Annotated in this window: 55 protein-coding genes and 1 pseudogene; 16 read left to right on the top strand and 40 right to left on the bottom strand. The window is 57.0% G+C overall.

What is annotated here, in order from left to right; all coding sequences use genetic code 11:
- Positions 1–357: 357 nt before the first annotated feature.
- From IAE27_RS24620 to IAE27_RS24605, 4 genes are all read right to left on the bottom strand, one after another.
- Positions 358–1242 (bottom strand): LysR family transcriptional regulator, encoded by an 885-nt coding sequence (locus tag IAE27_RS24620; protein ID WP_108704707.1) that lies wholly within the window; start codon positions 1240–1242, stop codon positions 358–360.
- 98 nt (positions 1243–1340) lie between these two features.
- Positions 1341–2597 carry a nucleoside permease gene (locus tag IAE27_RS24615; protein WP_070555665.1) on the bottom strand — a complete coding sequence of 419 codons (1257 nt, stop codon included), beginning with the start codon at positions 2595–2597 and terminating at the stop codon, positions 1341–1343.
- 59 nt (positions 2598–2656) lie between these two features.
- Positions 2657–3490, bottom strand: coding sequence for a xanthosine phosphorylase (gene xapA, locus IAE27_RS24610; RefSeq protein ID WP_070555667.1), 834 nt, complete (start codon positions 3488–3490; stop codon positions 2657–2659).
- A gap of 122 nt (positions 3491–3612) precedes the next feature.
- Positions 3613–4539 carry a LysR family transcriptional regulator gene (locus IAE27_RS24605; protein WP_070555669.1) on the bottom strand — a complete coding sequence of 309 codons (927 nt, stop codon included), beginning with the start codon at positions 4537–4539 and terminating at the stop codon, positions 3613–3615.
- An 89-nt stretch (positions 4540–4628) separates the two neighbouring features.
- On the opposite strand from IAE27_RS24605, the gene IAE27_RS24600 reads away from it, so the two are divergent.
- On the top strand, positions 4629–5627 hold the full coding sequence (locus IAE27_RS24600; RefSeq protein ID WP_004104330.1) for a bile acid:sodium symporter family protein: 999 nt from the start codon (positions 4629–4631) through the stop codon (positions 5625–5627).
- Here the strand turns inward: IAE27_RS24600 and IAE27_RS24595 are convergent.
- The 3 genes from IAE27_RS24595 to zipA form a co-directional block, all read right to left on the bottom strand.
- Complete coding sequence (locus tag IAE27_RS24595) at positions 5624–5842, bottom strand: DUF3820 family protein (protein ID WP_004104331.1); 219 nt, start codon at positions 5840–5842, stop codon at positions 5624–5626. The genes IAE27_RS24600 and IAE27_RS24595 overlap by 4 nt on opposite strands.
- Positions 5835–7859: an NAD-dependent DNA ligase LigA gene (gene ligA, locus IAE27_RS24590; RefSeq protein ID WP_200092925.1), complete on the bottom strand. Its 2025-nt coding sequence runs from the start codon at positions 7857–7859 to the stop codon at positions 5835–5837. Before ligA ends, IAE27_RS24595 begins: the two co-directional genes overlap by 8 nt.
- Before the next feature lie 74 nt (positions 7860–7933).
- The gene (zipA, locus tag IAE27_RS24585) at positions 7934–8977 is read right to left on the bottom strand and encodes a cell division protein ZipA (RefSeq protein WP_168217131.1); all 1044 of its coding nucleotides are present in this window, start codon (positions 8975–8977) and stop codon (positions 7934–7936) included.
- A gap of 230 nt (positions 8978–9207) precedes the next feature.
- Between zipA and cysZ the strand changes: the two genes are divergently transcribed.
- The 5 genes from cysZ to crr all read left to right on the top strand — a co-directional run bounded on the left by cysZ (position 9208) and on the right by crr (position 14063).
- Positions 9208–9969, top strand: a complete 762-nt coding sequence (gene cysZ / locus IAE27_RS24580) for a sulfate transporter CysZ (RefSeq protein ID WP_004104334.1) — start codon at positions 9208–9210, stop codon at positions 9967–9969.
- Between the two features lie 159 nt (positions 9970–10128).
- Positions 10129–11100 carry a cysteine synthase A gene (cysK, locus tag IAE27_RS24575; RefSeq protein ID WP_004104335.1) on the top strand — a complete coding sequence of 324 codons (972 nt, stop codon included), beginning with the start codon at positions 10129–10131 and terminating at the stop codon, positions 11098–11100.
- Positions 11101–11481: 381 nt separating this feature from the next.
- Positions 11482–11739 carry a phosphocarrier protein Hpr gene (gene ptsH / locus IAE27_RS24570; protein WP_002913505.1) on the top strand — a complete coding sequence of 86 codons (258 nt, stop codon included), beginning with the start codon at positions 11482–11484 and terminating at the stop codon, positions 11737–11739.
- Between the two features lie 44 nt (positions 11740–11783).
- Complete coding sequence (gene ptsI / locus IAE27_RS24565) at positions 11784–13511, top strand: phosphoenolpyruvate-protein phosphotransferase PtsI (RefSeq protein ID WP_004104336.1); 1728 nt, start codon at positions 11784–11786, stop codon at positions 13509–13511.
- A gap of 42 nt (positions 13512–13553) precedes the next feature.
- On the top strand, positions 13554–14063 hold the full coding sequence (gene crr, locus IAE27_RS24560) for a PTS glucose transporter subunit IIA (protein ID WP_000522253.1): 510 nt from the start codon (positions 13554–13556) through the stop codon (positions 14061–14063).
- A gap of 42 nt (positions 14064–14105) precedes the next feature.
- Here the strand turns inward: crr and IAE27_RS24555 are convergent, their stop codons facing one another.
- Both IAE27_RS24555 and pdxK read right to left on the bottom strand, forming a co-directional pair.
- Entirely contained in the window at positions 14106–14345 is a 240-nt protein-coding gene (locus IAE27_RS24555; protein ID WP_004104337.1) for a hypothetical protein, read from the bottom strand.
- The gene (gene pdxK / locus IAE27_RS24550; RefSeq protein ID WP_004114329.1) at positions 14342–15208 is read right to left on the bottom strand and encodes a pyridoxine/pyridoxal/pyridoxamine kinase; all 867 of its coding nucleotides are present in this window, start codon (positions 15206–15208) and stop codon (positions 14342–14344) included. The genes IAE27_RS24555 and pdxK overlap by 4 nt, the downstream gene beginning before the upstream one ends.
- An 83-nt stretch (positions 15209–15291) precedes the next feature.
- Here pdxK and ptsJ point away from each other — a divergent pair, with 83 nt between their 5' ends.
- From ptsJ to IAE27_RS24535, 3 genes are read left to right on the top strand one after another with little or no spacing between them, the layout of a single operon-like run.
- A complete protein-coding gene (ptsJ, locus tag IAE27_RS24545) occupies positions 15292–16590 on the top strand; it encodes a transcriptional regulator PtsJ (protein ID WP_070555675.1) in 1299 nt (432 codons plus the stop codon).
- Between the two features lie 14 nt (positions 16591–16604).
- Positions 16605–17312 carry a type 1 glutamine amidotransferase gene (locus tag IAE27_RS24540; RefSeq protein ID WP_023321402.1) on the top strand — a complete coding sequence of 236 codons (708 nt, stop codon included), beginning with the start codon at positions 16605–16607 and terminating at the stop codon, positions 17310–17312.
- 45 nt (positions 17313–17357) lie between these two features.
- Positions 17358–17765, top strand: a complete 408-nt coding sequence (locus tag IAE27_RS24535; RefSeq protein WP_004104344.1) for a YybH family protein — start codon at positions 17358–17360, stop codon at positions 17763–17765.
- Here IAE27_RS24535 and cysM read toward each other — a convergent pair.
- From cysM to IAE27_RS24490, 9 genes are all read right to left on the bottom strand, one after another.
- Positions 17762–18673: a cysteine synthase CysM gene (gene cysM, locus IAE27_RS24530; protein WP_026056015.1), complete on the bottom strand. Its 912-nt coding sequence runs from the start codon at positions 18671–18673 to the stop codon at positions 17762–17764. The two genes, IAE27_RS24535 and cysM, sit on opposite strands and share 4 nt — an antisense overlap.
- Before the next feature lie 133 nt (positions 18674–18806).
- The gene (gene cysA, locus IAE27_RS24525; RefSeq protein ID WP_004104347.1) at positions 18807–19901 is read right to left on the bottom strand and encodes a sulfate/thiosulfate ABC transporter ATP-binding protein CysA; all 1095 of its coding nucleotides are present in this window, start codon (positions 19899–19901) and stop codon (positions 18807–18809) included.
- Entirely contained in the window at positions 19891–20766 is an 876-nt protein-coding gene (gene cysW, locus IAE27_RS24520) for a sulfate/thiosulfate ABC transporter permease CysW (protein ID WP_004104348.1), read from the bottom strand. Before cysW ends, cysA begins: the two co-directional genes overlap by 11 nt.
- On the bottom strand, positions 20766–21599 hold the full coding sequence (gene cysT, locus IAE27_RS24515) for a sulfate/thiosulfate ABC transporter permease CysT (protein ID WP_004104350.1): 834 nt from the start codon (positions 21597–21599) through the stop codon (positions 20766–20768). The genes cysW and cysT overlap by 1 nt, the downstream gene beginning before the upstream one ends.
- Complete coding sequence (cysP, locus tag IAE27_RS24510; RefSeq protein WP_004104352.1) at positions 21599–22615, bottom strand: thiosulfate/sulfate ABC transporter substrate-binding protein CysP; 1017 nt, start codon at positions 22613–22615, stop codon at positions 21599–21601. The genes cysT and cysP overlap by 1 nt, the downstream gene beginning before the upstream one ends.
- A 226-nt stretch (positions 22616–22841) precedes the next feature.
- A complete protein-coding gene (locus IAE27_RS24505) occupies positions 22842–23741 on the bottom strand; it encodes a Dyp-type peroxidase (RefSeq protein WP_070555679.1) in 900 nt (299 codons plus the stop codon).
- A gap of 92 nt (positions 23742–23833) precedes the next feature.
- Positions 23834–24409 carry an RpoE-regulated lipoprotein gene (locus IAE27_RS24500; protein ID WP_108704703.1) on the bottom strand — a complete coding sequence of 192 codons (576 nt, stop codon included), beginning with the start codon at positions 24407–24409 and terminating at the stop codon, positions 23834–23836.
- Positions 24410–24470: 61 nt separating this feature from the next.
- A complete protein-coding gene (locus IAE27_RS24495) occupies positions 24471–24920 on the bottom strand; it encodes a DUF2919 domain-containing protein (RefSeq protein ID WP_004104358.1) in 450 nt (149 codons plus the stop codon).
- The gene (locus IAE27_RS24490) at positions 24907–25332 is read right to left on the bottom strand and encodes a GNAT family acetyltransferase (RefSeq protein WP_004104360.1); all 426 of its coding nucleotides are present in this window, start codon (positions 25330–25332) and stop codon (positions 24907–24909) included. Before IAE27_RS24490 ends, IAE27_RS24495 begins: the two co-directional genes overlap by 14 nt.
- Positions 25333–25543: 211 nt before the next feature.
- On the opposite strand from IAE27_RS24490, the gene amiA reads away from it, so the two are divergent.
- Positions 25544–26419 carry an N-acetylmuramoyl-L-alanine amidase AmiA gene (gene amiA / locus IAE27_RS24485; protein WP_004104362.1) on the top strand — a complete coding sequence of 292 codons (876 nt, stop codon included), beginning with the start codon at positions 25544–25546 and terminating at the stop codon, positions 26417–26419.
- Positions 26419–27318 carry an oxygen-dependent coproporphyrinogen oxidase gene (hemF, locus tag IAE27_RS24480; protein WP_070555681.1) on the top strand — a complete coding sequence of 300 codons (900 nt, stop codon included), beginning with the start codon at positions 26419–26421 and terminating at the stop codon, positions 27316–27318. Before amiA ends, hemF begins: the two co-directional genes overlap by 1 nt.
- 114 nt (positions 27319–27432) lie before the next feature.
- Here hemF and eutR read toward each other — a convergent pair whose 3' ends face one another.
- The 18 genes from eutR to maeB form a co-directional block, all read right to left on the bottom strand.
- Positions 27433–28485: an HTH-type transcriptional regulator EutR gene (gene eutR / locus IAE27_RS24475; RefSeq protein ID WP_023329894.1), complete on the bottom strand. Its 1053-nt coding sequence runs from the start codon at positions 28483–28485 to the stop codon at positions 27433–27435.
- A 48-nt stretch (positions 28486–28533) separates the two neighbouring features.
- A complete protein-coding gene (eutK, locus tag IAE27_RS24470) occupies positions 28534–29016 on the bottom strand; it encodes an ethanolamine utilization microcompartment protein EutK (RefSeq protein ID WP_016809547.1) in 483 nt (160 codons plus the stop codon).
- Positions 29017–29026: 10 nt separating this feature from the next.
- Positions 29027–29686: an ethanolamine utilization microcompartment protein EutL gene (gene eutL, locus IAE27_RS24465; protein ID WP_004104369.1), complete on the bottom strand. Its 660-nt coding sequence runs from the start codon at positions 29684–29686 to the stop codon at positions 29027–29029.
- Positions 29687–29695: 9 nt separating this feature from the next.
- Positions 29696–30589: an ethanolamine ammonia-lyase subunit EutC gene (gene eutC / locus IAE27_RS24460; protein WP_026056014.1), complete on the bottom strand. Its 894-nt coding sequence runs from the start codon at positions 30587–30589 to the stop codon at positions 29696–29698.
- 20 nt (positions 30590–30609) lie between these two features.
- Entirely contained in the window at positions 30610–31971 is a 1362-nt protein-coding gene (gene eutB, locus IAE27_RS24455; RefSeq protein WP_004104373.1) for an ethanolamine ammonia-lyase subunit alpha, read from the bottom strand.
- A gap of 11 nt (positions 31972–31982) precedes the next feature.
- On the bottom strand, positions 31983–33386 hold the full coding sequence (eutA, locus tag IAE27_RS24450; protein WP_200092924.1) for an ethanolamine ammonia-lyase reactivating factor EutA: 1404 nt from the start codon (positions 33384–33386) through the stop codon (positions 31983–31985).
- The gene (gene eutH / locus IAE27_RS24445) at positions 33383–34615 is read right to left on the bottom strand and encodes an ethanolamine utilization protein EutH (protein ID WP_004104378.1); all 1233 of its coding nucleotides are present in this window, start codon (positions 34613–34615) and stop codon (positions 33383–33385) included. Before eutH ends, eutA begins: the two co-directional genes overlap by 4 nt.
- 216 nt (positions 34616–34831) lie before the next feature.
- Positions 34832–36019 carry an ethanolamine utilization ethanol dehydrogenase EutG gene (gene eutG / locus IAE27_RS24440; protein WP_135800511.1) on the bottom strand — a complete coding sequence of 396 codons (1188 nt, stop codon included), beginning with the start codon at positions 36017–36019 and terminating at the stop codon, positions 34832–34834.
- Positions 36009–36848 carry an ethanolamine utilization protein EutJ gene (eutJ, locus tag IAE27_RS24435; protein WP_004104382.1) on the bottom strand — a complete coding sequence of 280 codons (840 nt, stop codon included), beginning with the start codon at positions 36846–36848 and terminating at the stop codon, positions 36009–36011. The genes eutG and eutJ overlap by 11 nt, the downstream gene beginning before the upstream one ends.
- A 12-nt stretch (positions 36849–36860) precedes the next feature.
- Positions 36861–38264, bottom strand: a complete 1404-nt coding sequence (locus tag IAE27_RS24430; protein WP_016809543.1) for an aldehyde dehydrogenase family protein — start codon at positions 38262–38264, stop codon at positions 36861–36863.
- Between the two features lie 11 nt (positions 38265–38275).
- Positions 38276–38563 (bottom strand): ethanolamine utilization microcompartment protein EutN, encoded by a 288-nt coding sequence (gene eutN, locus IAE27_RS24425; protein WP_004104386.1) that lies wholly within the window; start codon positions 38561–38563, stop codon positions 38276–38278.
- A 114-nt stretch (positions 38564–38677) separates the two neighbouring features.
- On the bottom strand, positions 38678–38968 hold the full coding sequence (gene eutM / locus IAE27_RS24420; protein WP_000387720.1) for an ethanolamine utilization microcompartment protein EutM: 291 nt from the start codon (positions 38966–38968) through the stop codon (positions 38678–38680).
- A gap of 41 nt (positions 38969–39009) precedes the next feature.
- On the bottom strand, positions 39010–40026 hold the full coding sequence (gene pta / locus IAE27_RS24415) for a phosphate acetyltransferase (RefSeq protein WP_004104391.1): 1017 nt from the start codon (positions 40024–40026) through the stop codon (positions 39010–39012).
- Positions 40023–40826 (bottom strand): ethanolamine utilization cob(I)yrinic acid a,c-diamide adenosyltransferase EutT, encoded by an 804-nt coding sequence (gene eutT, locus IAE27_RS24410; RefSeq protein WP_154022307.1) that lies wholly within the window; start codon positions 40824–40826, stop codon positions 40023–40025. Before eutT ends, pta begins: the two co-directional genes overlap by 4 nt.
- Entirely contained in the window at positions 40823–41515 is a 693-nt protein-coding gene (eutQ, locus tag IAE27_RS24405; RefSeq protein ID WP_108704701.1) for an ethanolamine utilization acetate kinase EutQ, read from the bottom strand. Before eutQ ends, eutT begins: the two co-directional genes overlap by 4 nt.
- Positions 41493–41972 (bottom strand): ethanolamine utilization acetate kinase EutP, encoded by a 480-nt coding sequence (gene eutP / locus IAE27_RS24400; RefSeq protein WP_154022308.1) that lies wholly within the window; start codon positions 41970–41972, stop codon positions 41493–41495. The genes eutQ and eutP overlap by 23 nt, the downstream gene beginning before the upstream one ends.
- A gap of 12 nt (positions 41973–41984) precedes the next feature.
- The gene (eutS, locus tag IAE27_RS24395; RefSeq protein WP_004104395.1) at positions 41985–42320 is read right to left on the bottom strand and encodes an ethanolamine utilization microcompartment protein EutS; all 336 of its coding nucleotides are present in this window, start codon (positions 42318–42320) and stop codon (positions 41985–41987) included.
- Positions 42321–42479: 159 nt separating this feature from the next.
- The gene (gene maeB / locus IAE27_RS24390) at positions 42480–44759 is read right to left on the bottom strand and encodes an NADP-dependent oxaloacetate-decarboxylating malate dehydrogenase (protein WP_004104396.1); all 2280 of its coding nucleotides are present in this window, start codon (positions 44757–44759) and stop codon (positions 42480–42482) included.
- A 289-nt stretch (positions 44760–45048) separates the two neighbouring features.
- Between maeB and tkt the strand changes: the two genes are divergently transcribed.
- Positions 45049–47043 (top strand): transketolase, encoded by a 1995-nt coding sequence (gene tkt / locus IAE27_RS24385; protein ID WP_154022309.1) that lies wholly within the window; start codon positions 45049–45051, stop codon positions 47041–47043.
- Here tkt and IAE27_RS24380 read toward each other — a convergent pair.
- From IAE27_RS24380 to aegA, 3 genes and pseudogenes are all read right to left on the bottom strand, one after another.
- Positions 47012–48079, bottom strand: a complete 1068-nt coding sequence (locus tag IAE27_RS24380; RefSeq protein WP_049591727.1) for a DUF1176 domain-containing protein — start codon at positions 48077–48079, stop codon at positions 47012–47014. The genes tkt and IAE27_RS24380 overlap by 32 nt on opposite strands.
- Before the next feature lie 65 nt (positions 48080–48144).
- A pseudogene (gene nudK / locus IAE27_RS24375) lies at positions 48145–48742 on the bottom strand (GDP-mannose pyrophosphatase NudK).
- A gap of 58 nt (positions 48743–48800) precedes the next feature.
- The gene (gene aegA / locus IAE27_RS24370) at positions 48801–50765 is read right to left on the bottom strand and encodes a formate-dependent uric acid utilization protein AegA (RefSeq protein ID WP_154022310.1); all 1965 of its coding nucleotides are present in this window, start codon (positions 50763–50765) and stop codon (positions 48801–48803) included.
- Positions 50766–51138: 373 nt separating this feature from the next.
- On the opposite strand from aegA, the gene acrD reads away from it, so the two are divergent.
- Positions 51139–54252, top strand: coding sequence for a multidrug efflux RND transporter permease AcrD (gene acrD / locus IAE27_RS24365; protein WP_154022311.1), 3114 nt, complete (start codon positions 51139–51141; stop codon positions 54250–54252).
- A gap of 136 nt (positions 54253–54388) precedes the next feature.
- Here the strand turns inward: acrD and ypfM are convergent, their stop codons facing one another.
- Positions 54389–54448 (bottom strand): protein YpfM, encoded by a 60-nt coding sequence (gene ypfM / locus IAE27_RS24360; protein ID WP_100181659.1) that lies wholly within the window; start codon positions 54446–54448, stop codon positions 54389–54391.
- Between the two features lie 386 nt (positions 54449–54834).
- Between ypfM and IAE27_RS24355 the strand changes: the two genes are divergently transcribed.
- Genes IAE27_RS24355 through IAE27_RS24345 form a run of 3 tightly spaced genes read left to right on the top strand, consistent with a single transcriptional unit; the run spans position 54835 to position 56550 of the window.
- Positions 54835–55188, top strand: coding sequence for an ArsC family reductase (locus tag IAE27_RS24355; RefSeq protein ID WP_023321408.1), 354 nt, complete (start codon positions 54835–54837; stop codon positions 55186–55188).
- Positions 55189–55191: 3 nt separating this feature from the next.
- On the top strand, positions 55192–56319 hold the full coding sequence (dapE, locus tag IAE27_RS24350) for a succinyl-diaminopimelate desuccinylase (protein WP_004853076.1): 1128 nt from the start codon (positions 55192–55194) through the stop codon (positions 56317–56319).
- Positions 56320–56346: 27 nt separating this feature from the next.
- Positions 56347–56550, top strand: coding sequence for a YpfN family protein (locus IAE27_RS24345; RefSeq protein ID WP_049095255.1), 204 nt, complete (start codon positions 56347–56349; stop codon positions 56548–56550).
- Positions 56551–56814 lie beyond the last annotated feature (264 nt).

The raw sequence follows: 56814 nt of genomic DNA, 5'->3' as shown, positions 1-56814 counted from the left end.
AAAGGGTTAAACCTTGAGTCAGGATTCTGCACGACCCACCAATGCAAAAAAGCGCCCTAAAGGCGCTTTTTTGCTATCTGCGATTCAAAAGATTCGAACCTGCTGCAGGTTCGAGTCGACAAAATTGTCGGGAACAATTTTGTACAACGCGTAGCGTTGCCCGAAGGGCGAGTCTCAGGATGAGACGAGTAGCGAAGAGAGACAACGGAGCCGCCTGCGGCGACGGCCCGAAGGGCACGCGAAGCGAGTCATCCTGCACGACCCACCAATGTAAAAAAGCGCCCTAAAGGCGCTTTTTTACTATCTGCAATATACGAAACCGGCACAGGCCTTCATCTTGCTATCCGGCACTGACCATCAATTCACCAGCACCGCTACCAGCTTCTCCAGCGCGGGCATCGCCTGTTGTTGGTCATAGACAATATACAAGTCAGCGGGTATGCGCTCTTCCAGCGGACGAAACACAACGCCCGGCCAGGTCATTTGCGCATAGCTATCGGCGATGAGCGTAATGCCAATTCCCATGCTGACCATAGCCAGTACCGTTTGCGGCTCCATCACTTCACGGATAATCATCGGCAAGAATCCGGCACTCTGACAGACGCGCTGCAAAAACGTCCAGTCGGTATGTATTGAAGGCATCGTAACAAAATATTCGTTACGCAGCGCCGCAAGCGGGATCGCCTCACGCACCGCCAGCGGATGCTCCTCCGGCATGGCCACCAGAAAAGAGGACTCGTGCAAACGCAGGCTGGTAAATCCTGGCGTAGGCGCTGTCGCCATCCGCCACACGCCGGCATCCAGCTCCCGTCGCTCCAGCATCGCCATCTGCATGGCGGGCATGTTCTCGCGGAAAAGCACCTCTACGTTAGGGTTCTCTTTCAAAAAACGCCGCATTACCGGGCGCATTTTCCCCCACATCGCCGTACCTATCACGCCCAATTCTACCCTCCCCGCCTCACCCCGGCCAATCTGCTCAACTCGCGCCAGCGCCTGATTGGCGCTGGAAAGCAGGCGGCGGGACTCCTCCATCAGAATTTTTCCAGCATGGGTCAACGCCACGCTACGAGAGTGGCGAACAAACAGCAGCGTACCGAGCTGCTGCTCCAGCTCCTTGATGTGGATACTAAGCGGCGGTTGCGACATGTTCAGACGGGCAGCCGCACGACCAAAATGCAGCTCTTCTGCGACAGCCAGAAAATAGCGCAATAATTTCAGATCGATACGATGCGTGCGTTCCATGGGACATGCGCTCCTGAGGCGAAGGATAATGCGCAAAGTTACCACACTGCATCCTGGAAAATGAAACGGCAGAGTATAAACTCCGCCGCTGAAGAAGATTAATGCGTCAGCGCTTTGTTGATAAGTTTCTCAGGCTCATGTTGATAACGGAAGAACAGGGCAAAAATAACCGCCAGCAGTAATGAATAGGCGGCGAACACCAGCCAGATAGTCTGCCACTCTTTTACGCCATCAATAGAGAAGTAATCAACGGCCATACCGCTCAGAACTGAACCAACCCATGCTCCAATGCCGTTCACCATGGTCATAAACAGGCCTTGGGCGCTGGCGCGAATATTGGCACTGACCTCCTGCTCAACAAATACCGATCCAGAAATATTAAAGAAGTCGAATGCGCAGCCGTAAACAATCATCGACATCAGCAGCAACACAAAACCGAACGGAGAGGGATCGCCAAAGGCGAAAAGGCCAAAGCGCAGCGTCCATGCCAGCATACTCATCAGCATGACTGTTTTAATGCCAAAGCGTTTAAGAAAGAACGGTATGGTGAGGATGAAAGCGACCTCCGCCATCTGCGACACCGAAAGCAAAATTGAGGGATAACGTACGACAAAGCTGTCGGCAAACTCCGGATTACGGGCAAAATCATGCAGGAAAGGATTACCGAAGACGTTAGTTATTTGCAGTACCGCTCCCAGCATCATCGCAAAAAAGAAGAAAATGGCCATCCGCGGATTTTTAAATAACACGAAGGCATCCAGCCCCAGCCGGCTGGCCAGGGTGGTTCCGGCTTTCTTCTCAACGACAGGAATTTTCGGTAACGTAAATGCATAAATCGCCAGTAATAGCGACGCGGCAGAGGCGATATATAGCTGTGCGCTGCTTAACTCCAGCCCCATCAGGCTCACCGTCCACATTGCGGCAATAAAACCGAGAGTGCCAAAAACGCGAATGGGAGGAAACGCGGTCGCCGGATCCTGGCCGGACTGCGACAGACATGAATAGCAGACGCTGTTAGACAAGGAGATAGTGGGCATGTAGGCCATCGCGTTAATGAGCATCACCCAGAACATCGTATCCGGATCGTTCACGGTCGTCGCATAAAGAAGCACTCCCGCGCCAACCAAATGGCAGAACATATAGGCCCGTTCTGCACGAAGCCATTTATCGGCAATGATCCCCATGATGCCGGGCATGATAATGGCCGCCAGCCCCTTGGAGCTATACACCATGCCGACGTTTGCGCCGGTGAAATGCAGCGTATTGATCATGTAAGAACCCAGGGTGACCAGCCAGCTTCCCCAGATAAAATATTGCAAAAACGACATGAGCTTTAAGCGAGAAGCGATACCCATTTTTTCCGTTCCTTGCCATTAAAGTAAGACCCCGCAAGCGGGGTCAATATTTATTATTTTCAGGCCAGTTTGCGTAAGAAGCCGCAGATCAGGTTGATAAAGTTCTGCCGGGAGAGTTCGGCCGCTGCCAGGGTTTGCGCGTGGGATAACTTCACATCGCCCAGACCTTCAGCCAGATTAGTAATCGCTGCAACAGCCACCACTTTCAACCCGCAATGGCGGGCGCTTATCACCTCCGGCACCACGGACATCCCCACCACATCGCCGCCGATAATTTGCATCATGCGGATCTCAGCCGCCGTTTCAAAATTCGGCCCGGGATAGGAGACAAATACGCCTTCAGTCAGCGGAAAACCCTCCTCTGCCGCAACGCGCTGCAGAACGGCGCGATAATCCGCATCATAGGCATTTGCCAGCGAGAAAAAGCGCTCGCCGAAGCGTTCATCATTCAGGCCCACCATCGGCGTACCCGGCATAGTATTAAGATGATCGCTCAGCGCCACCAGACTTCCCGGCCCCACTTCTGGACGAAGAGAACCGGCCGCGTTAGTACAAAACAGCAGTTCACATCCCAGAAGCTTTAGCGTACGGATGGCATCGGTCATGACCGTCATGCCGCGCCCTTCGTAGAAGTGCCCGCGCCCCTTCATGCAGGCAACCGGTACGCCAGCCAGGTTTCCCAACACCAGCTCGCCGGCATGGCCGTGAACGGTACTCACCGGGAATCCAGGCAGCTTCTCGTATGAAATTGCCACTGCATCTTCAATTTGCTCCGCTAGCGCCCCAAGACCCGAACCAAGAATAAAAGCCACCCGCGGCATAAAGTCCGGCTTATGTCCGCGAATGATGTCTGCGCTATACCATGGGTTCTGTGAAAAAAGCGTGTCGCTCATAAGCTGTCCTTAGAAACTGAAGAATCGATAAGTTAATTGGCTACCATGATGTTATAACGAGGGTACGCAATCGATTACCAATACAGTTTTCCCGGACGTTCGATATCAAAAAGCTATTGATTTCATTTCTGATACAAGGGGTCATTCTCGCGCAAAGCGGTCAGCTGGCCAGCCTGATGCCGCACCACCTCCCACAGCGCTTCTGCGGCAGTTGAAAGCGAGCGATTTTTACGCCGCGCCAGCATCAGCTGACGCTCCACCACCGGAGTGAGTCGTTTCACCTGCAAATGGCTGCCCTGAGGAAGCGGCAGCGCTAATGCGGGTAAAATACTGATACCTATCCCCGACTCAACCATCGGAAATAGCGTGGCCGGATGACCGATTTCCTGCACGATATTCGCTTTAACGGCAAATCCCGAGAGCGCGGCGTCAATCAGCGGACGACTACCAGAAGCATAATCCTGCAGAACCAGCCGCTGCTGCTGGAGGTCTTGCCAGTTCACCGCGCTCCGTCCGGCAAAAGGGTGATCGCTACGGCAAAGCAACAGAAAAGGTTCGGCGAGCACCGTCTCACACTGTAAATCGGTAGCAGCGCCAGGATCGATCACAATGCCAAAATCCACTTCCCCCTGGCGGATACTCTCCAGCACCCACTGCTGGGGGCGGTCGTGTAGTACGAAATCGATTTCCGGATAACGACGGTTGCTGTCGGCAATGCACTGCGGGATAAGATGGGCGGAAATAGTCTGGCTGGCCGCCACCCGGACGGTTCCCATCAGCTGCTGCCCGACGCGTCCGGCCTCTCGCAGCGTGCCGTTTAGTTCATCCAACAGACGATCAAGCCGGGCCGCGAGCTGCTGGCCGGCCTCCGTAAGCACCACTTCGCGCGTCGTTCGGTCAAGCAAGCGTACCCCGGTCTGATGCTCCAGCTCTTTCACGCTATGGCTTACCGCTGACTGGCTAAGGCCAATACTCTCCCCTGCCCGGCTAAAGCTTTTGACGCGAGCAACGGTCACAAAAACCTTCAACTGTCGTAGCGAGTAATTCATCTCTTTTTTTCATGAATAGATGCAATAAATCGATTTTATTTCTCAAACTAAAGAAAGCACAATAGCGACATCGATTTTCAGGAGCGTTTATGAAATTTTTCCGCATTCTCGATCCATTCACCCTAACGTTAGTCACCGTCGTCCTGCTGGCCTCTTTTTTTCCTGCTCGCGGCGGATTTGTCCCCTTCTTTGAGCATTTAACTACCGCCGCCATCGCGCTGCTGTTTTTTATGCACGGCGCCAAACTCTCGCGTGAGGCGATCGTTGCCGGAGGAAGCCACTGGCGTTTACATCTCTGGGTCATGTGCAGCACGTTTATCGTTTTTCCCGTGCTTGGCGTGCTGTTTGCCTGGTGGGCGCCTGTCAACGTCGATCCGGCGCTATACACCGGGTTTATTTATCTCTGCATTCTGCCAGCCACCGTCCAGTCGGCCATCGCGTTTACTTCCCTGGCGGGCGGTAACGTGGCGGCAGCGGTATGCTCGGCCTCGGCCTCAAGCCTGCTGGGGATCTTCATTTCGCCTTTGCTGGTCGGCCTGCTGATGAATCTGCACGGCGCGGGCGGGAGTCTGGAGCAGGTTGGTAAAATCATGCTGCAGCTGCTGCTGCCGTTTGTGCTGGGGCATCTTTCTCGCCCATGGATTGGCAACTGGGTGACAAAACATAAAAAGTGGATCTCAAAAACCGATCAGACCTCTATCCTGCTGGTCGTTTATTCGGCATTCAGCGAGGCAGTCGTGAACGGTATCTGGCACAAAGTGGGTATCGGATCGCTGCTGTTCATCGTTATTGTCAGCATCGTGCTGCTGGCAATTGTGATAGCTATTAACGTGTTTGTAGCGCGCAGGTGTGGGTTTAATAAAGCGGATGAAATTACGATTGTCTTCTGCGGGTCGAAAAAGAGCCTGGCGAACGGCATTCCAATGGCCAATATTCTCTTCCCGACCTCAATCCTGGGGATCATGGTGCTGCCGCTGATGATCTTCCATCAGATTCAGCTCATGGTGTGCGCAGTGCTGGCGAGGCGCTATAAGCGCCAGGCCGAAGCATTGCAGGCGCAGGAAAAAAACCGCGCCTCCGAAGCTTAACGCGGACGCTTAAGGGGCTGGACCAGACCGGTCAGCCCCTCTGTTTTAATCAACAGGGTTAATGCCATCAGTTCGCCGAGATGCCCGGCAGGAAATTGATCCTTACGGGCAAACCACAGCAGATACTCTTCCGGCACATCAATTAATCGACGGCCTTTGTACTTGCCAAACGGCATTTCCGTATTGGCAATTTCAATAAGCTGCTCTTTATCCACGCGACTCTCCGAGCAGGCGCAGCATTTCGTCTTCATCGATTACCGCAATTCCCAGCTCCTGCGCTTTAGCGAGCTTAGAACCCGCAGCCTCCCCGGCGATAACCAGGTCGGTTTTCTTCGACACGCTGCCCGCAACCTTCGCGCCCAGCGCAACCAGCTGCGCTTTCGCATCATCACGAGAGAGCTGGGTCAGGCTACCGGTCAGAACAATCGTTTTTCCGGCGAACGGGCTATCAATCTCTTCAGCATTGACCACCACCGGCGCAGGCCAGCGGACGCCCTCTTTACGCAGCTGAGCGATAACTTCGCGGTTGCTCTCTTCGGCAAAGAAATTACGCACGTGCGTGGCGACGACAATCCCGACATCCGGCACTTTTTGCAGATCGTCAATCGAGGCCTGCTCAAGCGCCTCAATAGTGCCAAAGTGGGCCGCTAAACCGGCTGCCGTCGCCTCACCCACTTCACGGATCCCCAGCGCATAAAGAAAACGAGCGAAGGTGGTCTCTTTTGACTTCTCCAGGGCATCCACGATGTTCTGCGCTGATTTTGGCCCCATGCGATCGAGCCCGGTGAGTTTACCCGGCGTCAGCTGAAAGAGATCGGCTGGCGTGTGCACATACTCTTTTTCTACCAGCTGATCGATGATTTTATCGCCCATACCATCGACGTCCAGAGCGCGACGGGAGACAAAATGCTTGAGCGACTCTTTGCGCTGCGCGCCGCAGATCAATCCGCCGGTACAGCGCGTTACCACTTCGCCTTCAACGCGTTCGACGTCGGAGTGGCATACCGGACAATGGGTTGGGAACACGATTTCCCGCGTCTCTTCCGGGCGTTCTGAGAGCACAACGTTCACGACCTGGGGAATCACATCTCCGGCACGACGAATAACTACCTTATCGCCGATGCGCAGTCCCAGGCGCTCGATTTCATCGGCATTATGGAGGGTCGCGTTGCTGACCAGTACTCCGGCGACGTGTACCGGCTCAAGACGCGCAACCGGCGTGATGGCGCCGGTTCGCCCGACCTGAAACTCAACGTCGCGCACGAAAGTCATCTGCTCCTGCGCCGGAAACTTAAACGCCACCGCCCAGCGCGGCGCGCGGGCTACGAAGCCAAGCTGTTCCTGTAACGCAAGCGAATCGACTTTGATCACCACTCCGTCGATATCAAATCCCAGATTCGGTCGATCTTCTTCCACCTTGCGATAGTAAGTAAGCACTTCCTCTGGCGTATGGCAGAGTTTTACGCGCTCGCTGACCGGCAGCCCCCAGAACTTAAACTGCTGCAAGCGTGCCGAGTGGCTGGCCGGCAGCTCGCCGCCTTCCAGCACGCCCACGCCATAGCAAAAGAAAGTGAGCGGACGCTTCGCGGTAATCCGCGGATCGAGCTGACGTAAAGAACCTGCTGCGGCGTTACGCGGGTTAGCAAAGACTTTCCCCCCGGTTCGCCGGGCCTCTTCATTAATTTTTTCGAACCCTGCCTGCGGCAGAAACACCTCTCCGCGAACCTCAAGCCGCTGCGGAATATTGTCGCCGCGTAGCTTCAGGGGGATCGCGCGGATGGTACGCACGTTGGAGGTAATATCTTCACCGGTCGTTCCATCTCCGCGGGTCGCCGCCTGTACCAGCAAGCCGTTCTCATAGAGGATACTGACCGCCAGGCCATCCAGCTTGAGCTCGCAGCAGTAGGTAAGATCATCACTATTTTTCAGACGGTCCTGCACCCGCTTGTTAAACGCGAGGAAACTCTCCTCATCAAAGACGTTATCGAGCGACAGCATCGGAACTTCATGGCGGATCTGGCTAAAGGAGGCTAGCGGTGCGGCGCCGACGCGCTGGGTGGGCGAGTCTGGGGTGATCAGCTCCGGGTGCTGAGCTTCCAGCTCGCGCAGTTCACGCATTAACCGGTCGTATTCCGCATCAGGAATTTCCGGCGTATCCATGACGTGGTAGAGATATTCATGATGGCGAAGCGTGGTTCGCAGTTCAGTCAGTTTTTGTTCGTTCGATTCCATATCACACCATCAATGATAAAAAACCCCCGACGGGCGGGGGTTCAGGATAAGTAGATTAAACGCAAAAAGCGGGATCAGGCGTTCGCCTCTTTTACTTCACGAATGCGATCCTGATATTCACGCAGTTTTTGCGGCGTCATCATACGACGCTGGTCGTCCAGCACCACGCCACCGACTTCATCGGCAATGTACTGCGCGGACTGCAGCATCAGCTTAAAGTTTTGCAGTTCATCGCCAAAGGACGGAACCTGCATAAAGATAGTCACCCCAGGGGTCATCATATCCGCCATGCTGTCCGGATTAAAGGTGCCAGGTTTAACCATATTCGCCAGACTGAAAAGCACCTGGCCGCTACCGTCCGGGCTCAGGTGACGATGGAAAATATTCATATCGCCAAATTTGAAGCCCGCCTGCTGGATACTGTTGATGAGCAGCTCGCCGTTAAGCTGCGAGCCATGATGCGCGGCGACGTTCATCACGATGACCGTCTCCTTGCGCTCTTTAGGCTGCGGCGCTGCCGGCTGCGGCTCAGGGGCCGGAGGTTCAGGCGTCGGCTGCGGCTGCGGAGCGGCAACAGGCTGCTGTTGAACCGGCTGCTGCACATGCTGAACGGGTTGCTGCACATGTTGCTGTGGCTGCGGCGATTGCTGTGGCTGCGTTTGCGGCGGCTGCTGGGGCTGCACGGGCTGTGTCACCGGCTGCTGCGTCGGCGCGGCATAATGCGGTTGCTGAACCGGAGCCTGAGGGTGAACTGGCTGCTGATGCGGCTGCTGCGGTGCACGGGCAGGCTCTTCCGGGCGCACAGGCTGCTGCGCCTGACGCTCATAAGGAGGCTGATACTGGTGCTGCGGCGGCTGACGAGGTGCTTCATGCTCCCCATGAACGCCGTTCGGCGCATGACTCGCCCGATGAACCCGGACTTCACCGACGCCTTCAACATTGTCATCAAAGTCGTCGCCTTCCGACTCTTCATCGTCGCGAGACTTCATACGTTTCAGTGGGCGATCGCGAAACATCGAGGAACGTTCTTTACGGCTGGTCCAAAAACCGTGCACCAGTAAAGCGATTATGGCGATCGCGCCAACAATGATTAATATCAGACGCAAATCCTGCATCATTATATTCTCTGTTGTTCTAACACCTTGCCACCACGGCAAACATTTACTCACTAAGAGTATTTGCCGATTACATCAAGTGCAAGTGCGTCTGGGGCTTTCACTACATAAAGATGAACTAAATCGTGCTTTTTGCTGTTTTTTCGAACATTTCCTAACTGGTTATTGTCGGCTAACCCGATAAAATAGCCCGACATTCAGCCTGGATGTTAAAAAAGGAGTATCACCTGACTATGGTTTCATCATCCGTAACGACCCCGCGCAGTGGCGTCTACTATTTTTCGCAGGGTTGGAAGCTGATCGGGCTGCCGGGGATCCGTCGATACGTCTTCCTCCCTCTACTCGTCAACATCGTGCTGATGGGTGGCGCATTCTGGTGGTTGTTCACGCGACTGGATAGCTGGATCCCTTCTTTGATGAGCCATGTTCCTGAATGGCTGCAATGGCTTAACTATCTGCTGTGGCCCATCGTCGTCATTTCTATTCTGCTGGTGTTCGGCTACTTCTTCTCGACTATCGCCAACTGGATTGCCGCGCCCTTTAGCGGCCTGCTGGCCGAGCAGCTTGAGGCGCGTCTGACTGGCGCGACGCCGCCGGACGTCGGAATTTTCGGCATCCTGAAAGATGTGCCGCGCATCATGAAGCGCGAGTGGCAGAAGTTTGCCTGGTATCTGCCGCGGGCGATCGTCCTTTTGCTTCTCTATTTTATTCCCGGTTTCGGCCAGACCGTCGCCCCGGTGCTGTGGTTCCTGTTCAGCGCCTGGATGCTGGCGATTCAATACTGCGATTATCCTTTTGATAACCATAAAGTGCCGTTTAAAACCATGCGCCAGGCGCTACGCACCCGCAAAGTCACCAACATGCAGTTTGGCGCTCTGACCAGCCTGTTTACCATGATCCCGGTGCTCAACCTCGTGATCCTGCCCGTCGCAATTTGCGGCGCGACGGCGATGTGGGTTGATTGCTACCGTGACAAACACGCGATGTGGAAATAGCGCTATCTCGTTCGGAGCGGCTTATGCCGCTCCTTATTACTTCTGGCTTGCCATTATTTCCCTTCCGAATATAGATATGCTAAATCCTTACTTCCGCATATTCTTTAAGCGGGTATGCTGAAGCCGTACTCCCAAATTTCATACAGTTAAGGACAGGCCATGAGTAAGATTTTTGAAGACAACTCCCTGACTATCGGCCATACGCCGCTGGTACGACTGAACCGCATCGGTAACGGGCGCATCCTGGCAAAGGTAGAATCACGTAACCCGAGCTTTAGCGTAAAATGCCGTATCGGTGCCAATATGATTTGGGATGCCGAAAAACGCGGCGTGCTGAAACCCGGCGTTGAGCTGGTAGAACCTACCAGCGGTAATACTGGTATCGCGCTGGCCTACGTGGCGGCGGCGCGCGGTTACAAATTGACGCTGACGATGCCCGAGACGATGAGCATCGAACGCCGTAAACTGCTGAAGGCGCTGGGCGCCAATCTGGTCCTGACCGAAGGCGCAAAAGGCATGAAGGGCGCCATCCAGAAGGCCGAAGAGATCGTCGCCAGCAACCCGGAGAAATTCCTGCTGCTGCAGCAGTTTAGCAACCCGGCCAACCCGGAAATTCACGAAAAAACCACCGGCCCGGAAATCTGGGAAGATACTGATGGTCAGGTCGACGTCTTCATCTCCGGCGTCGGTACCGGCGGTACGCTGACCGGCGTGAGCCGCTATATCAAAGGCACCAAAGGTAAAAAAGATCTGATTACCGTTGCCGTAGAACCTACCGATTCCCCGGTTATCGCCCAGGCGCTGGCAGGCGAAGAGCTTAAGCCCGGCCCGCATAAAATTCAGGGTATTGGCGCAGGATTCATTCCCGGCAACCTGGATTTGAAACTGGTTGATAAAGTGGTAGCGATCACCAACGAGGAGGCGATTTCCACCGCACGCCGTCTGATGGAAGAGGAAGGCATTCTGGCTGGTATCTCTTCCGGCGCCGCCGTTGCCGCTGCGCTGAAGCTGCAGGAGGATGAATCCTTTACCAACAAGAATATTGTGGTTATCCTACCCTCTTCAGGTGAGCGCTATTTAAGCACTGCATTGTTTGCGGATCTGTTCACAGAGAAAGAACTGCAACAGTAATGCCAGCTTGTTAATATCGTGTAAAAAAGCACCTTTTCAGGTGCTTTTTTGTGGCGCACATCAAACTTTTACCCCTCCTGGCATTGATTCACTTCGTTGGGTCTGGTATTTAACCAGCACATTTATTTCGATGCGCGAAATTATTCCGATTGGGATTTCCATAAGCTGAATCGATTTTATGATTTGGTTCAAGTCTTCCTTTAGCGGCATAATGTTTAATGACGTGGTAGACGTTAACGGCCTGAAGGTTTCCACAGCGATTCTCAGCTGCTGGTGCCGAAGCCGGACACGTAATGCCGGCGCTAACGATACAGGCTAAAGTTTGGCCGTTAGGCTAAACTTTAGGTCCACAACACTAAACCTATAAGTTGGGGAAATATAATGTTCCAGCAAGAAGTTACTATTACCGCTCCGAACGGTCTGCACACCCGCCCTGCTGCTCAGTTTGTTAAAGAAGCAAAAGGCTTCACTTCTGAGATCACTGTAACCTCCAACGGCAAAAGCGCCAGCGCCAAAAGCCTGTTCAAACTGCAGACTCTGGGCCTGACCCAGGGTACCGTTGTAACTCTCTCAGCCGAAGGCGAAGATGAGCAAAAAGCAGTTGAGCATCTGGTTAAACTGATGGCTGAACTCGAGTAAGTTCACGGGTTCTTTTTAATATCAGTCACAAGTAAGGTAGGGTTATGATTTCAGGCATTTTAGCATCCCCGGGTATCGCTTTCGGCAAGGCTCTTCTGCTGAAAGAAGATGAAATTGTCATCGACCGGAAGAAAATTTCTGCCGATAAGGTTGATCAGGAAGTTGAACGTTTTCTGAACGGCCGCACCAAGGCCTCCGCCCAGCTGGAGGTCATCAAAACCAAAGCTGGTGAAACTTTCGGTGAAGAAAAAGAAGCCATCTTCGAAGGGCACATCATGCTGCTGGAAGATGAGGAGCTTGAGCAGGAAATCATAGCCCTGATTAAAGATAAGCACATGACTGCCGATGCGGCAGCCAATGAAGTTATCGAAGGTCAGGCTACTGCCCTGGAAGAACTGGACGATGAATACCTGAAAGAGCGTGCTGCTGACGTACGCGACATCGGTAAGCGCCTGCTGCGCAACATTCTCGGCCTGGCCATCATCGATCTTAGCGCAATTCAGGATGAAGTTATCCTGGTTGCCGCAGACCTCACCCCGTCTGAAACCGCACAGCTGAACCTGAACAAGGTGCTGGGCTTTATCACCGACGCGGGCGGCCGTACTTCCCACACCTCCATCATGGCGCGTTCTCTGGAACTGCCGGCCATCGTGGGCACCGGTAGCGTCACAAGCCAGGTGAAAAACGGCGATTATCTGATTCTCGACGCTGTAAATAACCAGGTTCTGGTTAACCCGAGCGACCAGCAGATCGAAGAGCTGCGTAACCTGCAGGCTCAGGTCGCTGAAGAGAAAGCGGAACTGGCTAAGCTGAAAGACCTGCCGGCAATTACGCTGGACGGCCATCAGGTTGAAGTTTGCGCCAATATCGGTACCGTACGCGACGTTGAAGGTGCCGAGCGTAACGGCGCAGAAGGCGTTGGTTTATATCGTACTGAATTCCTGTTCATGGACCGTGATTCGCTGCCAACTGAAGAAGAACAGTTCGCGGCTTATAAAGCGGTTGCCGAAGCATGCGGCTCTCAGGCCGTTATTGTTCGTACCATGGACATCGGCGGCGACAAAGAGCTGCCGTACATGAACTTCCCGAAAGAAGAGAACCCGTTCCTCGGCTGGCGCGCCGTGCGTATCGCCATGGATCGCAAAGAAATTCTGCGCGACCAGGTACGTGCCATCCTGCGCGCCTCTGCTTTCGGTAAACTGCGCATCATGTTCCCGATGATCATCTCTGTTGAAGAAGTGCGTGCACTGAAAAAAGAGATCGAAATCTACAAGCAGGAACTGCGCGACGAAGGTAAAGCATTTGACGAAGCAATCGAGATTGGCGTAATGGTGGAAACCCCTGCCGCTGCGACTATTGCACGTCACTTAGCCAAAGAAGTTGATTTCTTTAGTATCGGTACCAATGATTTAACGCAGTATACTCTGGCAGTTGACCGTGGTAATGATATGATTTCACATCTTTACCAGCCAATGTCCCCGTCTGTGCTGACGCTGATTAAGCAAGTTATTGATGCTTCTCATGCTGAAGGCAAATGGACCGGCATGTGCGGTGAGCTTGCGGGCGATGAACGTGCTACACTTCTGTTGCTGGGTATGGGTCTGGACGAGTTCTCTATGAGCGCCATTTCCATCCCGCGCATTAAGAAGATTATTCGTAACACGAACTTCGAAGATGCGAAGGTATTAGCAGAGCAGGCTCTTGCTCAACCGACAACGGACGAGTTAATGACGCTGGTTAACAAGTTCATTGAAGAAAAAACAATCTGCTAATTCACGAGATGCGCGGCCCAAATTACTGCTTAGGAGAAGATCATGGGTTTGTTCGATAAATTGAAATCTCTGGTTTCTGATGACAAAAAAGACACCGGAACTATTGAGATTGTTGCCCCGCTCTCTGGCGAGATCGTCAACATCGAAGACGTGCCGGATGTAGTGTTTGCGGAAAAAATTGTGGGTGATGGCATTGCTATCAAACCTACTGGCAACAAAATGGTTGCGCCGGTAGATGGTACCATCGGTAAAATTTTTGAAACCAACCATGCGTTTTCAATCGAATCTGATAGCGGCATCGAGCTGTTCGTTCACTTCGGTATTGATACCGTTGAACTGAAAGGCGAAGGCTTCAAACGTATCGCTGAAGAAGGCCAGCGTGTGAAAGTCGGCGACCCGGTTATCGAATTCGATCTGCCGCTGCTGGAAGAGAAAGCCAAGTCTACCCTGACTCCGGTTGTTATCTCTAACATGGACGAGATCAAAGAGCTGATCAAACTGTCCGGTAGCGTAACCGTGGGTGAAACTCCGGTTATCCGCATCAAGAAGTAATTCTTGCCGCAGAAGAATGGCGCCTCTCAGGGCGCCATTTTTTTATCTCGCCGCTTTGAATGGCCGATAGCACTTCTCCCGCGAAAGTATTTTCATCCCCTCAGGGCCGCTTTCCAGAATCCGCTTCTCGCTGTCAGAAACCTGTAAATCACACTGATATCCGCCAACGGCGCCAAATAGCGACCCCACTTCGCAAACATCTTCCAGCGCTTCGCTGCCGGTCGTCTCAAAATGGCCGACGACTCTTCCCTGCTGACGAACCACTAAACGATAGCTCTTCATATCCCCTCCCCTGACGGCGGAAGAATAAGCTCGTCGCAGCCCTGTTCATCGGTCCAGGTCATTACCGCCAGCACCCGCTGCGCGGCGGCATGAGCGGCATCACCCAGCGGTATTCCGCACACCAGGCCGCTCGCCAGCTCGGCGCAAAAAAGATCGCCAGTTCCCTTAAGGTCGGTTTCTACGCGCGGATGTTCGATCACCTCGACCGACTCTGCGCTAACCACCAGCACGTTGATCGTGGCGCTATCCGCTCCCGGCGCGCTGGTAATAACGACCCATTTCAACGAATCCGAGAGCAGGCTGCGGGCGGCGATAATCGCCTCCTGCTGATTATGGCAAGGCAGTCCGCTTAGCGTCTCCAGTTCAAACAGATTAGGCGTGATTCCCTGCGCCAGCGGGAGCAAATGAGTACGATAGGCTTCCGGAATCTCGGCCTTAACATAAATACCGCTATCCACATCGCCAATGACGGGATCAACGAGAATACACAGCTCGGGATGATGCTCGCGAATGCGCTGCAGCCATTGCGCAAGGCGCTTAATCTGCACCGCGCTTCCCATATAGCCGGTCGTGACCGCCCGCAACTCGCGCAGGGCGTCACGCTCCTCCAGCGCCTTTAAATAACCGGCAAACCACTCTTCCGGGATGACGCCGCCATAGTAGGTGTCATAGTGCGGAGTATTGCTGAACAGCACCGTCGGCACCGCGATAACCCGCAGGCCGTGCTGCTTTATCGCCGGTATCGCAATACTGTTTCCTACGCTGCCGTAGACCACCTGCGACTGCACGGCCACGATATCGACCTGTAGTGCCCGACTTTTATCGTTGAAGAGCACCGATTGTATTTCATCCTGCTGGCCCATCCTTTCTCCCCCCCGCTGGACAGCGGGTCATACTCTGATTATCATTCGTCCTATGCTAAATTTCATTTTGTCATAGGTCAATAATGATCGTTGGAAAAACTGCCAGTGAGATCTTCGATAATATCCGCCATCTGGTGCAAAGCGGCGTACTCAAACCAGGCGATGTTTTGCCGCCGGTACGCGAACTGGCTGGCAAGCTGTCGGTTAACCGCAATACGGTCGCCGCCGCCTATAAGCGACTGGTGACCTCCGGTCTGGCCATTAGCCAGGGGCGTAACGGTACGGCCATTAAGACGCATAATACGCTTCCCGCCCTTGAAGGTGGCGATCCCTCTTCGCCGCTAAAAGATATCTCCAGCGGCAACCCCGATCCCACGCGCCTGGCGAACGTCAAAAACTACCTCAGCGCTATCGCCGCCGCTCCACGCCTGTACGGCGATGCGGCGGTTGACCCACGGCTGGCCGCGTGGGCCCATGCCTGGATGAGCAAAGATTCAGGCGTGGACGCGGAGATTAACCTCGCCAGCGGCGCTATCGATGCGCTCGAACGTCTGCTGTGCGCCCTGCTGCTGCCGGGCGATAGCGTGGCTATCGAAGATCCCTGCTTTCTCAGCAGCATTAATATGCTGCGCTATGCCGGCTTCACCCCCTCGCCGGTGCCGGTCGACGCTGAAGGCATGCAGCCTGATGCCCTTGAGGAGGCGCTGCGCAACGGCGCCCGGGCGGTGATCATCACCCCGCGAGCACATAATCCGACGGGCTGTAGCCTTAGCGAGCCCCGCGCCCGGGCGATACGCGATATCCTGGCCCGCTATCCGCAGGTTCTGGTGATTATTGATGACCATTTCGCCCTGCTCTCCTCAACGCCCTGGCACTCTCCGCTGGCCGCCGAAAGCCGGCGCTGGGCGCTGGTACGCTCGCTGTCGAAAACCCTTGGGCCGGACATACGTCTGGCTATCGTTGCCAGCGATTGCGAAACGTCGGCGGCGCTGCGCCTGAGGCTTAATTCCGGTAGCCAGTGGGTCAGCCATCTGCTGCAGGATCTGGTCATCGCTTGTCTTAATGATGACGCATTTATGGCATCGCTGACGGAGAGTCGCCGCCACTATCGTCGGCAACATGAAAAGCTGATCGCCGCGCTCGCTCGCTGCGGGATAACCCACCTGACGCCAGGAGACGGCCTGAACTTTTGGTTTCCGCTGGAGGAACCAAGCCAGCCGGTAGCGCTTCGCCTGGCGCATGCTGGCTGGCTGGTCCGCGAAGGCGAAACGTTCGGAATTCGCGCCCCTTCACACGGGCTGCGGCTGTCACTTGCTACGCTCAGCGATGAAGAAATTAATAAGCTCGCCAGTGACTTATGTCAGATATTACAACAACAGTGACGGGAGTTAACGCTATGCAGATCCACTTTATCGTCCATGAAGTCTTTGAAGCGCCGGGAGCTTATCTGCACTGGGCGCAGGCGCGCGGTTACGATACCAGCTGGTCGCGGGTTTATGCCGGGGATGCGCTACCGGAAAATGCTAACGCCTTTGATATGCTGGTAGTGCTGGGCGGCCCGCAATCTCCGCGTACCACCCTAGCCGAATGCCCATATTTTGATACCCACGCCGAGCAGCGTTTGATTGCGCAGGCCATTGCCGCCGGGCGGATCGTGGTGGGGATTTGTCTCGGTTCGCAGCTTATCGGCGAAGCGCTGGGCGCGCCGGTCATGCAAAGTCCGGAGAAAGAGATCGGCCACTTTCCGATAACGCTCACCACCGCCGGCCAGCAGGACGGCAAACTGGCCCATTTTGGCCCGTCGCTGGTCGTGGGCCACTGGCATAACGATATGCCTGGCCTGACGCCGGAAGCGGAAGTGCTGGCCTCCAGCGAAGGCTGCCCGCGGCAAATTGTGAAATATCGCGATCGGGTTTATGGCTTCCAGTGCCATATGGAATTTGACGCTGAGGTCATCGAACTGCTGATCGCCCATTCACAGCAGGAGCTCAGCGCCGCCAGAGGCAGACGCTTCATCCGCAGCGAACAGGAGATGCGCGCCTGGGATTACCGCGAAATGAATCAGAAGCTGTGGACATTCCTTGATAAGCTGACGGAAAAGTAAGCAAAATGCTTTTATTAAAGCCCGATAATTTAAGGATCGCCTGAAATGCACAATCCCAATCCGCAGCTTAAAGCCGCCATTGAAGCCTGCGATCGCGCTATCTCGCAGGAAGATTACGCGACGTTGATGGAGTATTACGCCGACGACGCCGCGCTGGTGGTCAAACCGGGCATGGTCGTCAAGGGGAAAGAAAATATCCGTAAAGCGTTTATCGCCATTGCCGACTATTTCCAGCACCGGCTGGTGGTAACGCAGGGGAAAATGGAGATTATTGAAGGCGGCGGCAATGCGCTGGTGATCATGGAAACCCGGCTGGATATACCGACAGCGGAAGCCGGGATAACTCAGGTTACGCGCCGCGCAACCTACGTCTTTCGGCAGCAGGGCAAGCGCTGGCTGTGTACCGTTGATAACTCTTACGGTACGGATCTGCTCGACGCGCCCGAAGTTTAAATTCCCGCGCCCTGGGTAAAGTGCTCTTCGCCAAATACGCCGGTCGAAAGGTAGCGATCGCCGCGATCGCAAACGATCGCTACCACTACCGCGCCAGGATTTTCACGGGCAATGCGTAGCGCGCCCGCCACCGCGCCGCCTGAACTCACGCCGCAGAAAATCCCTTCCTGCACCGCCAGCATCCGCATGGTGTTTTCCGCGTCCTGTTGATGAATATCCAGCACCGCATCCACCAGCTGCGCATTAAAAATCCCCGGCATATATTCGGCAGGCCAGCGGCGAATGCCGGGAATACTGCTGCCCTCTTCCGGCTGCAGCCCCACGATGCTCACCGCTTTAGCCTGTTCGCGCAGAAAGCGGGAAACGCCGGTAATGGTGCCGGTGGTGCCCATGCTGGAGACAAAATGGGTTATCCGCCCTTCTGTCTGCCGCCAGATTTCCGGCCCGGTAGTGGTGTAGTGGGCATAGGGATTATCCGGATTGTTGAACTGGTCCAGCAGCTTGCCTTCACCGCGCTGGGCCATCGCCAGCGCCAGATCGCGAGCCCCTTCCATTCCCTGCTCTTTGGTGACCAGGATCAGCTCCGCCCCGTAGGCGCGCATGGCCGCACGTCGCTCCTGGCTCATATTATCTGGCATCAGCAGCTTCATCTGATAGCCTTTAAGCGCGGCGATCATCGCCAGCGCAATGCCGGTATTGCCGCTGGTTGCTTCAATCAATACATCGCCGGGCTTAATTTCGCCGCGCTTTTCCGCTTCGACAATCATCGAAAGCGCGGCGCGATCTTTTACCGAACCGGCAGGGTTATTCCCTTCCAGTTTGACCCAGATTTCGCTGCCGTTATCTGGTCCCAGACGCTGTAGCTTCACCAGAGGCGTGTTGCCGATTGTTTGTTCTAATGTATTCACGGTTTTGCCCAATAAAAAGGCCGGGAAGCGTTTACCCGGCCTGCAAACATCCCCGGATGGCGACGCAGGCGTCTTATCCGGGCTACCCAATCCTGCCGTTGCGAAAACGGCGATAAACATGCGGATTAAGCTATCAGGCCGATTCGGCCAGAGCAAGCTCCTCGCGCGGCTCAATACGCTCACGACCGTTGTACAGGCGGGCATTCTGCAAGCCGACAAACAGGCGTTCCCCGCGATACGGCGCCTCTTCGCCCTGATACACCACGGTGAGCGGTTCGTCATACCACCCGAGAGGCTGCACAACTAATTGGGTGTAGTGGCCTTTCGGGCTCGCTTCCAGCACCTGTACCGGCAACGGTGAATCCAGGCTGGTGCGCCGGCTGATATCCACTTCCCACGGCCGCAGGAACAGATCCACCGGCCCCTGATACGCCGGGGTATAGCCTAACGGCCAGCGATGCGCGCCCACGTGAAACTGTCCGCCGCGAATGGTGCCTTTCAGACGGTTCACTTCGCCCATAAATTCCAGTACAAAGCGGGTTGCCGGCTCGCGCCATACCCGATCGGGCGCATCCGCCTGTTCAATATTGCCCTGGCTCATCACCACCACGCGATCCGCGACTTCGGTCGCCTCTTCCTGATCGTGGGTAACGAATACGCTGGTAAACTTTAGCTCTTCATGCAGCTGACGCAGCCAGCGTCTCAGTTCTTTACGTACCTGGGCATCCAGCGCGCCGAAAGGCTCATCCAGCAGCAGAATTTGCGGTTCGACCGCCAGCGCGCGCGCTAACGCGACGCGCTGCTTCTGTCCGCCGGAAAGCTGGGCCGGATAGCGATCGGCCAGATGCGCCAGCTGAACCATCTCCAGCAGTTTGGTAACTTTCGCTTTGATCCCGGCGGCATTTGGCCGTTCACGCTTAGGCAGCACCGTCAGGCCGAAGGCAATGTTGTCGAACACCGTCATATGACGAAACAGGGCATAGTGCTGAAACACAAAGCCAACTTTACGGTCGCGAGCGTGCACACGGCTGACGTCGGTACCGTGAAAACGAATGTGCCCGCTGGACTGATTCTCCAGCCCGGCAATGATGCGCAGCAGCGTGGTTTTCCCGGAGCCTGACGGCCCCAACAGCGCGACCATCTGTCCGGAAGGGATATCCAGTGAGATATCATTCAGCACCTGGGTGCGACCAAAAGACTTCTTAATATTGGCAATCTCAATGCTCATGATTTCCCTCCAGTTGCGCGCGTTTTTCCTGATTGGCCAAACGCCATTGCACCATACTCTTCAAAAACAGGGTCAAAATAGCCATTAACGTCAGCAGAGCCGCGGCGGTAAACGAACCAACGGTATTGTAGTCCTGCTCCAGTAGTTCTATTTGCAGCGGCAGCGACAAGGTTTCGCCGCGGATAGAGCCGGAAACAACCGATACGGCGCCGAATTCGCCGATCGCGCGGGCGTTAGTCAGCACCACGCCATACAGCAGCGCCCAGCGGATGTTTGGCAGCGTCACCCGACGGAACATCTGCCAGCCCGACGCGCCGAGCAGAATCGCCGCTTCATCCTCATTACTGCCCTGGCTCATCATCACCGGCACCAGCTCGCGAACCACAAACGGACAGGTCACAAAAATGGTCGCCAGCACCATACCGGGCCAGGCAAACATAATCTGTAGGTTATGCTCATCCAGCCAGCCGCCAAGCGGGCCATTAGAGCCATAAAACAGCAGATAAACCAGCCCCGCCACCACCGGCGAGACGGCAAACGGAATATCCAGCAACGTCAGCAGCAGCTGGCGGCCGGGAAAGTTAAAACGCGTCACCAGCCATGCCAGCAGCGTGCCAAACACCAGATTCACCGGCACGGTAATTAAGGCGATCATCACCGTCAGCCAGATGGCGTGCAGCATGTCCGGATCGGCCAGGTTATGCAGCACCGGCATCAGACCTTTGCTGAAAGCCTGCACGAAGATATAGACCATCGGTACAATCAGGATAAAGGCGGAAACCAGCATCCCGATACCGATCAAAAACCATTTCCCCCAGTTAATGCGGGGGGCGTCATAACGCTTTAATTGAGCAACGATCGCCATTAATGACCTACCACGCGTCGACCAAAGCGACTTTGCAGGGTGTTGATTGAGAACAGCAGCAGTAACGATGCCGCGAGGATCACCGAAGCAATCGCGCTGGCGGCAGGGTAATCAAACTCCTGCAAACGAATAAAAATCATCAGCGAGGTCACTTCCGTTTTCCACGCGATGTTACCGGCGATAAAAATAACCGCGCCGAACTCTCCCAGGCTGCGGGTAAACGACAGCGCGACGCCGGCCATCAGCGCAGGTGAAAGCTCCGGCAGCACCACTTTGCGAAAGCTCTGCCAGCGCGTCGCGCCCAGGGTTTCCGCCGCCTCTTCATATTCCGGCCCCAGCTCTTCCAGTACCGGCTGCACCGTACGAACCACAAACGGAATACTGGTAAAGGCCATCGCCACGGCGATACCCAGCCAGGTATAGGTCACTTTAATATCAAGCTTCGCCAGCCATTCACCGTAAAAGCCGTTGACGGAGAACAGCGAGGCCAGCGTCAGGCCCGCCACCGCCGTCGGTAGCGCAAACGGCAGATCCATCAGCGCGTCCAGCAACGTGCGCCCCGGAAAGCGGTAGCGCGTGAGGATCCACGCCATCAGCAGGCCAAATACGCCGTTAAAGATCGACGCCACAAAGGCCGACAGCAGGGTGACTTTATAAGCGGCTACCACCTGCGGGTTGCTGATCACATCCCAGTATTGACTCCAGGTCATTTCCGCGAGCTGCATCACCAGCGCGCTCAGCGGCAGCAGCAGAATTAAGCACACGAACAGCAGGCTGGTGCCGAGGCTCAGGGTAAAGCCCGGCAGCACGCGCTTTGAGGCAACAGCAAACATTACTTACGCCCCGCCGCCAGCAGTTTGTCCAGCTCACCGCCGCTGGCAAAGTGGGTTTTCATCACTTCCGGCCAGGAGCCAAACTGGTCCTCCACGCGGAACAGCTCGGTCTGCGGGAATTTATCTTTCAGCGAATCCATCACCTTCGGGTTGTTCACGCGATAGTAATAGTCGGTGATGATCGTCTGCGCCTGCGGGCTGTAGAGCCAGTTCAGATAGGCTTTCGCCGCTTTCTCCGTTCCGTTAGCCTGAACGTTTTTATCTACCCAGGCCACCGGGAATTCGGCCAGGATATTGGTCTTCGGGATAACCACTTCAAATCCCTGATCTTCGTACTGTTTACGGATGTTGTTCACTTCCGATTCGAAGCTGATCAGCACATCGCCCAGACCGCGCTCGGCGAAGGTCGTGGTAGCCCCGCGACCGCCGGTATCAAACACTTCGACGTTTTTCAGGAACTGGGTCATGAACTGCTCGGTTTTCGCTTTATCGCCGCCGTCAGCCTTGTCCGCCGCGCCCCACGCCGCTAAATAAGTGTAACGCGCGTTGCCGGAGGTTTTTGGGTTCGGGAAAATCAGCTTCACGTCGGAACGCACGAGGTCATTCCAGTCGTGGATATTCTTCGGGTTGCCTTTACGCACCAGGAAGCCCATGGTGGAGTAAAACGGCGAGCTGTTATTCGGCAGACGGCTTTGCCAGTCGGCGGGAATCAGTTTGCCTTTGTCGTGCAGAATCTGTACGTCGGTCACCTGATTGTAGGTCACCACGTCGGCCTTAAGCCCCTGCAGAATTGCCAGCGCCTGTTTTGATGACCCGGCATGAGATTGTTTAATCGTCAGCTTATCGCCGCCGTTATCTTTCGCCCACTGCTGTTCAAACTGCGGGTTAAGGGCGGCAAACAGCTCGCGGGAAACATCGTAGGAGCTGTTCAGCAGTTCCGTCGCCTGCGCCTGCGCAACCAGCAGCACAGAAGCAGCCAGCGCCAGATATCCTTTTTTCAGTGATTTAACGGCCATTGCGCACCCTTATCAATATGATGATTTTCTGCTGATCATCATATTTATAACGGCTATGAAAGGAGTAACGGTTTTATATACCGTTTGGCGATTTGGAAGTCGAAAAGAGAATAAGAGAATGGCAAAGCTTATCTGAATCACGCATCCATAACCGGAAAACGGGCGACGCTTGCCGACCGCGCCGAACGGTTCCCTCTCCCTGCGGGGAGAGGGTGAGGAGGAGATCTTACAGCGCCAGCAGCCTATCCAGGGACGGCGCGAAGTAGTATCCGCCGGTCACCGGTTTGGTAAAACGCAGCATCGCGTCGCGCTTACCGTCGGTATCACCGAACATACTCAGCAGCTGCTGTTCAATATTGTGCAGACGCGCGCAGTAGGCGCAAAAGTAGAGGCCGTGAGTACCGCTGGCGGTACCGTAAGGCAGGCTCTGACGCACAATCTTCAACCCTTTCCCTTCTTCTTTTAAATCCACGCGGCTCAGGTGAGAGGTTTCCGGTCGAGCATCGCCGTCAATCTCTTCGTTGGCCTCTTTGGTACGGCCGATCATCATCTCCTGCTCGGGAACGCTCATGCGGTTAAGCTGCTTGAGGTTGTGCTCCCAGCGTTGCACGAATACGTAGCTGCCGCCCGCATCCACGCCATCCTGAATCACCGCCACTTCACGACGGGTCTCTTCCCCCGCCGGGTTTTCGGTACCGTCAACAAAACCGCTGAGGTCGCGCTCTTCAATCCAGCGGAAGCCGTGAATCTCCTCTTTGACCTCAATCGCGGCGCCAAAAGCGGACATGGCCGCCTGAGCGACAGAGAAGTTCAGCTCATGCTGCGCGGACAGGATATGAATCAGCACATCATATTGGGTCGACGGAGCCAGACCTTTACCGTAGCCCGGGAACGCTTTTAACTCTTCGGCCCCTACGCCGCCGCTCAGATGGCGCCAGACGTGATGACCGAAAGCGACGACTGCTCCCAGCTTAGCTTCCGGATATTTTGTCTGAAAGGTGGCTAACTTATCGGCAAACACTCTGCTGGCTTCGCGCAGTGCGTCCACATCGCCTTTGACATTCGCTTCAATCCAAATCGCCGCACGGCAATGTTCCGGCAAAATGCCGCTCTGAACCTGAGACATCGCTCCTCCTGAAATAGTACAGCCACAACGCTGTGGCTTTTAAGGCGCTATTGTACCCGCTTTTTCAGGACGTCGAATCACTTCAGATCAAATTAGCGACGCCAGATAATTTTGCTCACCTTCCAGTTTTTCAGCGTGTCATCGGAAGGCATTAACTCCTCAGGACCGCTCCAGTTACCGGTAAAAGCATAGCTAATATGCTGGCTGCCCTCGGCCTTACACTCCACCACCGCACCGTTATCGTTGCTGCCTTTCTGACAGTTGCCAAACGCTTTGCTGTAAATATCGCTAAACGGGGTCCCGATTTTCACGCCGCTGGCGGCTTTGATGTTGCTATCCCGCACGTCGATACGGCTAATAGTCCCGCTCTCGCCGTTAATGGTCAGCGCAACCTTGTCATCTTTTAACGCCTCGAAGTAGCGCACAATATTGCCGTTAGTCGTTTTCATGCCGCTGCGCAGGCGGTAGCTGCTGCCGAGCGCATCGCCGATCGCCTGCTCGTTCAGCGGCGTTGTCGCCGTCAGGTTGCCTACGCCCTGTTCGGTTACTTGCGTAGAGGAACCAAACCAGTTCCACGGATAAGCCGACGACCAGTTAACCGAGCTCATCGTCGAGCAGCCGGTTAACGCCAGCGGTAATGCGCAGAGAAGTAAACGTCGCGATTTCATGACTCAGTCCTTTCTGATTAATTCAACGCAAGTTGGAGTGCGCGATCGGCAAAAAGTGCCGTTAAACCTGCTCTTCGCGAAAACAGGCTTTCAACCGACGGTTGCTTAACAGCCACCAGAGCGCATAAAGATCCGCCGCCAGCAGGGAGATGGTCACCGCCGAGGGCGATTCTCCGCTCAGCCACAGCAGCGGCTGCCAGACCAGCAGCAGGCTCTGAGAAAGCACCAGAAGCCAGCGCATCATCGGCCAGAGGCGAGGAAAACGCTGACGATGTCCGCTGATGAGAAATGCCAGTACCGCCGGGATGCCGGGCAGCAATCCCAGCCAAAAATTATCGTGATCCGGATAAAACAGATTCAGCAGCGCGTCACCCTGCTGCCGCGACGCGCCGGCCATCAGAAACAGCACCCACGTCCGCGCCTGAAGCAGCAGCACGCACCAAAAAAGGAACGGCAAGCGCAGGCGGCCGTGGGTATCAAAATCGGCGGGGATAAACTCAGTATTCTTCATCTTCAATTAAGCGTTTGCCGAGGCAAAGCACGTCCGAATGCTCATAGCCAAGGCGTTCGTACATCCCCTGAACCACATCATTATCTTCGCGGATCATAATGTTTATTTTCGGGCAGCCGCGGGCAATCAGCTTTTTCTCCAGCCGATTAAGCAGCGCGTTAGCAATACCGCGACCGCGATATTCCGGATGCACGCCGAGATAATAAGCAGAGCCGCGGTGACCGTCGTAACCGCCCATCACCGTACCAACCACTTCACCGTTAACTTCGGCCACCAGAAACAGGCTGGCGTCGTGGTTCAGCTTACGCTCAATATCCATTTCCGGATCGTTCCATGGCCGCAGGAGATCGCAGCGCTCCCACAGGGTAATAACCTCTTCGAAATCTTGTTGGCGAAAAACGCGTATCTCCATGGTATTGCCCACCATTAACGGTTAAAAACAGAGATTATGGCGCGATTGTGCCCGCTAGCCAATATCAGGCGCAATGAGCCGCAAAAAATGGCATAATATGACTTTGTCATGTATTGAAATGAAAAGTAAAACAATTCTTATTTTGAATGGTCGTATCAAAAAACACGATACGATATAACATTAGTCACCACTTGTTTGCAATTCAGGCCGAATGAGCACTTTTAAACCATTAAAAATACTTGCTTCGCGCCGCCAGGTGCTGAAAGCCGGGCTGGCAGCAATGACGCTTTCAGGGATCGCCTCTCAGGCCAGCGCGAAAGAACAACAGCCATTGAAAACATCCAATGGGCACAGCAAACCCGTAGCGAAGAAAAAAGGCGCCAGGCGCGTCGTGATGCTCGACCCGGGCCATGGCGGTATTGATACCGGCGCTATCGGCCATAACGGTTCAAAAGAGAAGCACGTCGTGCTGGCTATCGCCAAAAACGTGCGCAGCATCCTGCGCAACAACGGTATCGATGCGCGTCTTACGCGCAGCGGCGATACCTTTATTCCACTCTATGACCGCGTGGAGATCGCCCATAAGCACGGCGCCGATCTCTTTATGTCGATTCACGCCGATGGCTTCACCAACCCGAGCGCCGCCGGCGCCTCCGTTTTCGCCCTCTCCAACCGCGGCGCCAGTAGCGCCATGGCGAAGTATCTCTCGGATCGCGAAAACCGGGCGGATGAAGTGGCCGGCAAGAAAACGACCGATAAAGACCATCTGTTGCAGCAAGTGCTGTTCGATCTGGTGCAAACGGACACCATCAAGAACAGCCTGACGCTCGGCTCGCACATCCTGAAAAAGATTAAGCCAGTGCATAAGCTGCACAGCCGCAATACCGAACAGGCTGCGTTCGTCGTGCTGAAGTCGCCATCAATTCCGTCGGTGCTGGTGGAGACGTCGTTTATTACCAACCCGAACGAAGAAAAACTGCTGGGCACCACCGCGTTCCGGCAGAAAATCGCCACGGCGATAGCCAACGGCATTATCAGCTATTTCCACTGGTTCGATAACCAGAAAGCCCACTCGAAGAGACGTTAATGAAACCCGACGCGCACCAGGTAAAAGCTTTCCTTCTTCAGCTCCAGGATGACATCTGCCAAAAGCTTAGCGCCGTTGACGGTAGCGAATTTATCGAGGATAGCTGGCAGCGGGAAGGCGGCGGCGGCGGACGCAGCCGGGTGCTGCGCAATGGCGGTATCTTTGAGCAGGCTGGCGTGAATTTTTCCCACGTGCACGGTGATGCAATGCCGGCTTCCGCAACCGCGCATCGTCCTGAACTGGCAGGCCGCAGCTTCGAAGCGATGGGCGTCTCGCTGGTCGTACACCCACGCAGCCCGTACATCCCTACCAGCCACGCCAACGTGCGCTTTTTTATCGCGGAAAAAGCGGGTGCCGATCCGGTATGGTGGTTCGGCGGCGGCTTTGATTTAACCCCCTACTACGGTTTTGAAGAAGATGCCGTTCACTGGCATCGTACCGCCCGCGATCTTTGCCAGCCCTTCGGTGAAGAGGTTTATCCGCGCTATAAAAAGTGGTGTGACGACTACTTTTTCCTCAAGCATCGTAACGAGCAGCGCGGCATCGGCGGCCTGTTTTTCGATGATTTGAATACCCCGAACTTTGACCATTGTTTCGACTTTATGCAGGCGGTGGGCAACGGCTTCACCAAGGCGTATCTGCCGATTGTCGAGCGGCGTAAAGAGAGAGTCTGGGGCGAGCGCGAGCGCGATTTCCAGCTCTACCGTCGCGGGCGCTACGTGGAGTTCAACCTGGTGTGGGATCGCGGTACCCTGTTTGGTCTGCAAACCGGCGGCCGTACCGAGTCCATTCTGATGTCGATGCCGCCGCTGGTGCGCTGGGAATACGACTACCAGCCGGAAGCGGGCAGCCCGGAGGCCGCGCTAAGCGAATTCATTCAGGTACGTGATTGGGTTTAAAGTTGCCAGATGGTGCGATCCGTAGGCCAGATACGGCGCTGTTTTGCCTGATGGCGCTACGCTTATCAGGCCTACGATGACGGCACGATTCGCCAGCCGGTAAATAACGCGTAATCAAACCCACTGCCGCATCCGCTGATGCAGCGTCAACGACGGTTTCTCGGCGAACAGCTGTTGATAATCGGTGGCGAACTGGCCCAGATGCCAAAAGCCCCACTGCATCGCGGCATCTTTCACCGTTGCGCTCTGCGACCACGGGCTAATCAGCTCCCGGCGCACCGCGTTCAAACGAATGCGCTTCAGCCAGGCGTTCGGCCCGATCCCCAGAATCGCGTGAAAGGCATTTTGCAGCGTGCGGCGGCTAACGTGCAGCTGCTGACAGAGATCGAGAACCGTCAGCGGCTCCGACATATTCTCCAGCACGTACTCCCGCGCCCGGGAAAGCAGCCGCCGGTAGCTCTGATGGCTGATACTCTCGGCGGTGACCATCGGCTGCGCCTCCTCCAGCATCGCCCCCATCGCCAGCAGGAGATTATCGCCCAATACCTTGCGCACAGCGGGCTGATGAAGGTTTTCCGGATTCTCGCTAAACGTCGCCAGCGCCTGCTGCACAAAGCCCCATAGCGCTGCCTTGTGCTCCTCTTTGACCTCCAGCGCCGACTGGTTACGCAGCATATGCAGCACCCGCTCCGGGTGATGCAGGAAGCTGGCCTGACGGGAAATGACATCCTCTGAGATAACCACTCCCAGAATGGTGTAATCATCCGGCGTGCTGAGTTCGAACTCGGTGCCGCCGGGTCGGGTGGCGATCTCGGCGCTGCCGAGACACTGCGATCCTATAAACCCCTGCTCGCCGCGGGTTGTCGGGATGCCGAACCAAAAAGAGTTCGGCCATACCAGGCAGGACTGACGCAGCGCCAGACCGGTATACTCGCGAAAAACCTGGATATCATCGAGCAGGATTTCGGTAAATTCACCGTGAAATTTCCCCGGATGCAGCTGATCGTAAATCTGCTGCCAGGCGGTAATCGTCAGGGCATGTTCATAGACATCGGTGGTCCGCCGCTGGTGGACGTTATCCACCTCGACCATCGGCGTCAATTTAACGTCTTCGGGTAATGCTTCATGATAAAGATGGTGCAGGCTGGCCGGTGTTTTCTTTTTCATGATCTTATCAACCGGGAGCGCTCTCGCGTTCCCGGCACCTCCGACTGGTTAATTTTTTAGACGATAGCGACTACTGCGTTTACGCAACGATCCGGTAGAAAACAGCTGTTCCAGCGCCTTTCTGGCTTCGTCAAGCGACCAGCCAAAATGGGCGGCCACCTCCCCTGCCGTCATTCCCTGACGCGTCGATGCCAGTAGCGCCAGTAAAGGCTCAGAGGACTCCGCTATCACCGGTGGCTGCGGGGCTTCCGGCTGCGGCTGAAAGCCGCCGATCAGCCGCTGGGTGTCCTCTTCCGGGCGCCCTATCTCCCGACGGCTAACAACGCGCCCCGTACGCTGCGCCGCAGCGCTTCCGGCATCCAGTGCCGCCCGGCACGCCGCCAGGTCGCCTTCCACCACGAGGGTTAACCTGCCGGGGTCGAGAACCTCATGGCTGAGCAGCCGCACGTTGGCCGCCTTCAGCATCGCATCCGCCGCATCAACGGCGGCGACCATGCCGTCAACTTCCAGTAATCCCAGGGCGTTGATCATCGCTTCCCCCTTACGCGCGCTGGATTGGATGACGGGCAATATCCAGAACGGCATCGGTAAAGGCATTGCAGGCTGCCTTACAGGCGGCCTGGCTCCCCGTCAAGAAGGCGGCCGAATAGTTGGTTTCCGACGGCGGCGGCACGTAGGTGACCAGCTGCACGTCGGCCGATTTCATCGCTGCGTCAATGCCGAAAGTGGCCTCCAGCGGCGGCGCCACCAGATAGGCGATCGGATCGCCCAGCGCGATGCCTGAGGAAGACGAGAGATAAGAGCCGGTACGCGAAACCACGTGCGCCAGGAACGCCGTATCTTCGGCATCGTTGGCCCACTGAAACGCCGCTCCGCTTTCGATATGCGCCATCATCGCGTCCAGGCCAGCGCGAACTTCCGCCGGGTTCGGGCCGCCCAGCATAATCAGCACTTCCCCTGCGGTTGGCGACGGGCCGTGAGCTGCGCCAGCGTAGAGGGAGCGCCCGTAAACCACTTCAACCATCGCCTGTTTTGTCGCTTCGTCAGCGGCAATATAGGTCACATCATCCGAATCCGCCGTGATGAGTCCGAGGCTACGTATATGCGGCGGTAATTTAAGCTCGCGGGCAAAGCCGTCATTTACCGAAGCAATCACGCGCATGGCCGTCACCGAAGGGCGAATTAAATCTAATGCAGGCATGATGCCTCCTTAACGAGTCATATTGATGCCGGAAGCTTTCTGCTCCAGCATGCGTTTGGCCAAATCGACGATCACCGCAGCGGCTTCTACCGGCGGCGTGCCGCCCTGGTGAATATTGGAAATACAGGTCCGGTCCGCTTCAACGGTGGTTGCCACGCGCGGCGAATACACGGCGTAACAGGAGAGGCTTTCCGACTGCCCCAGCCCGGGACGCTCGCCTACCAGCAGGATGACGACCTTCGCGCCGAGGATTTCGCCAATCTGATCTTCAATTTTGACCCGTCCGTAGCGGACGAAGAACGGCGTACCGACCTTCAGCCCGGCCTGCTTCAGCCCCGACAGCAGAGGCGGCAGGATCTCTTCATAGTTGACGGTAATCGCGTCCGTAGAGAGGCCATCGGATACCACCACCTGAACGTCAGGATTCGCCACGCACTGCGCCTTCAGCGCGTCAATCGCTTCCGGACTCAGGCGACGGCCCATATCCGGGCGCGTCAGGTAGAGGTTCTTGTCGCTAATCTCGGAACGCACCTCGAGCAATCCCTGGTTTTTCACCCACTCTTCCGGAACCTCTTTCAGCACCGTATCCTTAGAGCGCGAATGGTCGGCGAGGAAGCGCAGCAGCGCGAGGGTGCGCGGACGCGGGCCGGCGCGGCCGGTGCAAACGCGCGCCGCCGTGCTGCGTTTCAGTTCGGCCAGCACTTCCGCGCGATGCGGCTGCTGCACGCCAATCCAGCCTTTAGCCTCTGGCGATCCTAAATCCAGCGCGCAGCTCTCCGCCGCGACCTCACACTGGCTCGCGCACTTCGTCGCCGCAGCCTGAGGCGCCGCTGCGGCCGTCTGCGGTTGTCCCATTGACGCCATCACGCTACGTACAATTTCTTCAATCTGCTTTTGATCCATCATGTGTCATCCCCGCGTCATCAAAAGAACAGTGACGGATCGCCCGCCCGTTGGGTCAGACGACCGTTTGCCATAATGCCCATGGTTTCCAGCCAGCGTTCGAACTCCGGAGACGGCCGTAGATTCAGCAGCTGACGGACGGTGGCAGTATCGTGAAACGCGGTGGTCTGATAGTTGAGCATGATGTCGTCGCCGAGCGGCATGCCCATGATGTAGTTGCAACCGGCGGTGGCGAGCAGAATCATCAGGTTTTCATTGAGATTCTGATCGGCGTCAGCATGGTTGGTGTAGCAGCAGTCGCAGCCCATCGAGATGCCGCTCAGCTTGCCCATAAAGTGATCTTCGAGACCGGCGCGAATAATCTGCCGGTCGTTATAGAGGTACTCCGGCCCGATAAAGCCCACCACCGTATTGACGAGGAACGGATCGTAGTGCCGCGCCAGGCCATAGTTGCGCGCCTCCATCGTCACCTGATCGGCGCCGAAGTTCGCGCCAGCCGACAGCGCCGAGCCCTGCCCGGTTTCAAAGTAGAGGCAGTTTTCTCCGGCGATACGGTTGAACTCGGCGCCGACCGCCCGCGCTTCATCGAGCATCGCCAGCTCCACGCCGAACTCTTTTAACCCCTTTTCGCTGCCGCAGATGCTCTGGAAAATAAGCCCTCCCGGCGCGCCGCGGCGGATCGCTTCAATCTGGGTAGTGACGTGCGCCAGCACGCAGCCCTGAGTCGGGATATTAAACTTGTCGATAACGCCGTAGACGGTATCGAGGACGCGGGTCAGGTTCTCCACGTCATCGGTCACCGGGTTAACGCCGATCACCGCATCGCCCGCGCCGAACGAGAGCCCTTCGTAGATTTGCGCCGCAATGCTCTGCACGTCATCGCGGGTATCGTTCGGCTGCAGGCGACAGCTAAAGGTGCCCGGCAGGCCGATGGTGGTGTTGGCTTTTTTAATCACCGGCATTTTCTTTGCGCCGTAGATCAGGTCGGCGTTGGAACAGACCTTCGCCACCGCCGCCACCACTTCTGAGGTTAGCCCTTTGCGCACAAACGCAATATCGTCGCTGGTGACTTCATCGTTGAGCACGTATTCGCGCAGGTCGCTGATGGTCCAGTTTTTAATCCGCTGATAAGCGGTTTCGTTGACATCGTCCTGAATCAGGCGCGTCACGCAGTCCTCTTCATAAGGGATCACCGGGTTATTACGAATATCGGCGACCGTCATATCGGAGAGCACCTGCTTCGCCGCTACGCGCTGCTGCGAACTTTCTGCCGCCACGCCCGCCAGCACATCCCCCGAACGCAGTTCGTTGGCTTTAGCCAGCACCTCTTTTACATCCTTAAACTGATAAACATTGCCGAACAATGTGGTCTTTAATTTCATAAGTCGTTCCCTCAGGAAGGAAATGCGAGTGATTTCACCGTCACCGGCACAACCGATCCGCCAAAAAGAGGCGTACCAATGTCGATATAGTCCCCCGCCCGTACGCTCACCTCATCGATGACCGCCAGCGGGAGTTGTTGCAGCTGCGGGCGCAGCAGCATGCCCAGCGCTTTGCCAAAGTCCTGCTCGGCCACCACCAGCAGGGGATGTGGATTGGGAAAGCGCGCGACAAAAGCCAGTAGCGCGTCAATCACCACCAGCAGGGCGGCGTAGCGCACCGGCAACGAAGCAGGAAGCGCCAGCACGTAAGCATCCGATCCCGGATCCAGATCGAGCTGCAGCAGCGCCTGCTGCCAGGCGCTCAGCAGATCGGATTCATCAAGCGGGATCGCCACCGGCAGATTGCGCAGCGGGAGCTGAACCCCTTCCAGCCAGATGGTGCTGCCGGAAAGGGAGAGCGTATGCGCACCGGCGCCAATCACCGTGGCGCGCACGGTTTGCGCCGGAAACTGCACGTTCATCTCCCGCAGCCGCGGATGCTCGTGCAGCGCCGTGGCCAGCAGCGGTCCGATATCCGCAAAACAGAACGGGTCAACAGGCTGGTTGCGGTAGCACTCGCCCACTCCGCCGGAAAGGGTAATCACCTCGGGTACCGCGCCTGCGGGCAGCAGGCCGGTTTGCATCAGCCGTTGCGCCAGCGGAGAGAGCGTGCCGTCGATAACTTCGACGATCAGATCCGCCATCCGACGCGCTACCTGCGCTAACTGCGAAGCACTCAACGCGCGCGCATCGACGCCTGCGCCAAAAACCTCATCGACGATCATTTGCCCCGGCTGATGGGCATAAACCACCCGTCCCTGGCCGTCGGTCTCCAGCAAGCGTCCGCCAACGTTCAGGCAGGCGGTGGCGCTGACTTTTCCCGCTTCAAATAGCGCGTAATTTGAGGTACCGCCGCCGATATCAATGTTCAGCACCCGGCACATCCGCTGTTCAGAAAGGGTTTGCGCCCCGGCGCCGTGACCGGCAATCACCGATTCCAGATGCGGCCCGGCGCTGGCCACCACAAAGTCACCCAGCGACTGCGAGAGCGCCATCACCGCCGCCCTTGCGTTGCGGGTTTTCGCGCTTTCGCCGGTGATAATGATCGCCCCGGAGTCCACCGATTCTGGGGCAACCTCTGCGGCCTGATACTGCGCCAGAATCAGCGCCTTGAGTTCGTCCTCCTTCAGACCGCCCTGTTTATCAACCGGGGTAAAGAAGACCGGGCTTTGCCAGCTAATTTCGCGTTTGATGAATTCGTAGCGCGGCACCTGCGACACCGCCGCACGGTTAACCAGCTCAAGGCGGGAGAAGATCACCTGAGTGGTGGTGGTGCCGATATCGATGCCGACGCTCAGCAGCTGGCGAGTTTTCACGATTGCGTCTCCGCTTCGGTGGTCGCCGCCGCCGGTGCGTTTTCATCTTTCGGCACCAGCAGCATCGCCACGCCAATGGCGGTAACGCCGCCGATCAGCTTGCCGACGATCATCGGGAAGATCATGGCGTTCATGTTGGCGGCGGCGAAGCCTAAATGGTCGCCCAGCGCGAAAGCGGCGGAGACGGAGAACGCGCAGTTAATGACTTTGCCGCGAGTATCCATCTGTTTCATCATGCCGAACATCGGGATGTTGTTGGCCAGCGTCGCCACCATGCCTCCGGCGGCCATATTATTGATTTTCAGCAGATTACCGACGCGCATCAGCGGCTTTTCAAACCAGCGAGTCAGCAGCAGCACCATCGGATAAGCGCCGAGCAGCACGCAGGATATCGATCCAATGACTTCAATGGCGCGCATCACCTCGCCGGGCTGGTCGCCGGGAGCCATAAAGATCGGATCAAGCCCCGGGATCAGATCCCAGCCCAGCAGGAACTTGATGACCGCTGCCGCCAGGCCGATGGTGATCAGCGCCACCAGAAATTTGGCGAAGATCTGGAAGCCGTTGATCATTTTTTCAGGAATAAACTTCAGCCCCAGCGCGACCAGCACCGCGACGATAAGCACCGGGATCATATTCATCAGGATCAGCGCGAAGGTAAACTCTACCGGCTGACCGTTAATCTCCACGCCGGAGTACATGGCCACCAGGCCGCCGGCGATACAGCCGATCGGAATCGTAACGATCCCGGCCAACACGCCCAGCGCCAGGTAGCGGCGGTCAGAGGGTTCGATGATTCCGAGCGCGACCGGAATGGAGAACACCAGCGTCGGCCCCATCATCGCCCCGAGGATCAGGCCGGAATAGAGCCACGCCGCCACGTCGCCGCCCGCCAGCTCTTTGGCGAGGAAGAAGCCGCCCATATCGCAGGCCAGCAGCGTGCCGGCAAACATCGACGGGTTGGCGCCGAGCATTTCATACAGCGGAATAATCACCGGCCCGAGCAGGTGCGCCAGTACCGGCGCCAGCGCGGTCATCCCGACCATCGCCAGGCCCAGCGCCCCCATCGCCATAAACCCCTCTTCGAACTGGCCGCCGGAGCCCTCAATGCTTTTACCAAACTTGCCGAGAAAGCGCGCCGAGCCGCCAAACTGCGACAGGATCCTGTCCACGGCGGCAATCAGCATAAAGAACATCATGATGTACATGATGATTTCGTTAATTCCCATAGCCCTTACTCCCTGTCATTCGTTATGTGTAAAGACGTCCCATGGGCATACAACCAACGCCAGGACGGTAGCCCGGCATCGCCTTCGGGAAATTCTGTAACGTTTTGCGCACTTCTCCCGGGGGCGGCGCTTTGCGCCTTGCCCGGGCTACGGGCTGGTAGCCCGGACAGACGCGCAGCGTCGCCTCCGGGATAATCAGCCGGGGTTAACGCCGCATCAGTGCGCCGCCGCGTACAGATCGATAATCTGCTCCCGGCTGGCGGTGCGTGGATTAGTGCGCAGACAAATGTCCTCCTGCGCCGCCTGCGCCCATGCGCTGAAATGTTCAGCCATCGCGCCGGCATCCGAGAGTCGTTTGCTCAGGCCCACTTCAGCGATCAGCTCGCGTACGGCGGCGATAGCCTCTCGATCGTCGGTTTTCTTGCCGGTTAACGCCCGGCCGATTTGGCTGAAACGCTCGCGGCGCACCATGCGGTTAAACTCCATCACCATCGGCAGCAGCATGGCGTTGGCCTGGCCGTGCGGAATATGCAGCGCTGCGCCAGGCTGATGCGCCATCGCATGACATAAGCCCAGACCCGCGCTGGAAAAGGCCATCCCCGCCATACAGGAAGCCAGCAGCATACTTTCGCGCGCGGCAAGATCCTGGCCGTAGCCAACGGCCTTCGGCAGCGACCGGCCGATCATCGCTATCGCGCCAATCGCCAGGCTGTCGGTGAAGGGCGTCGCGTTGAGCGCGCTGTATGCCTCAACGGCGTGGGTCAGCGCGTCAATCCCGGTCATTGCCGTCACCTGTGGCGGAACGCCTTCGGTCAGGGCGGCGTCGAGAATCGCCACGTCCGGCATGAGCGAGGCATGGGCCAGCACTTGCTTACGCCCGCTGACTGCATCGATAATCACCGTCACGTTGGTGGTTTCCGAGCCGGTTCCGGCGGTGGTCGGCACCGCAATCAGCGGCAGACGCGGGCGCAGTACGCTGCTTTCCGTCATCGCGCTTAATGTCTGCTCCGGGTTGGTGACTAACAGCGCGACCGCTTTCGCCGCGTCCAGCACCGAACCGCCGCCAAAGGCCACCACGCCGTCGCACTTCGACTCGCGCAGCTGCGCCACCGCCGCGCAGACGTCGGTAATGCACGGTTCTCCCGGCGGACAGGGCCAGACGGTCATCGTCACCCCTTTCATTGCCAGGCTGCGAGCAAGCCCGGCGGTCATTCCCGCCTGATGCAGGAAACTATCGACCATCACCAGCAGATGGCTTAGGCCCCGCGCTTGCGCCTCCTGTCCGCAGGCGCTCAGCGCGCCGAGGCCGCACAGCGTTACCGGCGGCACGCTGAAGGTTTTCACCCGCTGTAGATTCAGGGTATCGAACGCCTGAAAGAGCGCCGTCTGCAGTTCAGCTTGCATAGATTCCCTCCGCTTTCTCTCTTCCGCTGCTGGCTATCGCCAGCGGGGTCATAAACAGGCTGTGCTGCGGTAAATGCACCCGTAATTCCGGGAAGCGTTTGCGAAACAGCGCGTCCACGCCCGGTTGCATACAGGAGCCGCCCGCCAGCCATAAATCGGCAATGCCATGTCCTTCAATATGGTGAGCAACGATCTCCGCCATTTTTTCGTACACCGGCTTCACCACAGGCCAGATCTCCTGCGCGTTGCTGCGCTTGTACTGCTCCGCCTCTTCCAGCGGGATGCGACGATTTCCGGCGAGGGTCAGAGAGATATGGTGGCCGCCGGTCGCTTCATCGGCGGAGTAGGTCACCAGACCCTGCTTAACGATGGCGATGCCGGTGGTACCGCCGCCAATATCCACCACGCCGGCGTTATCAAGCTGCAGCAGATCCGCCACCGCGGTCGGTTCATCCAGCACGTGGCTAACTTCCAGGCCGGCAGATTCGAGTACGTTGATCGAAATACGCGGGTCGGTACCCGGTGGAAAAGAGGTCGCCGCATGGGTGAAGCGGCAGCCGAGCTGCTGTTCAAGAACGTCGAGATGGCGGCGCACGAGGGTAACGGCGCCGAAGAAATCCCAGACGATGCCGTCGCGCACGACGTCAGCCCAGTCCAGGCACACTGCAACCGGCTGGCCATCGCCATCGACCACCATCGACACGACATCGCAGGTGCCTAAATCCACGCCCAGCCACAGCGGCGAACCGCTGTTCGCAGGCGTCTGGTTACACAGGGCCGCGGCTTTTTGTAGCCTGGGAGTGAGCCAACGTTGTTCGTCGTGCGCCATCTCTTTCACTCCTTATACGATGCGGAACGCATCCACCAGCACGCAGCGACGCAGACGGACAAAGGTACGTGCGCTGGTTACCCCCTCCCCGGTCGGCGTAGTGATGGTCATGGTGGTCCAGCCCTCTCCGCCCAGCCCGAGCCCGGCAATGCACGGCCCGTTTTTGACGAAAATGCTGGTATCAATGGCGTTGGCCATCTGATTCATGTTGTCGATATTGCGCGAGTGCATCGCCGCCGTATGGTGGCAGCCGCCTTCCAGCTGTACCGCCAGCGCGATAGCGTCATTGACGCTGGCCACCCGTACGACAGGGAGTACCGGCATCATCAGTTCAGTCACGGCAAACGGATGGCTGGCCGGCGTTTCAACAAACAGCAGGCGCGTCTGCGGCGGAACGCTCAAGCCAATAGCGGCGGCAATCTTGCTCGCGTCACGTCCCACCCAGTCACGGCTGACCGTACCTTTGCCGCGCTCATCGATATTCTTCAGCAGCACCGGCTGAAGCTGCTCGGCCTGGGCCGCGCTGAGCTTCACCGCCTGCTGGCCTTCCATCAGGCGCATCAGCTCGTCGGCGACGCTATCGACGACAATCAGCACCTTTTCGTCAGCGCAGATAATGTTGTTATCAAACGAGGCGCCTTTGACGATGGACTGCGCGGCGCGCGCCAGATCGGCCGTTTCGTCGACCACTACCGGCGGGTTACCGGCCCCGGCGGCAATCAGACGTTTATTGGTATGCTTGCGTGCGGACTCCACCACCGCTTCGCCGCCGGTGACCACCAGCAGACCAATGCCGGGGTACTTAAACAGCCGCTGGGCCGTTTCGATATCCGGGTTCGCCACGGTGACCAGCAGATTGGCCGGACCGCCCGCGGCAATTACCGCCTGGTTGAGCAGCATAATCGCCCGTTGAGAGACTCTTTTCGCCGCCGGATGCGGGGCGAACACCACGCTGTTGCCCGCGGCAATCAGGCTGATAGCGTTATTAATCACCGTCGCCGCCGGGTTGGTGGAGGGGGTGACCGAGGCCACCACGCCCCACGGCGCGTTTTCAATCAGCGTCAGGCCGTTATCGCCGGTCAGCACCTGCGGGGAGAGACATTCGACGCCCGGCGTGCCGCGCGCCTGGGCCACGTTTTTGGCAAATTTATCTTCAACGCGTCCCATGCCGGTTTCGCTGACGGCAAGCTCCGCTAATTCTCTGGCATGTTTTTCGCCTGCCTCACGAATGGCGTGAATCGCCAGCTGGCGCATCGCCACGCTTTTCAGCCCCTGCTGAGCCACCTTTGCCGCCGCGACGGCGTCATCAAGGGAGGCAAAGACGCCCATCTCATGAACGGCGCTGTCCGGCTGGCTGCTGTCCTTCATTTTCAGCAGTACGGCTTTCACCACCTGTTCAATATCCTGTTGGTTCATGATGTTCAGTCCTATTTATGGAAAATCACCTGGCCGCCGGCCACCGCTTCATCGACGATACCGATGACGCACAAATCCACAGGAGACGCGTCGCTGCGGTGTGCCTGTCGCGCCGAGCTGCCGCTGACCAGCAGCACCCATTCGCCGGGCCCTGCGCCGATGCTGTCGATGGCGACGGCGCACTGTCCGTCGGGCTTGCCCGCAGCATCAATCATCTCCACCATCAGCAGCTTGTCGTGCGCCAGCCCCTGATGGCGAACGGTGCAGACAATTTGTCCCGTGACGACTGCCAGTTTCATACCCGCCTCCCTGGATTGCGTGGTGAGTCATGGGCCGGATAAGCGCAGCGCCATCAGGCAATGGCGCGCGTTAATGCCGAAGGACAACCCCGGCGCGCCTTATCCGGCTAACCATCAGATGTTGCTGTCGCCTTTGAAACTGATGGGGAACACCTCCTCCAGATCGCCGTGCGGACGCGGAATCACGTGCACTGAGACCAGCTCGCCGATACGCTGCGCCGCAGCGGCGCCGGCATCGGTAGCGGCCTTGCACGCCGCCACGTCGCCGCGCACCATCGCGGTGACCAGTCCGCCGCCAATCTGCTTCACGCCAACCAGCTTCACGCGCGCGGCTTTTACCATCGCATCAGAGGCCTCAATCAGCGCAACCAGGCCCCGGGTTTCAATCATTCCTAATGCTTCCATTGTGTTTTCCTCTTGCGTAAGGGGGTCCAGAACGGGACCGTTCATTCAACCTGCATGGGTAAGCGGCAATCGCTGCTTACGTCACTCCGGCGCGGCACGGCTGCCACTAACGCCAGTTCGATAATTTCCTGCACGCTACAGCCTCGGGAGAGGTCATGGAGCGGTGCGGCCAGCCCCTGAATCAGCGGCCCGATCGCACGATAGCCGCCCAGACGCTGGGCGATTTTGTAGCCGATGTTGCCCGCCTCCAGCGATGGAAAAACCATCACATTGGCCCGTCCCTGCAGCGGACTGTCGGGCGCTTTTTGCGCGGCGACCTCCGGCACGAAGGCGGCGTCAAACTGCAGTTCGCCATCCACCATCAGCTGCGGAGCGCGCTGACGCACGATCTCTGTGGCCTGCTGTACGTTGGCGACGTTGGGGTGGCGGGCGCTGCCGTTGCTGGAAAACGACAGCATCGCCACCCGCGGCTCCTCGCCGGTAATCGCCTGCCATGTCTCAGCGCTGGCGATAGCGATATCCGCCAGTTGCGCCGCCGTCGGCTGCGGCACCACGCTGCAGTCGGCAAATCCCAGCGCCGGTCCGACGTACTGCGGCAGCATCAGAAAGATCGACGACAGCGTTTTGCAGCCAGGCTGAAGGCCAATAATGCGCAATCCGGCGCGCAGTACGTTCGCCGTCGAGGAGAGATTGCCGGCAATACACACGTCGGCCTTTCCGGCGCTGACCATGGCGGCGGCGAACATCAGCGGGTCGTTGAGTTTTTCCTCCGCGTCCGGCGGCGTTTTTTCCCCGGCCCGATCCAGCCAGCGCCGGGCAAAGGCGGCGCGCATTTGCCGGTTGCTGTACGGATCGACAATCTGCATTCCGTCCATCGGCAACCGGTGGCTGAGGGCGAACTGGCGCAGAGCAAAAGGGCTGGCGATCAAAATCGGCTTTGCCAGCCCCTGCTGCTGCAGGTAGTGCGCCGCTTTAAGAACGCGAATGTCCAGGGCATCCGGAAACACCACCCGGGCGGGCGAACGCAAAGCCAGTTGACGCGCGCGTTGAATAATCATTGCTCCCCTCCCAGGCGTTGTTGGATCTGGCTGACGGTTAGCGGATGGTTTGCCACGCATAAAATCATCATCACGTAGACTGTGCTGGAGAGGCGGTTGAGCGCCTGCAGAATGTCCGGACGTAAGACCTCAAAGCTGCGGGTAATAAAGACCTGGGCGGCGATCGTTTCCGTCTCCCGAACCCGGGTGCGCAGCAGATTGAGCAAGGCGGCATCGCGGCCGTGAGAGGCTTCAGGCACCAGATGATCGTGGCCGAGATAGCGCAGCGGCTGGTGGGAAAGGCGATGCAGTTCATCCTCGTTCAGGCCGACGATGGACTGTGCCGCCAGCGGTTCATCCATAGCGTCGGCGCGCATAATATTGCCCAGACGCGAGCGGATATCCGCCAGCCAGGGCTGCCATGGCTCCGCCAGTTCAATTTGCAGCCATACCGCCAGGGCGATGGTGGCGTCGAGCGCGGCGCGAAAGCCCAGGCGCGGATCGCTTTTAGCGACCATTTTGTCCGCCGTCAGATGGGTCAGGGTGTCCGGTTTTTTTTCGACCGGCTGGCGGCACAGTTCGCAGCAGGCCTGCGGATGTGTGTCGCTGCTGGTTAAACCGTGTACCGGCTGCGGCTGCTGCGCGTCGTCATCGACAAACAGGCTTCCCTGCTCATCGAGAAACTTAATGCGCAGACGGCGGCTCTCCAGCAGTTCCCGGGCCGAAGGCGTCAGACGAACGTCGGCGGGCAGATGAATTTCTGCCCCTTCGCTGAGCGTATGGTTCGCTCTGAGCCAGGCTTCGGTAATAAAATCTTTCATAGCGATTGCCAGTTCGCAGGCCAGGCGACGTACAGGAAGCGCACGGTCGATGGCGTGCCGAATTCAATGCTGGAGCCTTTCGGGATAAACATCACATCGCCGGCTTTGGCCACCATGGTTTCACCTTCATGGCGTACGTGGAGTTCTCCCTCCAGCACCATGTCGACTTCGTCATAGTTCAGCGTCCATGGGAAAAAGGCGTTTTCCCACTGCATAAATCCGGCGGCCATACTGCTACCGTCCTGCTCGGTGACTAAATCCGTTAAGCCGACGCAGTGCGGCTCCGCGCCGTCGAAGCGGCCAAATTTCACGCTGCTGCCGTCAATAACTTTGACGCCGCCTTTACCGGTGACCGCCTTAAAGCTGGGCTGCATATCGCCCAGCGCCAGCGACTGTTTTTCTTTCATCACCTTGTCCATCAGCTGCGCGACCAGGCTTTCGGTAAACTGCCCTTCCGGCAGCTGGGCAATAATGGTTTCGCGAATGCGCTGGATTTCGGTTTTGCCCTCCTCCACCGGTACCGCCGCTTCTGGCGCGGACTCATCGCACTCTTTGATGGCGACGCCCAGCAGCTCCGCGACTTCACGAGCTTCCGGGGTGATGATGCTGGCGCGCAGCACAACCGATATATCCTCTTCACCTCGCGCGTGGGCCGCACGAATATCGTTAGCTGTGATTAGTTTCTTCACCTGCCCCTTCCTCCTTTTGGCTGAACTCACTCAAGTAATTCACCAGCTGCTCTACGCTTTGCGGGTCGTGAGCGTTGAGCGCGAAAATTGGCTCCTGAAACCCCATCTCGTACAGCAGTTGCCGCACCGCGGCGACGTTAGCGTCCGGCATGTCCGTTTTGCTAATCGCGGCGATATGGCGTTTATTCGCCCCAATATCCAGTAACCCGGCGGGTAGACGACTTTCGGTATCATTTGCCGCGTGGACATAAATCAGCGTATCGACATCCTGCAGCGTGGTAATTAATGCGTGATACCAGCGAGGATGACTAAAATATTCTCCTGGGGTGTCGATATCGCCTTTTTCATTAAATTCCACGGCCTGCGTTTTTCTCGCGAGGGAATAATTCCCGTGCAGCGCATTAAATAGCGTTGTTTTTCCCGCGCCCACCGTACCGACAAATGCAATACGCTTCATCGCAGCCTCTAATTAGCTTTTAGTTAACTCGCAGAGGGTGTAATTTAATAATCGACCAAGCCCGCTAACCGTCTGAATCAGCGCCTCTTCAACCGCTCCCACTGAGCCGTAAATCACCAGCGCGCCGCTAAACCTGTCGAGAAAACCGATATGCACATCGGCGGCTTTCATCGCTAAATCACCGGCGATCATGGCGGTTTCGCCAGGGGTTAAGGTCATAATGCCGATAGCGCCGGATTCGGGAACGCCGATCTTTTTCGCCAGTTCTGCCCCAGGGTGCGCAATAAGGTGCGCCAGCGTCACCTGCTTGCCGGGGACAAACTCCTGAATGATGCGTTCTTTATCCATAACTCACCGCTCCGCTAAAACTTGCGCTTATCGTGACAAGTTTCCGCTGGAGTAAATAACAAAATTCGGCAAGTTGATTTGAAAGGTGAGATAGATCACTTATAAACAGAAATAAAAAAGCGCGGGAGAATTCCCGCGCCTGAATTAATTAAATGATAATTACAGCGGCTGAGTTTGCGCTTCAACAACCGCCAGCGCGACCATATTCACGATACGCCGTACCGACGCAATTGGCGTCAGGATATGTACCGGCTTTGCGACACCCATTAGCACAGGCCCCACGGTCACGCCTTCCGAACTGGAAACGCGAAGTAAGTTGTAACTAATACGGGCCGCTTCCATATTCGGCATCACCAGGATATTGGCTGAACCTTTCAGCGGGCTGTCCGGCATCCGCTCATTGCGAATGCTTTCCACCAGCGCGGCATCGCCGTGCATTTCGCCATCGATCATCAAATCCGGCGCCTGCGTCTTCACCAGCTCCAGCGCCTGGCGCATTTTGCTGGCGGACGGGCAGTCCGAAGAACCAAAGTTCGAGTGCGAAAGCAGCGCTACCCGCGGCTCAATCCCGAATCGACGAACGGTTTCTGCCGCCATCAGGGTGATTTCGGCAATTTGCTCCGGCGACGGATCGTGGTTAACGTAGGTGTCAGCGATAAAGGTGTTGCCGCTCGGCAGCAGCAGCGCATTCATCGCCCCTGCCGCATGAACCCCTTCGCGGTAGCCAAACAGCGGCTGTATTACGCTGTAGTGCTCGTGATAGTCGCCAATGGTGCCGCAGATCAACGCATCGGCTTCGCCGCGCTGCACCATGATCGCGCCGATGACCGTGGTATTGCTGATCACCGCCCGCTGCGCCTGCTCCTGGGTGATCCCGCGGCGCTTCATCAGGTTGTAATACTCGTTCCAGTACTCTTTAAAGCGCGGATCGGATTCGTTATTCACGATCTCAAAATCAACGCCGGCTTTGATCTGCAGCCCCAGCTTCTGAATACGCATCTCAATGACGCCGGGCCGGCCGATAAGGATCGGTTTCGCCAGCCCCAGGGAGACCAGTTCCTGAGTCGCGTGCAGCACGCGGGTATCTTCGCCTTCCGCCAGCACCACCCGCTTCGGCTCTTTGCGCGCCTGCGAGAAAATCGGCTTCATGAACAGATTCGTTTTGTAGACAAACTCGCTGAGCTTCTCGATGTAGGCATCAAAATCGGCGATTGGGCGCGTTGCGACGCCGGAGTCCATCGCCGCTTTCGCCACCGCCGGAGCAATCTTGACGATCAGCCGCGGGTCGAACGGCTTCGGAATGATATATTCCGCGCCGAAGCTCAGGTCCTGATCGCCGTAGGCGGAGGCCACCACTTCGCTCTGTTCTGCGTGAGCCAGTTCGGCAATCGCATGCACCGCCGCCAGCTTCATCTCTTCGTTAATCGCCGTTGCGCCGACGTCCAGCGCGCCGCGGAAGATGAACGGGAAGCACAGCACGTTGTTCACCTGGTTCGGATAGTCGGAGCGGCCGGTGCAGATAATGGCGTCGGAGCGCACCTCTTTCGCCAGCGGCGGCAGAATTTCCGGCTCAGGGTTAGCCAGCGCCAGAATCATCGGCGCGCGGGCCATCTTTTTAACCATTTCCTGGGTCAGCACTTTCGGGCCCGAGCAGCCGAGGAAAATATCCGCCCCGTCAATCACATCATCCAGCGTACGTTTGCCGCTGTCTTCTACCGCATAGGCCGCTTTCGTCTCCGCCATATTCGGCTCACGGCCCTTATAGATAACCCCTTTCGAGTCGCAGACCACAATGTTGTGTTTCTGCATTCCCAGCGCTACCAGCAGGTTCATACAGGCAATCGCCGCCGCGCCCGCGCCTGATACGACCATCCGCACGTCGGAGATATTTTTCTCCACCACCCGCAGACCGTTCAGAATCGCCGCGGTACTGATAATCGCCGTCCCGTGCTGATCGTCATGGAAGACCGGAATATTCATGCGCTCGCGCAGCTTCTGCTCAATGTAGAAGCACTCCGGCGCTTTGATATCTTCGAGGTTGATACCGCCGAAGGTCGGCTCCAGCGCTGCAACGACGTTGATAAATTTGTCCGGGTCAAGCTCATCGACTTCAATATCGAATACATCGATACCGGCGAATTTTTTAAACAGAACGCCTTTACCTTCCATTACCGGCTTACCGGCCAGCGCGCCGATATTGCCCAGTCCCAGCACCGCCGTGCCGTTGGACACCACCGCCACAAGGTTGCCGCGGGCGGTATATTTATAGGCTGCCAGCGGATCCTTCTCGATTTCCAGACAGGGGGCGGCGACACCCGGCGAGTAGGCCAGAGCCAGATCGCGTTGGGTAGCAAGCGGTTTTGTCGGGGAGACCTGGATTTTTCCGGGGACCGGGAATTCGTGGAAATCAAGGGCGCTTTGTTTTAACTGCTCATCCATTTTATCGTTCCTTTCACGTATCGATCGTAGGGGGTGAAACGTAATGGCGTACCTGGTGTTCACCCTAAAGGGCTACCTAGTATCTCGCCTGACGGCTTCGTAAACTTTGAACACCGCCATACTCTCGCCATAACAAAGTTATGTTTGTTATCGATTTATAATGTTTATGTAACTTAGATTCGGAGGCAATGATAGCCCCGTCTGCTATGCTTTTTAGTTATGCAACTCATCACCCTCTCTATCCTAAACCAATAAAAACTCATGCAACTCATTGTTTCAGGAGCACATTATGTCCCGTAGAGAACTAGCCAACGCCATCCGCGCCCTGAGTATGGATGCAGTACAGAAAGCCAACTCCGGCCACCCTGGCGCGCCAATGGGTATGGCCGATATCGCCGAGGTGCTGTGGAACGATTTCCTTAAGCACAATCCTGAAGACCCAAAATGGTACGACCGCGACCGCTTTATTCTCTCCAACGGTCACGCATCAATGCTGCTCTACAGCCTGCTGCATCTGACGGGCTACGACCTGCCCATCGAAGAGATAAAAAACTTCCGTCAGCTGCATTCAAAAACCCCGGGTCACCCGGAGATTGGCTATACGCCGGGAGTGGAAACCACCACCGGTCCGCTGGGGCAAGGACTGGCAAATGCCGTGGGTCTGGCTATCGCCGAGCGCACGCTGGCGGCGCAGTTTAACCAGCCGGAACACGAAATTGTCGATCACTTCACCTACGTGTTTATGGGCGATGGCTGCCTGATGGAGGGGATTTCTCATGAAGTGTGTTCCCTGGCGGGGACGTTAGGACTGGGCAAGCTGATCGGCTTCTACGACCACAACGGCATTTCCATTGATGGTGAAACCAAAGGCTGGTTTACCGATGACACGGCAAAACGCTTTGAGGCCTATCACTGGCATGTGGTGCATGAAATTGACGGCCACGACCCCGAAGCCGTGAAGAAAGCGATTCTGGAAGCCCAGAGCGTGAAGGACAAACCCTCGCTGATTATCTGCCGTACGGTGATAGGCTTCGGTTCGCCGAATAAAGCCGGGAAAGAAGAGGCCCACGGCGCCGCGCTGGGGGAACAGGAAGTGGCGCTGGCGCGTCAGAAACTCGGCTGGCATCACCCGGCGTTTGAGATCCCGAAAGAGATTTACCGGGCCTGGGATGCGCGTGGAAAAGGGCAAAAGGCGCAGAAAAGCTGGCAGGAGAAGTTTGCTGCGTATCAGCAGGCCCATCCGCAGCTGGCGGCGGAGTTTACGCGGCGCATGAGCGGCGGACTGCCTGAGTCGTGGGATGAAACGACGCAGAAGTATATCGCCGATCTGCAGGCTAACCCGGCGAAAATCGCCACCCGTAAGGCTTCGCAAAATGCCCTCGATGCCTACGGCCCGCACCTGCCGGAACTGCTGGGCGGCTCCGCCGACCTCGCGCCCAGCAACCTGACCATCTGGAAAGGGTCAACTTCGCTGAAAGAGGATCCAGCGGGTAACTATATCCACTACGGCGTTCGTGAATTCGGGATGACGGCCATCGCCAACGGCATCGCGCATCACGGCGGGTTTGTGCCCTATACCGCCACCTTCCTGATGTTCGTCGAATATGCCCGCAACGCGGCGCGTATGGCGGCGTTGATGAAAGCGCGGCAAATCATGGTCTATACCCACGACTCCATCGGTCTCGGCGAAGATGGCCCGACGCACCAGGCGGTCGAACAGCTGGCCAGCCTGCGCCTGACGCCAAATTTCAGCACCTGGCGACCGTGCGATCAGGTAGAAGCCGCGGTGGCGTGGAAGCTGGCGGTAGAGCGCCATAGCGGACCGACGGCGCTGATCCTCTCCAGGCAAAATCTGGCGCAAATGGCGCGCACGCCGGAGCAGGTACAGAATATCGCCCGCGGCGGCTACGTGCTGAAGGACGCAGGCGGCAAGCCGGACCTGATCCTGATAGCCACCGGTTCGGAAGTCGAGATAACCGTGCTGGCGGCGGAGAAGCTGCTGGCCAAAGGGGTGAACGTGCGCGTGGTTTCCCTGCCATCGACCGATGTCTTTGATGCGCAGGATGAGGCGTATCGGGAATCCGTCCTGCCCTCGGACGTCAGCGCCCGCATCGCCGTCGAAGCCGGCATCGCCGACTACTGGTATAAATACGTGGGGCTAAAAGGAAAAATCGTCGGTATGACCGGCTATGGCGAATCTGCGCCGGCCGATAAGCTCTTCCCTTACTTCGGCTTTACCGTTGAGCATATCGTCAGCGTAGCGGATGAGCTACAGAACGGGTAACCCATAGCGTGGGCCAGGCGTCTGGCCCCTGCCAGTTATCGCACTGCGGCTGCTGCGCGTAGCGTACCAGACTAAACCGCTGGCCGTCATAGCGCCAGCGCGTTTGGATACCGCAATCGCCGGGTGCGCGCCCTTTATCGAGGGTCACCAGTTCCTGATGCCGATCGTCGTAGCTGGCGTTCACCAGCTCGACGTCACGCGGCGCATCGCCGGGTGGCTGGAAGGGCAGCGTGAGTCGTACCGGGTGAGCAATATATGGCCGCTGGCGCGAAACCAGCCAGGCCAGCCAAATGGTATTATAGGCGCCCGCTTCGCAGCTGGTCATCAGCAGGACCTTCTCGTCGGTCAGCGCGGACACCCGTACCTCGCGGCGAAACGGATCCAGCGAACAGGCGCTGCTGTTCATGCGCTCATTGCCATAATCCATCAGATCGTTAAGTTCATCGCGGCTCAGGGGCGACTGCGCCCCCTCCATTTTCACCACCGATCGCAGCGCCGGCGCAGGCGGTACGCTGAGCGGTGGCTCTTCCCCCTTGCCGACCCATGCGGTCTCGCTCCCCACCCGCTTTTGCCGGCTATCAATAAACAGCAGGGCGGCTTTGAGCCCCTGCAGAGAAACAGTCTGGAGACCCTTTTCAAGCGTGATGGTCTGCGCGTTTTGCACTTGCTGCAGGAATGCGTCAATGGTGACGTTATCGTCAGTTTTCAGCAGTTTGTCGGCAATCTGCCAGTGTGTATCGCTCAAGGCCAGGGGTTTGCCATCGAGCTGAAGCCGGGGCGCTATCGGCGCCAGCGCCGCCACCGGGTTGCCCACGCCTCCCAGCTCAATACGCAGGCTGGCGCTGGTTGCCGCTCCGGCGCTGCGGGTAAGGGTCATCACCAGGCCGTGGTGTAGCCCGACGTTGCGGGCTACGCAGAAGTTCTGATTGTTGCAGGTCACCTGCCAGTCGCTGAAGAGCTGTTGCGCCGGCGCCGCCCGCACCAGCGATGCCGGCAGCAAACCGCAAAGCAGAAACAAAATAACCCGATACCACATGAGCGGCACAACCCCGATGAACACGCCATAAACAGCGGCTATGTTCGCCAGCGGCGAGGTTTTACTCAATCGGATTTATCAGAGATCCCCGTTCATCAGCCCGGAGTTTTGCAAATATTGCAGCAGGATCACCGCTTTGCCGTCGCGGATTTCCCCGTTGGCCATCATCTCCAGCGCCCGATGATAAGAGAGCTCCAGCACCTCGATCTCTTCATCATCAACGCCGCCACCGTCGTTGGCCCGCTGGGTATCGTTATATTCGGCAATAAAGAAATGGATAAGCTCGGTGACGCCGCCGGGCGACATAAACAGTTCAAACAGTTTGCGCACTTCGCCGACTTCGAAGCCGGTCTCTTCAATGGCTTCTTTACGCACGCACGCCTCCGGCTCGTCGCTGTCCAGCAGCCCGGCGCAGGTTTCGATCAACATCCCGTCTTCGTTGCCGTTTACCCAGGTCGCGATGCGGAACTGGCGAACCAGCACGACGGTCTGCTTATGGCGGTTATACAGCAAGATGGTCGCACCGTTGCCGCGATCGTAGACTTCGCGTTTATGGCGAACCACGCTGCCGTCGCTGCGCGTCAGCTCATAGGTCATGTTGCGCAAAACGAACCAGTTTTCGGAGAGGATTTTATCTTTGATAATGTTGATATTGAGTGACATACGGGCCCCACAGCGTGAAATAACGATGTCATACTACGCTGCGGAACCCGCTTTGTCGTTAGTGAAGCGGAATCGATTTAACCTCGAGGAAGTCCATGATCCCCTGCGCCGCGTGGCGGCCTTCCGCCATTGCAGTTACCACCAGATCGGCGCCGCGCACCGCATCGCCGCCGGCAAACACCTTACGATGAGTGGTCTGGTAACGATAGCGACTTTCCACATTGGCCTTAATTCGGCCGCGGCTGTCGAGCTTCACGCCCACCGATTCCAGCCACGGCATGCCGTGCGGATGGAAACCGAAGGCCATAATCACCGCATCGGCGGGCATCACGAACTCGCTTCCGGGGATTGGCGAAGGGCTTCGGCGTCCCTGTGCATCCGGCGCGCCAAGCTGGGTTCGCAGGAAGCGCACGCCGTTGACGTGCCCCTCTTCGTTCAGCTCCAGGGTGACCGGCTGGACGTTAAATTCAAATAATGCCCCCTCTTCGCGCGCGTTTTTCACCTCTTTCTTCGAACCGGGCATGTTGGCTTCATCGCGACGATAGGCGCAGGTGACCTGCTTTGCGCCGTGGCGCAGCGCGGTGCGCACGCAGTCCATCGCCGTATCGCCGCCGCCGAGTACCACGACGTTCAGCCCCTCGGTATTGACGTAAGGCTCTTCCGGCAGCTCCAGCAGCCCCATAACCTGTTTAGTATTCGCGATCAGAAACGGCAGCGCATCGTAAACGCCGGGCGCGTCTTCATTCGGCAGATCCGCTTTCATGGAGCGATAGGTACCTGCGCCAATAAATACCGCATCATATTCATCAAGCAGCGTCGTCAGCGGAATATCCTTGCCTATTTCGCAGTTCAGCTCAAAGCGCACGCCCATCCGGGTGAAGATTTCACGCCGCCGGGCAAGCAGGGATTTATCCAGCTTGAAAGCCGGAATGCCAAAGGTCAGCAGGCCGCCGATTTCCGGATGGCGGTCAAACACCACCGGGCTTACGCCGTTGCGCACCAGCCGGTCGGCGCAGGCGAGACCGGCTGGACCGGCGCCGATAATCGCCACCCGCTTACCGCTGTTCACGACCTGCGAAAGATCCGGCCGCCAGCCGTTGGCCAGCGCCTGGTCGGAGATATAGCGTTCAATGTTGCCGATAGTCACCGAACCGTGCTCATCGCGCAGCGTGCAGGCCCCTTCGCACAGGCGGTCCTGCGGGCAGACGCGACCGGTTATTTCCGGCAGGCAGTTGGTCTGATGAGAAAGCTCAACGGCGGCGGCGATATCCCCCTCTTTCACCCGCTCAATCCACTGCGGAATATGGTTGTGCAGCGGGCAGGTCCATTCACAAATGCTGTGTTCGCCGCATTTCAGGCAGCGTTCCGCCTCGCGATTGGCCTGTCCGGCGCTGAACGGAAGATAAATTTCGGCAAAATTGGCCTTACGCGCTGCGGCGGATAGCTTGTCGGGCTCGCCACGCGGCGGCGTCGCGGCCATCTGTGCGACTTTCCCGGCGGAGCAAGATGCCATCGGGGCACCGGGGTGACCCAGACGCGCCGCGCGCTGACGCCGCTGTTTCGCCAGATTCATCAGCGTGCTGTCCGTCGCCAGCTCCAGCGCCCCGGCCGGGCAGTTTTGCACGCAGGCGGGCCCCTCTTCGCGACCGTAACACAAATCGCACTTATGCGCCGTCGCTTTGACTCTGCCCTCCTGTACCGGCGTCAGGACGATTTGCATCACGCCAAACGGGCAGGCAACCATACAGGATTTACAGCCGATGCATTTTTCCTGATTCACCTGGACGCTGCCGTTAAGCTGGCTGATGGCGTCATTTGGACAACTGCGGGCGCACGGCGCGCCTTCACAGTGGTGACAGGTTACTGCGTTACGCTTTTGCTCATTTTTGATAACCGTAATGCGCGGCAAAAAACGCTGCGGGGTCAATACATGCTGCTCATCGTTATGCGCCATGACGCAGGCAACTTCACAAGCCTTGCATCCGATGCACTTATGACTATCGCTTAAAATAAAGTGGTTCATGACATCCTTCAGTCTTATTGGTGAATAACCCCTCAATTCGCATGACTATCTATTACCCGACAAGGCGGGGCTGGAACAATGTGCAATTGCACAGGTCGCCGATTTTTTGGTAATAACCCGAGTTGGATCAATTTTTTTGACTTAAATGAAATTACGTTTTATTTAGCTAAGTGATAATAGGCCGCGTCTGCGGCGACGGGCAGAAAGGATGACGTCGGTAGAGGGAGAAGGACGGTTCTTTACGCTGCCATAAAAGGCACACGATAAATTACACTATCTCCTTATTTTCTCCACGATTGCCTGCGCCCTTGCCGCTAGAGTGTCACAGGCTCTGCAATAACAAAAAAATGTGCAAAATGAGGTCCTAATTCTGATGGCGAATTTTTTTATCGATCGCCCCATTTTTGCGTGGGTTCTGGCAATCCTGTTATGCCTGACCGGTGCGCTCGCAATTTTGTCGCTTCCCGTTGAGCAATATCCCGAACTTGCCCCTCCTAACGTCAGGATCGCAGCAAACTATCCCGGGGCCTCGGCACAAACGCTGGAAAATACCGTTACCCAGGTTATCGAGCAGAATATGACCGGCCTCGACAATCTGATGTACATGTCATCCCAGAGCAGCGGCACCGGGCAAGCCACCGTGACGCTAAGCTTTACCGCCGGTACCGATCCGGACGAAGCCGTCCAGCAGGTGCAGAACCAGCTGCAGTCGGCGATGCGTAAACTCCCGCAGGCCGTCCAGAACCAGGGCGTGACGGTGCGTAAAACCGGGGACACCAACATCCTGACGATTGCGTTCGTCTCTACCGATGGCAGCATGGATAAACAGGATATCGCCGACTACGTCGCCAGTAACATTCAGGACCCGCTCAGCCGGGTAAACGGCGTCGGCGACATTGACGCCTATGGTTCCCAGTATTCGATGCGTATCTGGCTCGATCCGGCCAAACTCAACAGTTTTCAGATGACGGCAAAAGACGTCACCGATGCCATCTCTTCACAGAACGCGCAGATTGCCGTCGGCCAGCTGGGCGGTACGCCTTCGGTAGATAAACAGGCGCTCAACGCAACGATTAATTCGCAATCGCTGTTACAAACCCCGGAACAGTTCCGCAATATCACCCTTCGGGTTAATCAGGACGGCTCGGAAGTTACCCTTGGCGACGTCGCGACCGTGGAAATGGGAGCGGAGAAATACGATTACCTCAGCCGCTACAACCGCCAGGCGGCTTCCGGGCTAGGGGTTAAGCTGGCCTCTGGCGCAAACGAAATGGCGACCGCCGAACGCGTCATCAGCCGTCTGAACGAGCTGTCGCAATACTTCCCGCATGGTCTGGAATATAAAGTCGCTTACGAAACCACCTCATTCGTTAAGGCGTCGATTACCGACGTGGTGAAAACGCTGCTCGAAGCCATCGCGCTGGTGTTCCTCGTCATGTATCTGTTCTTACAGAACTTCCGCGCGACATTGATCCCAACCATCGCCGTTCCGGTGGTGCTAATGGGGACTTTCGCCGTCCTCTACGCCTGCGGCTACAGCATCAACACCTTGACCATGTTTGCGGTGGTGCTGGCGATAGGCCTGCTGGTGGACGACGCCATCGTGGTGGTGGAAAACGTCGAGCGTATCATGAGCGAGGAGGGCCTCTCGCCGCGTGAAGCGACGCGAAAATCGATGGGGCAAATTCAGGGTGCGCTGGTCGGTATCGCCATGGTCCTATCGGCAGTATTCGTGCCAATGGCCTTCTTCGGCGGCACCACCGGCGCGATTTATCGTCAGTTCTCGATCACCATCGTCTCGGCAATGGTGCTGTCGGTTCTGGTGGCGATGATCCTTACCCCGGCGCTGTGCGCCACGCTGCTCAAACCGGTGCATAAAGGCGAAACCCACGGGCAACGGGGTTTCTTTGGCTGGTTTAACCGCACGTTTAACCGCAACGCCAGCCGCTATGAAACCGCCGTCGGCAAAATTCTTCACCGTTCGCTGCGCTGGATAATGATCTACGTCCTGCTGCTGGGGGGGATGGTGTTTCTGTTCCTGCATCTGCCAACGTCATTCCTGCCGCTGGAAGACCGCGGCATGTTTACCACGTCGGTGCAATTGCCCAGCGGTTCGACCCAGCAGCAAACCCTGAAGGTGGTCCAGCAGGCGGAAGACTATTTCCTGAAAAACGAAAAACAAAACGTCGAATCGGTGTTCGCCACCATCGGCTCCGGCCCCGGCGGCAACGGACAGAACGTAGCGCGTATGTTCGTTCGCCTGAAGGACTGGGACCAACGCGATCCTACAACCGGTTCCTCTTTCGCTATCATCGAACGCGCAACCAAAGCGTTTAACAAAATAAAAGAAGCTCGCGTCTTTGCCAGCAGCCCGCCGGCCATCAGCGGCCTGGGCAGTTCCGCCGGTTTCGATATGGAACTGGAAGACCATGCGGGCAATGGACACGAAGCGCTGATGGCCGCTCGCGATACCTTACTGGAACTGGCCGCTAAAAATAACCAGCTGACCCGCGTTCGCCACAACGGCCTTGACGATAGCCCGCAGCTACAGGTGGATATCGATCAGCGCAAAGCCCAGGCGCTGGGCGTCTCCATCGATGATATCAACGACACCCTCCAGACCGCGTGGGGGTCAAGCTACGTCAACGACTTTATGGACCGCGGCCGCGTGAAGAAGGTCTATGTTCAGGCGGCCGCGCCGTATCGCATGCTGCCAGACGACATTAATCTGTGGTACGTACGCAACAGCAGCGGCACGATGGTGCCCTTCTCCGCTTTCGCCACCTCCCGCTGGGAGACCGGTTCGCCGCGTCTGGAGCGCTACAACGGCTATTCAGCGGTAGAAATCGTCGGTGAAGCCGCGCCGGGCGTCAGTACCGGTACCGCGATGACAATTATGGAAGAGCTGGCCCGCCAGCTGCCAAACGGCTTTGGCCTTGAATGGACGGCGATGTCGTATCAGGAGCGCCTCTCCGGCGCGCAGGCTCCGGCGCTGTACGCCATTTCGCTGCTGGTCGTGTTCCTGTGCCTGGCGGCGCTGTACGAAAGCTGGTCGGTGCCGTTCTCGGTGATGCTGGTGGTGCCGCTGGGGGTCATCGGCGCCCTGCTGGCGACCTGGATGCGCGGTCTGGAAAACGATGTCTACTTCCAGGTGGGACTGCTGACGGTGATCGGTCTGTCGGCGAAGAACGCCATTCTCATCGTCGAATTTGCCAATGAGCTGAATCAGAAAGGCGAGGACCTGCTTACCGCCACGCTCTCCGCCTGTCGCCAGCGTCTGCGGCCGATCCTGATGACCTCGCTGGCGTTTATCTTCGGCGTGCTGCCGATGGCCACCAGTACCGGTGCGGGTTCCGGCAGTCAGCATGCCGTTGGCACCGGGGTCATGGGCGGGATGATTTCAGCCACGGTGCTGGCAATCTTCTTCGTACCGCTGTTTTTCGTGCTGGTGCGTCGTCGCTTCCCGCTCAAGGAACGGCCGCAATAATCAGGATGCGCCCTGGCGATATGTCGCCGGGGCCAAATAACAGAAAAGGCGACCGGATGTGTCGCCTTTTTGATGTGGTCGCTTCAACTGCATTATTATTCTGCCTGTGAAATCGCCATGCTTTTATTGCGGAAATCTATTTACGAAGCATGCCTTCGATAAAGTCTTTCCAGTTCCCCAGTTCATGTTCAATCATAATAGCCTCTCTTATTATTATGGGTGATTTTATGCAAATTCATTGATGGTTAAAAGCGCGTTTGCGCTATCGTTCTGATAACTCTAATTACCCCCTGCGGAATGATTTCTTTCGTTCGTAAGTACTATGACCCGATTCCGGGCATTTTAATGTGACCGACAGCAACAATTAGCAACATTTGTTCATCAGCCAGAAGCGCCTGGCGCCGCCTTATGACCAGCACTGGTCACGGCCAGTCGCTCAAAAAACAGCCAGAATGTAACGTTAAATATCTCTGGCGGGGAAAAAACGATATTTATTAATGTAATTCACGTATTATTTATTCAGGGTTTATATATTCGGAAGATTCTTAGCTAATCGTTTAATTCAACGGAAAAGGTTTAATCATGCTCACCATGTACGGGATAAAAAACTGCGACACCATTAAAAAGGCCCGCCGCTGGCTGGAAGCCCAACAGATAGAATATCGCTTTCATGATTATCGTGTTGATGGCCTGGATCGCAATTTATTAGACACCTTTATTGCCGAGCTCGGCTGGGAAGCGCTGCTCAATACTCGCGGTACGACCTGGCGCAAGCTGGACGAAACGGTTCGCACCGGTATCAATAACGCCGACGCTGCGGCGAAACTGATGCTGGAAATGCCGGCAATCATCAAACGCCCATTGCTCTGCGCGCCCGGTCAGCCTATGCTGCTGGGTTTCAGTGAATCAAGTTATCAGCAGTTTAACGAGGTGTAGTCTATGTCTTGCCCGGTCATTGAGCTGGCTCAGCAGCTTATTCGCCGCCCTTCCCTCAGCCCCGATGATGCGGGATGCCAGGCGTTAATGATTGAACGTCTGCGTGCGATTGGCTTTACCGTTGAACCGATGGATTTCGGGGATACCCAAAACTTCTGGGCCTGGCGCGGGCGCGGGGAAACGCTGGCGTTTGCCGGCCATACCGATGTCGTTCCGTCAGGCGACGCCGATCGCTGGATTAATCCCCCCTTTGAACCCACCATTCGCGACGGCATGCTGTTTGGCCGCGGCGCCGCAGATATGAAAGGCTCGCTCGCGGCGATGGTGGTCGCGGCAGAACGCTTTGTGGCTCAGTATCCGAATCATAAAGGTCGTCTGGCCTTCCTGATCACTTCAGATGAAGAGGCCAGCGCCAAAAACGGTACCGTAAAGGTTGTTGAAGCGCTGATGGCGCGCAATGAGCGCCTGGATTATTGCCTGGTCGGCGAACCGTCCAGCACCGAAGTCGTCGGCGATGTCGTCAAAAACGGCCGTCGCGGCTCGCTGACCTGCAACCTGACCATTCACGGCGTGCAGGGGCACGTGGCCTATCCGCATCTCGCCGATAACCCGGTTCACCGCGCCGCCCCGATGCTGGCGGAGCTGGTGAACATCGAATGGGATAAGGGCAACGAATTCTTTCCGCCGACCAGTATGCAAATCGCTAACGTGCAGTCCGGGACCGGCAGCAACAACGTCATTCCCGGCGACATGTTCGTCCAGTTCAACTTCCGCTTTAGCACCGAGCTGACCGATGAAATGATTAAAGCGCGCGTCGTGGCGCTGCTGGAGAAATACGCGCTGCGCTACAGCGTGGACTGGTGGCTCTCGGGGCAACCGTTCCTGACCAGCCGCGGTAAGCTGGTTGATGCGGTGGTTAACGCTATTGAGCACTATAATGAAATAAAACCGCAGCTGCTGACTAACGGCGGCACGTCCGACGGGCGCTTTATCGCGCGTATGGGCGCGCAGGTGGTTGAACTGGGGCCAGTGAATGCCACCATTCATAAAATAAACGAGTGTGTGAATGCCGCCGATCTCCAGCTACTGGCGCGGATGTATCAACGCATTATGGAGCAGCTGGTCGCCTGACGGCATCAATAGAGAAGAGGTAAGCGCATGGATTGGCTATCGAAGTACTGGTGGGTCCTGGTGTTGGTATTTTTGGTGGGCGTGATGATCAACGTGATTAAAGATCTTACCCGCGTTGATCATAAAAAATTTCTCAACAATAAACCAGAGCTGCCGCCGCACCGCGACTTCAATGATAAGTGGGATGACGATGACGACTGGCCGAAGAACGACCCGTCAAAGAAGAAGTAAAATCTTGTTTTTGTAAGGTTTTCCCGGTAGCGCATCGCTGAGGAGGCAACGGGTTTACAGCCTATCTGTGGGTCAAGTAGCCCGGACAGATACGCAGCATCGCCTCCGGGAAATGATTCCACTCTGCTCCCTTTCCCCGGGGGCGGCGCTTAACGCGCCTTGCCCGGGCTACGGGTTTACAGCCCGGCTGCGGGCCGGTAGCCCGGACAGATGCGCAGCATCGCCTCCGGGAAATGATTCCACTCTGCTCCCTTTCCCCGGGGG

This window comes from Klebsiella sp. S69, assembly GCF_016516145.1.
Taxonomy (GTDB): Bacteria; Pseudomonadota; Gammaproteobacteria; order Enterobacterales; family Enterobacteriaceae; genus Klebsiella; species Klebsiella oxytoca.
Note: the sequence above shows the minus strand (reverse complement) of the source record. Positions and strands in the feature narration are given on the sequence as shown.

Excerpts from the sequence above, each read along its gene's own strand:
- IAE27_RS24620 (WP_108704707.1), bottom strand. The coding sequence starts at position 1,242 with ATGGAACGCACGCATCGTATCGATCTGAAATTATTGCGCTATTTTCTG.
- IAE27_RS24615 (WP_070555665.1), bottom strand. The coding sequence starts at position 2,597 with ATGGGTATCGCTTCTCGCTTAAAGCTCATGTCGTTTTTGCAATATTTT.
- xapA (WP_070555667.1), bottom strand. The coding sequence starts at position 3,490 with ATGAGCGACACGCTTTTTTCACAGAACCCATGGTATAGCGCAGACATC.
- IAE27_RS24605 (WP_070555669.1), bottom strand. The coding sequence starts at position 4,539 with ATGAATTACTCGCTACGACAGTTGAAGGTTTTTGTGACCGTTGCTCGC.
- IAE27_RS24600 (WP_004104330.1), top strand. The coding sequence starts at position 4,629 with ATGAAATTTTTCCGCATTCTCGATCCATTCACCCTAACGTTAGTCACC.
- ligA (WP_200092925.1), bottom strand. The coding sequence starts at position 7,859 with ATGGAATCGAACGAACAAAAACTGACTGAACTGCGAACCACGCTTCGC.
- zipA (WP_168217131.1), bottom strand. The coding sequence starts at position 8,977 with ATGATGCAGGATTTGCGTCTGATATTAATCATTGTTGGCGCGATCGCC.
- cysZ (WP_004104334.1), top strand. The coding sequence starts at position 9,208 with ATGGTTTCATCATCCGTAACGACCCCGCGCAGTGGCGTCTACTATTTT.
- cysK (WP_004104335.1), top strand. The coding sequence starts at position 10,129 with ATGAGTAAGATTTTTGAAGACAACTCCCTGACTATCGGCCATACGCCG.
- ptsH (WP_002913505.1), top strand. The coding sequence starts at position 11,482 with ATGTTCCAGCAAGAAGTTACTATTACCGCTCCGAACGGTCTGCACACC.
- ptsI (WP_004104336.1), top strand. The coding sequence starts at position 11,784 with ATGATTTCAGGCATTTTAGCATCCCCGGGTATCGCTTTCGGCAAGGCT.
- crr (WP_000522253.1), top strand. The coding sequence starts at position 13,554 with ATGGGTTTGTTCGATAAATTGAAATCTCTGGTTTCTGATGACAAAAAA.
- IAE27_RS24555 (WP_004104337.1), bottom strand. The coding sequence starts at position 14,345 with ATGAAGAGCTATCGTTTAGTGGTTCGTCAGCAGGGAAGAGTCGTCGGC.
- pdxK (WP_004114329.1), bottom strand. The coding sequence starts at position 15,208 with ATGGGCCAGCAGGATGAAATACAATCGGTGCTCTTCAACGATAAAAGT.
- ptsJ (WP_070555675.1), top strand. The coding sequence starts at position 15,292 with ATGATCGTTGGAAAAACTGCCAGTGAGATCTTCGATAATATCCGCCAT.
- IAE27_RS24540 (WP_023321402.1), top strand. The coding sequence starts at position 16,605 with ATGCAGATCCACTTTATCGTCCATGAAGTCTTTGAAGCGCCGGGAGCT.
- IAE27_RS24535 (WP_004104344.1), top strand. The coding sequence starts at position 17,358 with ATGCACAATCCCAATCCGCAGCTTAAAGCCGCCATTGAAGCCTGCGAT.
- cysA (WP_004104347.1), bottom strand. The coding sequence starts at position 19,901 with ATGAGCATTGAGATTGCCAATATTAAGAAGTCTTTTGGTCGCACCCAG.
- cysW (WP_004104348.1), bottom strand. The coding sequence starts at position 20,766 with ATGGCGATCGTTGCTCAATTAAAGCGTTATGACGCCCCCCGCATTAAC.
- cysT (WP_004104350.1), bottom strand. The coding sequence starts at position 21,599 with ATGTTTGCTGTTGCCTCAAAGCGCGTGCTGCCGGGCTTTACCCTGAGC.
- cysP (WP_004104352.1), bottom strand. The coding sequence starts at position 22,615 with ATGGCCGTTAAATCACTGAAAAAAGGATATCTGGCGCTGGCTGCTTCT.
- IAE27_RS24505 (WP_070555679.1), bottom strand. The coding sequence starts at position 23,741 with ATGTCTCAGGTTCAGAGCGGCATTTTGCCGGAACATTGCCGTGCGGCG.
- IAE27_RS24500 (WP_108704703.1), bottom strand. The coding sequence starts at position 24,409 with ATGAAATCGCGACGTTTACTTCTCTGCGCATTACCGCTGGCGTTAACC.
- IAE27_RS24495 (WP_004104358.1), bottom strand. The coding sequence starts at position 24,920 with ATGAAGAATACTGAGTTTATCCCCGCCGATTTTGATACCCACGGCCGC.
- IAE27_RS24490 (WP_004104360.1), bottom strand. The coding sequence starts at position 25,332 with ATGGAGATACGCGTTTTTCGCCAACAAGATTTCGAAGAGGTTATTACC.
- amiA (WP_004104362.1), top strand. The coding sequence starts at position 25,544 with ATGAGCACTTTTAAACCATTAAAAATACTTGCTTCGCGCCGCCAGGTG.
- hemF (WP_070555681.1), top strand. The coding sequence starts at position 26,419 with ATGAAACCCGACGCGCACCAGGTAAAAGCTTTCCTTCTTCAGCTCCAG.
- eutR (WP_023329894.1), bottom strand. The coding sequence starts at position 28,485 with ATGAAAAAGAAAACACCGGCCAGCCTGCACCATCTTTATCATGAAGCA.
- eutK (WP_016809547.1), bottom strand. The coding sequence starts at position 29,016 with ATGATCAACGCCCTGGGATTACTGGAAGTTGACGGCATGGTCGCCGCC.
- eutL (WP_004104369.1), bottom strand. The coding sequence starts at position 29,686 with ATGCCTGCATTAGATTTAATTCGCCCTTCGGTGACGGCCATGCGCGTG.
- eutC (WP_026056014.1), bottom strand. The coding sequence starts at position 30,589 with ATGGATCAAAAGCAGATTGAAGAAATTGTACGTAGCGTGATGGCGTCA.
- eutB (WP_004104373.1), bottom strand. The coding sequence starts at position 31,971 with ATGAAATTAAAGACCACATTGTTCGGCAATGTTTATCAGTTTAAGGAT.
- eutH (WP_004104378.1), bottom strand. The coding sequence starts at position 34,615 with ATGGGAATTAACGAAATCATCATGTACATCATGATGTTCTTTATGCTG.
- eutG (WP_135800511.1), bottom strand. The coding sequence starts at position 36,019 with ATGCAAGCTGAACTGCAGACGGCGCTCTTTCAGGCGTTCGATACCCTG.
- eutJ (WP_004104382.1), bottom strand. The coding sequence starts at position 36,848 with ATGGCGCACGACGAACAACGTTGGCTCACTCCCAGGCTACAAAAAGCC.
- IAE27_RS24430 (WP_016809543.1), bottom strand. The coding sequence starts at position 38,264 with ATGAACCAACAGGATATTGAACAGGTGGTGAAAGCCGTACTGCTGAAA.
- eutN (WP_004104386.1), bottom strand. The coding sequence starts at position 38,563 with ATGAAACTGGCAGTCGTCACGGGACAAATTGTCTGCACCGTTCGCCAT.
- eutM (WP_000387720.1), bottom strand. The coding sequence starts at position 38,968 with ATGGAAGCATTAGGAATGATTGAAACCCGGGGCCTGGTTGCGCTGATT.
- pta (WP_004104391.1), bottom strand. The coding sequence starts at position 40,026 with ATGATTATTCAACGCGCGCGTCAACTGGCTTTGCGTTCGCCCGCCCGG.
- eutT (WP_154022307.1), bottom strand. The coding sequence starts at position 40,826 with ATGAAAGATTTTATTACCGAAGCCTGGCTCAGAGCGAACCATACGCTC.
- eutP (WP_154022308.1), bottom strand. The coding sequence starts at position 41,972 with ATGAAGCGTATTGCATTTGTCGGTACGGTGGGCGCGGGAAAAACAACG.
- eutS (WP_004104395.1), bottom strand. The coding sequence starts at position 42,320 with ATGGATAAAGAACGCATCATTCAGGAGTTTGTCCCCGGCAAGCAGGTG.
- maeB (WP_004104396.1), bottom strand. The coding sequence starts at position 44,759 with ATGGATGAGCAGTTAAAACAAAGCGCCCTTGATTTCCACGAATTCCCG.
- tkt (WP_154022309.1), top strand. The coding sequence starts at position 45,049 with ATGTCCCGTAGAGAACTAGCCAACGCCATCCGCGCCCTGAGTATGGAT.
- IAE27_RS24380 (WP_049591727.1), bottom strand. The coding sequence starts at position 48,079 with ATGTGGTATCGGGTTATTTTGTTTCTGCTTTGCGGTTTGCTGCCGGCA.
- aegA (WP_154022310.1), bottom strand. The coding sequence starts at position 50,765 with ATGAACCACTTTATTTTAAGCGATAGTCATAAGTGCATCGGATGCAAG.
- acrD (WP_154022311.1), top strand. The coding sequence starts at position 51,139 with ATGGCGAATTTTTTTATCGATCGCCCCATTTTTGCGTGGGTTCTGGCA.
- IAE27_RS24355 (WP_023321408.1), top strand. The coding sequence starts at position 54,835 with ATGCTCACCATGTACGGGATAAAAAACTGCGACACCATTAAAAAGGCC.
- dapE (WP_004853076.1), top strand. The coding sequence starts at position 55,192 with ATGTCTTGCCCGGTCATTGAGCTGGCTCAGCAGCTTATTCGCCGCCCT.
- IAE27_RS24345 (WP_049095255.1), top strand. The coding sequence starts at position 56,347 with ATGGATTGGCTATCGAAGTACTGGTGGGTCCTGGTGTTGGTATTTTTG.